This is a genomic window from Halococcus salifodinae DSM 8989 (assembly GCF_000336935.1).
Taxonomy (GTDB): Archaea; Halobacteriota; Halobacteria; order Halobacteriales; family Halococcaceae; genus Halococcus; species Halococcus salifodinae.
Window position 1 is genome coordinate 57,521 of record NZ_AOME01000054.1, and the last position, 54,968, is coordinate 112,488.

Here is a 54,968-nt window from a genome sequence, read left to right on the forward strand (position 1 = left end):
GGTCGCGTTCCTTCCAGTCCTCAGGGAGACCGGGCGCGTGATACCCGACCCTGTCGGCGAAGTCGTCCCAGAAGAAGTCGAAACGAGTGAGGAGTTCGAGATCGCGGACGATGGCGAACTCGGTCTCGGTCACGTCGGTGTCGGCCCGCCACGCCGCGAACGCCTCCTCCCACGCGCCCTCGGCGAGAAAGTCGCCGAGTTCCTCGCGGCGATACTCGTCGCCGCCCACCTCGGCGTCGTCGTAGTCGTCGGCGTCGACGCCGGTGGCGAGTTCGGGCGGGGCTGGCGTCTCGACGTCGAGGCTCATATCGGGGCGTGGCGAGCGCCGCGGATAAGCGTTCCTCGCTACAGCCGCCGAACGCACGTTCGTCGAACGACCACCGAACGCGGACGCCGGCGGAATCCAGCAGGCTCATTCCGATCGTAGCCGAACGGCCGCCATGACCGACTTGATAGAGACGCACATCGAGAACCGCGTCATGGTTCAGCCGAACCACGCCAACAACCTCCAGACCGCCCACGGTGGTCACGTTCTGAAGTGGATGGACGAAGTGGGCGCGATGAGCGCGATGCGCTTCGCGGGCAGCTCGTGTGTCACCGCACGGATCAACCAGGTCGACTTCGAGCGCCCGATCCAGGTCGGCGATACGTCACTCATCAAATCGTACGTCTACCGCGCCGGGCGGACGAGCGTGCGGGTCAGGCTGCAGGTCTACCGGGAAAACCTTCGGAACGGAAAGCAGCAGAAAGCGACCGAATCGTACTTCGTATACGTCGCCATCGACGACGACCGTGAGCCCACGACCGTCCCCGAACTCGATGTCAGCTCCGACAGAGGCGAACGGCTACGAGAGGAAGCGCTCGCCGGCGAAGGCCAGTAAGCGACCACTGCGCACGCTCCGCAGCTATCGAACACGGATCGGCCGAAAGACACTACGACGGTGGTCGCTCCGATCGACACCGACACCACCAACCAGCCCGAACAGTCGAACACTTCGACGGAGAATCCGACGGGGAAGAACGACCTCGACGGGTTCATCGCAGACGGCACCACTGGTGTAGTCGCGGAGTAGCCGACATCGAGAAAGGTGTTCTCGGCCACCAGTCGTCACGTCGGCGATCGCCGCGTGGTTCGCTACTCGTGGATCGTAAACTGGAGACGCTCTCGCTCGCTCCGATAGTAGCGTTCGGTCAACTGGTCTTGGGTTTCGAACGTCTTCGGAACGTACCGTCCGCTCACGCTCACCGTCATCGGCGACGTATCGAACGGGTATGGCTCGATCCGCACCGCCATCTCGTCGGTCGGGACGACGTGTAGCTCCGTCTGACTGTCCTCGGTCCCGTCGGTGATCGGCACAGGACCGAGTGTCGTCTCGGGTAGTGGGGTGTTCTCACAGAGATACAGCGAAAGACGGTCGTAGATTTCGAGCAGGAGGTAGTTGTGCCACGTTCGACAGTGCCCCGAATACGCACCCGTCTCGTGGATCTCCTCCAGAAAGGCCAGATCGTCGGCAGAGACGTATCGTGAAAAGCGGTCGTCGTCGTTCAACTGCCCCACGACCTCCTTTTGGAGCTGTTCTTGCTCCGCGATGAAGTCGGCATACACCGGGTCATCGTGCATGTCCGGGATGTCGCAACGAGCGCCATACCCCTGCCTTCTGAGTCCGGTGCCGTGAAGCGAGACGAGGAGACCGGCGTAGGTGTCGATCGCCACCGTGTTTTCGACACCGGAGCGATAGACCGTCGTCCATTCCTCGCCGGGGTACTCACGAAACCCGAGCGGTCTTGCCCCATCAGGGTGGATCGACGGTGCGAGGTCGTACTGTCGCCATCCGCGGTCGTGGTCCTCCGCAGCGATGATCATCGAGTGGTCGGGGGCTGGACGCTCGAACCGCTCGTTTCCCCAGTGGCGGGCGATCTGGCCGGTGAGATGGGCATGATCCGGCTGTGGGACGAGCCGAAAGCGATCGGCGTCCTCTGCGACGATCATTCGTTTCGGTTCGCGCGGGCGGCGCATGAGAGTTCTGCCATCGCAGTGACCGGCACGGAATCGCGCTCGCCGGCAACGGCGAACCGACGGCGAACATCGATCCCGACAGGGGTAAGAAACCGGGGTTCGTGGGTTCGTCAATGAGCGATCCAGCGACGACCGCGGACGCTGATTCCGGGTCCGGCCCCGCCGCTGGAGCCGGGCCGGGCAGCGTCCGGGTCGTCGGCACTGCCCACGTCTCGGCCGACAGCGTCGACGAGGTCGAGCGCACCATCGCCGACGAGCGGCCCGATATCGTGGCGGTCGAACTCGACGAGGGGCGCTACCGCCAGATGAAAGGCGAAGAGCCCGATGATCTCGACGCGGGCGACCTCCTCCGTGGAAACACCGTCTTCCAGTTCCTCGCATACTGGCTGCTCTCCTATGTGCAGACCAGACTCGGCGACGAGTTCGACATCAAACCCGGAGCGGACATGCTCGCGGCGATCGAGACCGCCGAAGACCTCGGCCTCGGGATCGCGCTCGTCGATCGCGACATCCAGATCACCGTACAGCGCTTCTGGACCCGGATGACCGGGATCGAGAAACTCCGGATGCTGTCGAGCCTCCCGCTGGCGTTCGCCCCGCCGTCGGCGGTCGCGCTCGGACTCGGCCTTTCGGTGGGGGCGATCGTCGGCTTTCCGCTGGAGGCGCTGTTCGGCCCGCTCGTCATTCCATCCGGGCTCGCGCTGCCCGGGCTCGTCGTCTCGGCGGTCGATTTCCTCCTGGTCGGGAGTTTGGTCGGTCTCGGCGTCGCACTGCTCTTCGTCGCCGTCCTCGCGCTGACCGCTCCCGCGGAGGACGAACGGGAGGAGCTGGCGATGGAGGACCTGACCGACGCTGACGTCGTCGGCGCGATGTTGGAGGAGTTTCGAGCCTTTTCGCCGGGCGGCGCGGAGGCGCTGATCGACGAGCGCGACGCGTTCATCGCCCACCGGCTCGTGGAACTCCGCGAGGCGGGCCATCGGGTGGTCGCGGTGGTCGGCGCGGGCCACCAAAACGGCATCGAGCGCTATCTCGACGATCCGGAGCTCCTGCCGCCTCGATCGGAGCTCGTCGGCCGGGAGTCAGGCCGGCGGTTCTCTCCCTACAAGATCGTCGGCTACCTGTTCACGCTCGGCTTTCTCGCCTTCTTCGTCCTGCTCGCGATGGCTGGCGCGCGCAACGAGTTCCTCCTCCAACTGTTCGGCGCGTGGTTCCTCATCAACGGCGTCTTTGCGGCCGCACTCGCCCGCGTCGCGGGCGCACACTGGACCAGCGCGAGCGTCGGAGGGCTGGTCGCGTGGCTCACCAGCGTGAACCCGCTGCTCGCACCGGGCTGGTTCGCAGGCTACGTCGAACTCCGCTATCTGGACGTGAACATCGGCGACATCGGGAGGTTGAACGAGATCCTCGGCGACGAGGAGGCCCCGATCCCCGAACTCCTCGATCGGCTCCAGGAGGTCGCCCTCTTCCGACTGATCGCGGTGGTCGCGCTGACCAACGTCGGAAGCATCGTCGCGAGTTTCCTCTTCCTCTCGGTCGTGCTCCCCTACTTCTCCGCCAGCGTCGACATCACCCAATTGATGCTCGAGGGCGCGCGAAACAGCGCCGATCTCATCTGGGAGACAGTGACGTGATACTGTCGGACAGAACGGTCTCGAAAACGACGCTGGAATATCCAGTTGCTGTCCGGCGTCTTCGGCCGTTCGATATTCGCGTGTTTCTGTCCGACAGTATGAGCCGGAGGGGTTCCGCGTGAGGTTCGCCCGACGAGAGCTGATCGACCTCGCGATCGCGTGGATCGCGCTCGGGTTCGCGTTCGCGCTCTTCTTCGATCCGCAGGCCGGGCGGATCATCAGAGTCGGGCTCGCCACCGGACGCCCGCGGACGCTCGTCTCACCGGTGATCGTCGACGCGTTCGCGCTCAGCATGCTCACGGCGGGGATCGGCTTTCTGCTCCACGAGCTCGCCCACAAGATCGTCGCCCAGCGCTTCGGCCAGATCGCCCACTTCCGCGCCGACTACGGGATGTTGTTCATCGCGGTCGCGAGCGCGTTCGCGGGCTTTCTGTTCGCCGCTCCCGGCGCGGTCTATCACCGCGGGCGGATCACCGAACGACAGAACGGCCTGATCGCGCTCGCCGGCCCAGTGACGAACCTCGTGCTCGCGGCCGCGTTCGCACCGCTCGCGCTCCTTTCGGGCGGATTTCTCGGCGACATCGGCGCGTTCGGCGTCGGGATCAATCTTCTCCTGGCAGGGTTCAACATGCTCCCGTTCGGTCCGCTCGACGGCCGAAAGGTGCTCTCGTGGAGCGTCGTCGTCTTCGTGATCGCGTTCGTCGTGAGTGCGGGCTCGGCGGTGTTCGTCCTCTTCCGGTTCGGTCTCGGCTCGCTCGGGCTGTAGGCCAAATCTCATACCCACCGCCGTCGCTCGGACGACCACGACGGACGATCACCCGGAACGGAAACCGACCACAGAGTGGCCATCGGTGGGCTTTTGTCCGCGCTCCGCGCCGCTTCCGCCATGACCGACGAATCCGACGAGTCGCCCACGGACGCCGACGACGAGGAACTCACCTACGCCGAAACGGGCGTCGACATCGCGGCGAGCGAGGCCGCGACCGCGGCGCTCGTCGGGGCGGTGGGAGACGACGGCGACGCCGAAGGCGACTACGCCGGCCTCGTCGATCTCGGCGACCAGTATCTCGCCTTGGCGACCGACGGCGTCGGCACCAAGCTCCTCGTCGCCGACGCGATGGACGATTACTCCACGGTCGGGATCGACTGTATCGCGATGAACGCGAACGACCTCGTGGCTGCCGGGGTCGAGCCGGTGGCGTTCGTCGATTACCTCGCGGTCGACGAGCCCGACGACGCGACCGCCGCGGCAATCGGCGAGGGGCTCGCGGCCGGGGCCGAGCAGGCGGACATCGCCCTCGTCGGCGGCGAGACCGCGGTGATGCCCGAGGTCGTTCGAGGTCTCGACATCGCGGGGACGTGCGCTGGCCTCGCGGAAGAGAGGGATCTCTTCGACGGAGCAGCGGTCGGTGACGCGCTCGTCGGCTTTCCGTCCTCGGGGATCCACTCGAACGGGCTGACGCTCGCGCGCGAGGCCGCCACCCGCACGGGCGAGTACGACGACCCGTTCCCGCCCGATCCCGATCGAACGGTGGGCGAGGTGTTGCTGGAGCCGACCAAAATCTACGCCGATCTGCTCGACCCGCTTCACGACCACGCGGCCCACGCCGCCGCCCACGTCACTGGCGGCGGCTGGACGAACCTCTCGCGGATGGGGGCGTTCCACTACGAGATCACCGATCCGCTTCCCGTTCCAGATGTTTTCTCGTTCGTGGCGGACGCGGGCAACGTCACCGACGAGGAGCTGTACCGGACGTTCAACATGGGAATGGGATTCGTCGCGGCGCTCGATCCAGACGACGCCGACGCGCTCGCGGCGGCGACCGACGGTCAGGTGATCGGCCACGTCGAGGAAGGGTCCGGCGTCGCCGTTCGCGATCTCGCACTCGACTGAGTGGCGTTTCAATCTTCAGGTTGTGAGTGTATCGCGTCCTGAATTGATAGTGAAAACAGCGTTCTGACGGAAATGGCGGATAGATAGAGAGAATCTATTTCGCACGGTCGCCGCTAACTCACCAAACTGTCGTCAGAAGTGATGTTCTGAACCCAGAGTGTGTATCCTACATAACCCGCAGGGAAATGTATTCAGCCTGCTTCGTCCTTGGTCTTAGCCCTATTTTCGCCCTCACTACCATCTTCACCATCCCTTTCACCTTCGTCGTCATTGCCGCGTACTCGGTTCAGACTTCTCCTTGGGAGGGTTTTCAAACCCGTTATCCAGTTCCACATACCACCTAATAGCGATGGTTGCGAGTCTGTGCTGTCCGGTAAAGATTTCGTCGGTCATCCATCGACGGTCACCTCGGTTGCGAGCAAGTCGCCACCGCCCTCCGCTGGCGATGGCNTTTCGTCGGTCATCCATCGACGGTCACCTCGGTTGCGAGCAAGTCGCCACCGCCCTCCGCTGGCGATGGCACCAACCGCTCGAATGCCTCGGCTGGCGTCTCCAGCGTGTCCCAGTCGAGGCTCATGTGCGGGCGCTCCTCGTTGTAGAAGGTGAGGAACTCATCCAGAGTTCCGAACCGCTGGCGGTGCTTCTCGTAGGTCTGGAAGAACCGTTCGATCTTCCCGTTCGACTGTGGTCGCCCGACCTTGCAGAGCGTGTGTTCGATGTCATTGTCGTGGAGAAAGCGTTCGAACTCGTGATCGAGCCATGGCCGATCATCCTGGCGGGGGTTGACGAATTCCGATCCGTGATCGGTGATGACCTCCAAGATCGGGATCGGACTGTCGAACTCCTCGTCAACGCTTTCGAGGAGTTCGACGGCCTGGCTCGCCGAACTACCGTCAGTCTCGATCATGTCGAAGACGCGCCGCGAGGCGTCGTCTTCGACCGCCAGCACCTGCTGTCCGCGGTCGTTGTGGTACCAGTCCAGATGGACCGTCACCGCCGCATTCTCGCGTTCGAAACGAACCCACGGCCGCTTGCGGCCCTGCTTGGTTGGATTCTCACTCACGTGGTCGTGCTCCTGAAGAATCTCGTGGACGCGGTTATTGGCGATCGAGAGGCCGTCTCTGACGCGGAGTACATGGGCGATGACGACTGCGCCAGCGCGGAGGCGCTGGCGTAGGTCGAGTACCCGTTCTTCGAGGTCGTCAGGATACTCTGCGTAGGGTCTGCGTCCGGGTGTTTCCAACTGTGGGATCTCACCGCTCTCACGGTACGCTTTGGCGAGTTGCTGGACTCGCCGCCGAGTGATCCCGAATTGCTCAGCAACCAACCCAGTATCCATGCCGTGGTCACCAACACGCTGACAGATTCGGGTGGCGTCATCCTGAGCAAGTTTCATCTCACCTGGTTGATCGTCGGGCAGATAGCGCCGACGAAATCTTNCAACACGCTGACAGATTCGGGTGGCGTCATCCTGAGCAAGTTTCATCTCACCTGGTTGATCGTCGGGCAGATAGCGCCGACGAAATCTTTGGCGGACACTACACGATGGTTGCGAGTCTGATTCACGCATAACCAACCTGTCAATGTCATCTTCAAGAAAGAGCATGCTCTCACCACCAACTTGTACGTAGTCTTCTTTGTCTGGGTCGTACCACTGCGGGTCGAAAATCCTGAGCTCTTTCGGCCGATCTGCCCTACTCCATTCCTGGACGAGTCCCTCGTATAACTGGTCGTCAGAGGTCTTTACCCTGACCGAGTGCGTATCACGAACAAAATTTGCCCACGGCTGCCGTGGATTTACTGTGATATTGAGTCTGCTTTGCAGACGCCGTCGAACCCGTTCAGGAACCTCAAGAAGCACAAATACTGTACCGAGCATTCCTATGAATAGAGATAGCAATAGCACGTAGAATATATACTCAACCCGAATACCGGGTTCGAAGAGCAATCCGGGTAGCTCGTTGTAAGACTGAATTGAAACATTGAACAACTGATAGATGTAGACTGCAATTGCATCAATGACGACGCTAAGCACCAAACTCCAAATGAGAAGTGTGAAACGTGAATGTTCGCGTTCGATAGAAGCTAAGTTGATGATCGTCGCTACGGCAACGAACCCTGGAGCAATCAGAACTGCATAGAAGATTGCTGTACTCGCTAGACTGGGCATCAACTACAATCTACGATTCGTTCGAATTGCCGGAACTGTCGCCTGACTCGTTGCTTCCCGAGCTGTGGTCTGACGAACTTCCAGAATCGCCAGAAACGCTGGTCGGGATAGCCTCACTATCGGCAGAAGGGGGATTTTCGCGTCTTTGTGGGCGTTTGCTCTGGCTCTTCTCCACGTCCGCCTTGGTTTTGGAGCCTTCAATTTCCTCACTCTGGTTCTTCGATCCGGCGTTCCGCCGTCCCACCGCCTCGTATTGTCCATCCACGTTTTTTTGAGCACTAAGTGCCTCTTGAGTGGAATCCTCGCCGCCCTTTCCGTTACTGTCTGAGTTGCCGCTTGATTCCGAGTTTGAGCTTGATTCATCAGCCATGCTACTGACATGGCTCCCTGTGAATAAATACGTTCGTACGGTAGAGTGAAAGTGAATACCCGAGAGCGTTTACGACGGTTAAATTTCTCCCCGATCAACTGTATTATCTAATTCCTGTCGCTTAAATACGTTAAACTCGATCGATTGCCATGTCACGCCGAACTCGACAGACGCTTCACTCGCCAGTCGGAGTGGGCAGCGCGCGGAGCGCCATCGGCGGCACGAGGAAGTTCCCGCGGTGTTCGACGAAGATATACTCCAGAATGCCGTTGTTGACCCGCTGGCGGACCGCTGGCGTCGCTTCTGTGAGGTCCGCACCGTTCATGGCTTTCCGTACTTCCTCGAACGCCCCGATCCCTCGCTGGAGCGTCGGGAAATGGAGGCTGGCGATGTCGTCGTCGGTCGACTCGAAGTGCCGGCGCAGCAGCCGGACGTTGCCGTCGGGATCGCGGTTCGCACGCGCGTTCTTCTGGGCGTGACCGACGCGACCGAACTCGCGGGCGGCCTCGTCGATGGTGTCGATCATCGCGGGGGTGAGTCCGTTGTCGGCTCCCAAACTACTCCCGACGCCCTCGACGAGACCCTCTTCGGCGTGGGCCGGCGAAAACATCTCCATCACGCGCTCGTCGAAGTCCTGCTCGCCGTACCAGTCGTCGAGGCGCTGGCGGAGATTTGCAACGTGTTTGGTGGTGCCGCCCGCGAAGGGGCCCTCGCTCAGGGTGACGTAGTCCTCGCTCGCCTGGTTCTTCCGGAAGCCCGCCTGAAACCCCATGAACAGCGGCGATTTTTCGGGCACTGGTCCGGAGTCGGGAATGCCTTCGAGCTTTCCCTGGCGCTCGGCGGGCATCCCTGCACCGATGAACCCCGTCCGGCGCGCGCCGACCGAGAAGACGTCGGTGAGGCGGGTGTCGACGGTGACGCCGTTCGCGGTCTCGCGGTCGCCGGTGAGCGCCTCGTCGGCTTCGAGCACGACGTCCGCCCGATCGCTCGCGAGGTGGAGCAGGGCGTCCTGATCGTCGAGATCGGGCTGTTCGAACGCCGAGAGTCGGCGCGGTGGCGGGAGATCGAGGTCGTCGGGCAGTGACGACTCGAACCGATCGAAGTACGCCGGCGAGTACGCGATCGAGTGGATCAGTCCCTCGTGGGTCCGCTTGTAGGCCTCGTCCAGCGTCGAAAGCGCCGCCGAGACGGTGTTGCGGGCGTCCGCACCGGGCGGACCATCCGCATCCAGATTCAGGTAGAGCAGGATCTGGTGGCGCGGGAGGAGCGAATTTCCATGGTCGTCGAGCCGGATGCGGTCGCGCCACGCGTGCTGACGCGTCGGGAGCTGTTCGAGACTGGCGACGCCGCTCGGGACGGGTTCGTCGGGCTCGTTCCGAAAGCGGCCGAGACACGCCGTGAGCGCGCTCGCCCCGCCGAGCGCGACGGCGGCCTTGCCGAACTCGCGCCGCGAGAGGCTACGATCGGGGCTGGACGGCATCGCCCGAACTACGGGCCACAGCCAAAAGCCGGTTCTGGTACGGGCGTCGAACGCCCCCCAGTGCACCGACTCACCGCCGTCGTCTGCGGACCAGCGCGAGCGCCGCAGTCCCGGCGATCGCGAGTATGCCGACCACGAAACCGAATCCCGATCCTTCAGTTGCCGACGCCTCGCTCGTCCCGGCTGTGGAGCGGGTGCTCGTCGCTGTAGCCGTTGTCGTCGCGTCAGCTCCGGTGGTGTTGGCGGCCTTGCGGACGGTGAAGTCGCTGGCGACGGGCGCGCCATCGATCATCACGGGTGATCCGCGCTCCGCGACGGTGGCCCACAGCCCGAAGCGCGAGTCCTGATTGCGGTAGGACGACTGATCGAGAGTGACGGAGACGTTCTCGTGGACGCCAGCAGCGAGCGCGGTGCGGCCGACGACCGCGCCCGGCTCGCCGTCTCGATCGGTGCGCACGACGACCCAACCCTCGTGACCGAGCGCGACCCGTTCGATCGTCACCGAGCCGCTCGTTGGCTGGCTGCCGAACCCCGAGGCGACGACGCTCGCCGGGCCGGCCGCGCGCTTGTCGACGGCGAAGGACTGTTTCGCGCTGCCGCCGAAGGCCGGTACCGGCTCGTCGTCGGCCGGGTCGAACTCGCCGTCACCGTCGTCGAGATGGAGCACCGCCCATACGGTTCGGGACCCGTTCCACGCCTGCCACGTCTCGTCGCTGACGTTCACCGTGAGCCCGGTCTCGTAGCCGTATTCGGTCGGGGAGTGGCCGATCGGCTCGCCAGGCTCACCGCCGTCGTCGGCGTGGAGCACCAGGAAGCCGCCGGTCGCGGTGAACAGCGATTCGATCACGACCGTGCCGTTGTCGGCGTACTGTGCGTCCGCCGAGAGGTGCTGGCCGTGCGCACTCGCCGGCGTTGCCCCGATCACGAGAACGAGAACGCAACACAACCCAACGGCGAGCGCCCGACGCATGGACGCACGTTCGACGGGTGGCGTCAAAGGCGCGTCGCTGCCGGCCGCCGGCCGGTGCGGTTGCGGTGCGGCTGCGGTGGCGGGCCCGGTGTCTCGACGAGTACCGGAGCACGCTTCGCGCGTGGTTCGAGGGAGCGAAGCTCCCTCGTCATCACGAAAGGCGCGAAGCGCCTTTCGAACGACTCCGAATCCTCGTTCACCTTCGGCTCACGAGAACGCAGCGAGTCGAAGCTCAGGAGAGTTTTGCTCTCCTGGCGTCTCGTGTGAGTGAAACGAGCACGAGGCTTGTCGGAGGTTTCTCTGACAGCGGATGAAGGGCGAGGCGCACGAACGAGGCCGTAGGCCGAGTGAGTAGCGACCGAAGGGAGCGCGCGGCGAGGGCTTCGGCGGTACGGTAGCGGTGCGGTGGGGAAGCGGGCCTCGGTGGATCGAGGGCGAGACCGTGAACGAACGGAGTGAGTGAACGGCTGAGGGCTCGGGCGGTGCTGTGCGGTTGCGGTCGCGGGAAGCGTCGCAACTCCATCGCGAAGGAGCTGCGGAAGTCGCGTGAAGACATCCGATGTGGTCCGAAAGAATGCCGTTCTTCCGAGATGCCGCGGCAGCTTCTTCGCGCGGCTGCGCCGCACGAACGGCCCGAGGCGCGTAGCGCCTCGCTGTCGCCGTCTCGTAGCAAAGTCAAAAGAGGACCCCGGAAAGCTTTTGATTACCCGTGGTTATCTCCGAACATGGACCTGCCGACGCCCGACGACCTCCGTGAACGTCGTCACGAGGTCGATATCACCCAGAGTGCGCTCGCCGAGCGGGCAGGGGTCTCCCAGCCGCTGATCGCGCGGATCGAGAGCGGGGACGTCGATCCCCGACTCTCGACGCTCCGGCGGATCGTGACCGCGCTCGACGCCGCCGAAGGCGAGATTCGCCGTGCGAGCGACCTGATGGGCGAGTCGGTCGTTCACGTCGCTCCCGACGACAGCGTTCGGGAGGCCATCGAACGGATGGGTGAGGCGGGCTACTCCCAGCTGCCGGTGGTCCACGACGAGTATCCCGTCGGGATCATTTCGAACAGTGACATCCGCCGTGCCGGGACCGACGATGCCGCCGAACTCCCCGTGGCTGACGTGATGCGCGAGTCGATCACGACCGTGGCCCCCGACGCGACGCTCGATGCGGTCGACACCCACCTCGATCACCACGGTGCGGTTATCGTGGTCGAGAGCGGGCGAATGGCTGGGATCATCACCGAAGCCGATGTGGCTGCTCACTTGTCCTGAAGACCCACTTTTTTACACGGGATCCTCGGTCGCGCGCTCCCTCGAACCCCTCCAAAAACCTGTCTCCGTGAGTAGCGCGGGACCGGAGGTCCCGCGGACCGTTCGCGCGGTGGAGCCGCGCGAAGACGAAGGCGAACGGAGGCTCGGAAGACGAGCGGCGCGAGGTGCGAGCGTAGTGAGCACCTCGATGCGAACGGCAAGGAACGAGCCGTGAGCGAAGCGAGTCTTCCGGTGGACTAAAAACACCCGTTCACTCGCGCCTGCGGCGCTCGTTCACGGTAGGTCTGCTGGCGCTTGCCGCCACCGNAGTCTTCCGGTGGACTAAAAACACCCGTTCACTCGCGCCTGCGGCGCTCGTTCACGGTAGGTCTGCTGGCGCTTGCCGCCACCGCACAGCACCGCCCGAGCCCTCACTCCCTTCGGTCGTTCGCCCTCGATCCACCAAGGTCCGCACCGCCGCCGCACAGCGCGCTACTCGTCTTCCGGATCGTGTTCGATGGTCTCGACGATGTCGAGCGGGACGTCCCGGAGCGCGCCGCCGACCTCGCTTTTCGCGATCCGCTGGGCGTGCTCGCGGCCGTCGGCGTTGAAGATCTCGATTTCGAGGACGAGACCGACGATCGCGGTACCGGCTGCGACGAACGCCGAATCGAACGGCTCGCCGCAGGCCGGACAGCCGGTCGCACCGACATCGACCTCGACGTAGGATTTGTCGCGCTCGTTGAGTCGCTTGCCGGCCTCGCTGACCGCGACCCCGATCGCGTCGTCGACGTCATCGACGTCTCGGACCAACCACGCCGCCTCCAGCGCCACGAGATAATCGCTCATACCTCCCATCTGCCCCGGGGCGTGACGTGCCTTGCGGTTCCGTCGCCGGCCATGACGATCCGATTCGACGTGATCGTCCCGGCGCGCACGTGAACGCGATGCGTTCCATAAGTTATCGCGACGACAGCAGTGATCTACCCCGGCGATTCGGATCGTACACCATCGAGGTCAAGTGAACTTGCGATACGATCAAAAATAGTTGAATCGCACGACAGCGGCGGTGTACTCTCGATACGAGCGGTCCAGCGACTCGAAATAGTTATATAGGTCTCTGTCGGCCCCTCGGATGACGCCATGATCGAACGGCTGCGCCGCACGACCCTGTTCGCCGCCTACCAGGCCGCCCTCGCGCTCGGCATCGTCACCTTCCCGCTCGCGCTGCTCACCGAGCGAGCTGGAATGTCTCTCCCGGTCGATACCCTCGTCGAACGGCTCGGCGAGGCCCACGAGCGCGCGATCGACGGGTAGCACCACTCGATTCTTCGACTCGAATCGGCAATCCGAGTGTGAAAGACTGGCTTTATCAGCATCCGGGCCGAACGAGGCGTATGCCTCAGCTTCCCGACGGCCAGAACCTCTCTCAGCCCGATTTGCAGCCATCGGAGGACGTCTACGGCCCGGAGCTCGGCACGCTCCCCGAGCCAGAGATGGACAAAGGAGAGATGACGAAGACGGGCACGACCACCGTTGGCCTCACGACCAGCGAGGGTGTCGTGCTCGCCACCGACCGCCGCGCGAGCGCCGGCAACATGGTCGCGAGCAAGCAGGCCGAGAAGATCGCGGAGATCCACCCTCGCGGGGCGCTCACGATCTCGGGCGCGGTCAGCGCGGCCCAAGCACTCATCAGCAACCTGAAGGCGGAGGTCGATCTCTACGAGGCGCGCCGCGGCGAGGAGATGAGCATGCAGGCGCTCTCGACACTCACGGGCAACTTCCTCCGCAGCGGGGCCTTCTTCATCGTCCAGCCGGTGCTCGGCGGCGTCGACGACGAGGGCAGTCACATCTACCGGATCGACATCGGTGGCAGCGTGATGGAGGAGGACTACGCCGTGAGTGGCTCTGGATCGCCGTTCGCACTCGGGGTGCTCGAACAAGAGTACGACGACGGCCTGAGCATGGACGAGGCCGAGACGGTCGCCGCCCGCGCCGTCAAAAGTGCAGTCGAGCGTGACACCGCCAGCGGCAACGGGATCACCCTCTCGGAAGTCACCGAGGAGGGCGTCACGATCGAGAACTACGATAGCATCGAGCAGGTACTCTAAGACACCCACTTTTTTACTGCGAGGGGTCGCCTGCGGCGACCCCCGTCTGCTCACGGGCGCTTCGCGCCCGTTCGCACGGCCAGCGGGACGGCTCCGCCGTCCCGCTCGGCTTGCAAAAACCTGGACTAAAAACACCCGCTCGTTCACTCCGTTCACTCGCGGAAGAATTACTGGTACTTTCTGCCACCACACAGCACCGCGCGAACCCTCTCTCCCGTCGCTCGTTCGCCCTCGATCCACCGAGGCCCGCTACTGCACCGTACCGCCGCCGCACCGCCGAAGCCCTCGGTCACTCGCTGCGCTTGTGACCTCGCCCTTCATCCGCCAGGCACCGCAACCGCGCCGCTACCGCAGCCGCTCCGCAACCGCGCCGCTACGCACGGAAGCCTGATACGCACCCCCGTACAACCCCGCTCATGAGCGACCGCGAGTGGAGCGACAGGATCGCTGGCGATCGGATGGCTGTCGACCAGGAGTTCGCCTCGACCGTCGAGAACTCCCAGTTCTCCCGCCAGCAGTGGGGACTCATCATGACCGCCGTCGAGTTCGAGGTCGAAGGGTCGGCAGGGGGCGAAGATCGTCTCGTCGCGAACACTGACAATCTCCCACACATCATGCCCGAGCTCGACAACGTCGGCGGTGGCATGGGCGGAATGGGTGCAATGAGCGGCGAGGGATCGGGCGGAAATGACGATGGTGGGGTCTTCGGCTCGATCAAGAACGCGCTCGGGATGGGCGGCGACGGCGGCACCGATCAGAAGCGGATCGACGACGCCGAGCGACTGACCCAACGCTACGCCGACGAACTCCAGCAACGCCTCGAAGACCGAGGCAAGTGGGACGACATCCGCGCGAGCGCGGGAAATTAGGGACTGCCACCGCGAAACAGCGTTCGCTCCTCGGTCTCGTAGATGTTGATGAGTTCGGTCACGATCTCGTCGTAGGACTCCTCGTCGACTCGAAGCCGATCGAGTCGGTCGGCGGTGTCCTCGTCGAGATGGACATCAGGCATGGCAAACGGCCCAACGCACGCGAGGCGCTTAACTGCGGCGGCCGTGCTCAGAGCCGGTCGACGATCGACCGTTCGACGTCCTCGGTCGTCGCGTCGCCACCGAGATCCGGCGTCCGGGGTCCGTCCGCGAGCACCTCCAGCACGGCCCCGCGCACGCGCTCGCCCGCAGCGTCGTAGCCGAGATACTCACAGCACATTGCGGCGCTCAACACCGTCGCGACGGGGTTGGCGACTCCCTCGCCCGCGATGTCGGGCGCAGTACCGTGAACGGGTTCGAACAGCGCGCGGTCGGGGCCGACGTTCGCGCTCGGAAGCAGTCCCAGCCCGCCGACCAGCCCGGCCGCGAGATCGGAAAGCACGTCGCCCGCGAGGTTCGGACAGATCACGACCCCGTAATCGGAGGGATCCATCACGAGATGCATCGCGAGGGCGTCCATCAGAGCCGTCTCGTAGTCGGCCCCGCGTTCGTCGGCGACCGCCGCGACGCCGTCGAGAAACAGGCCATCGGTACGGCGCATGACGTTCGCCTTGTGTGCGATGGTCACGTCGTACCCGTTCTCGGCAGCGTAGTCGAAGCCGAACTCCGCAATTCGTTGCGAGGCCGCGTCCGTCGTCACGCGCGTGAGCGTCCGAACGCTCTCGGTGATCTCGCTCTCGATGCCCGCGTAGACGCCCTCGGTGTTCTCCCGAACGAACACGAGGTCGGTCTCGGGGTGGAGCGCGTCGACACCCGGGTAGGCACGCGCGGGGCGGACGTTCGCGAACGACCCGACCGCTTCACGGAGCGGGAGGATCACGTCGGCGGCAGTCTCGCCCGCTGCGCCGAACAGCGTCGCATCGGCCGCCGCGGCCAGCTCTCGAGTCTCCTCGGGAAGCGCACTGCCGGTCTGGGCGCGTGTCTCGTCACCCGCTTCGGCGTACTCGAACACGAAGTCGCCGACCGCATCGAGCACTTTCACCGCGACCGGGACGACCTCCTTGCCGATCCCATCGCCGGGGATCACCGCGATCCGATCAGTCATCGACGTAGGGGAGCGCCTGTGCAGTCTCGTCCACGACACCCGCGTTCGATCGCATGAGTGCGGTCGTGTCCCACTCGCCATCGACGAGCGCCGTGCGCTGGGCGTCGTCGACCGCGACGTCGATCTCGCGATCGCCGTAGCGCACCGTCTCGGCGGCCACGTCGACGTCGATCGCCGTGTCGGGGTTGTTCTCGATGAATTCTTGAAGATCGGCGACCGCCTCCGCGTCGGTGGTCACGGTCGGAATGCCGAGCGCGAGGCAGTTGCCCGCGAAGATCTCGGCGAACGACTCGCCGACCAGCGCGTCGATCCCCCAACGCTGGAGCGCCTGTGGGGCGTGCTCGCGCGAGGAGCCACAGCCGAAGTTGGCGTTGACCGCCATCACCGACGCCTCCTGAAAGCGCTCCTCGTTCATCGGGTGGTCCTTCGGTTCGTCATCGTCGTCGAAGCGCTGATCGAAGAACGCGAACTGGCCCAGCCCGTCGAACGTCACGACCTTCATGAACCGCGCCGGGATGATCTGGTCGGTGTCGATGTCGTTGCCCCGGATCGGGACGCCCGTTCCCGAGACGTGCTCGACGGTTTCGACGGGGCCGTCCCCGCCGTCAGCGTCGGCGTCCGCAACACCACCGTCGGCATCGCCAGCGCTCATGCGGTAGGCACCTCCCGTTCCTCGATCTCACAAACATCCGTGACCGTCCCTTTCAGGGCTGCTGCGGCCACCATCCGCGGGTTCATCAGGACTGTGCGGCCGTCCTTCGATCCCTGGCGACCCACGAAGTTCCGGTTCGACGACGAGGCACACGCCTCGTCGCCCTCCAGTTGATCCTCGTTCATGCCGAGACACATCGAGCAGCCCGCGTTGCGCCACTCGAAGCCCGCCTCGGTGAACACGTCCTGTAGCCCTTCTTCTTCGGCAGTCGCTTGGACGCGCTGGCTCCCGGGGACCACCATCGCACGCACGTCGGGGTGGACCTCGCGACCGGTTACGATCCGCGCCGCGCGGCGCAGATCGGTCAGGCGGGCGTTGGTACACGATCCGAGGAAGGCCACGTCGACCTCGTACCCGTCCATCCGGTCGCCTGGCTCGACGCGCATGTGCTCTTGGGCGCGTCGTGCGGTGTCGCGCTCGCTCTCGGGGAGGTCCTCGGGCGCGGGGATCGGTTCCGAAATTCCGATTCCCTGGCCGGGCGTCGTTCCCCACGTCACCATCGGTTCGAGCGCGCCGCCGTCGATCGTCACGACGTCGTCGTACTCGGCATCGCTCTCTGAGCGGATCGACTCCCAGTAGGGCTTCAGCCGCTCGAATTTCTCGGGGTCGTCGGCGAAGGCGTCGGTCTCACTAAGCCAGTCGTATGTCGTCGCGTCGGGGTTGACGTACCCCGCTCGCGCGCCACCCTCGATCGACATATTGCAGATCGACATACGCCCCTCCATCCCGAGTGATTCGATCGCGTCGCCAGCGTACTCGTAGACGTAGCCGACGCCGCCGTCAGTACCCAGCTTACGGATGATCGCGAGGATCACGTCCTTGGCCTCGACACCCGCACCGAGTTCGCCGGTGATCTCGATCTTGCGGACCTGCTGTTTCTCCATTGCGATCGAGCCCGTGGCGAGCACGTCCCTGATCTGGGAGGTCCCGATACCGAACGCGAGCGCGCCGAACGCGCCGTGAGTCGCGGTGTGGGAATCGCCACAGACCACCGTCATCCCCGGTTGGGTCAGCCCCTGCTCCGGGCCGACGACGTGGACGATGCCCTGGTCGCCCGTGGTGGGATCTGAGAAGTCGATCCCGGCCTCGCGGACGTTTTCCTCCAGCTCGCTCATCATCTCTTCGGCAGCGTCGTCGCCGTAGGGCCGAGACTGGTCGGCCGTCGGGACGATGTGGTCGACCGTCGCGTGGGTGTGCTCCGGATAGGCGACTTCCAGATCGCGCTCGCGCAGCATCCCGAACGCCTGGGGGCTCGTCACCTCGTGGATGAGGTGGAGCCCCACGAACAGCTGGGTCTGGCCGGTTGGGAGTTCCGTGACCGCGTGGCGATCCCAGACCTTGTCGTAGAGGGTGCGATCGCTCATCGATCGTCGTCGCGACCCTCGCGGCCGCGCTCGAAGACCGGGTTCGCCTCGGTCTCGCTCGGCGGCTCGTGATCGACGTCCTCCATGCGATCATCCGTCTCGTCGTCGGCGTCTTCGGCCGCGTCGTCCGCGGCCCGCTCCGCGTCCGGCTTACTTCCGGCAGACGTCCCGTCTGCCGTCGTTCGAGAATCACCGTTTCTCTCACCGCCGTCCGCCGCCACCGTCGGGCCGCGTGCAAAGACCACGCGCTCGCCGAACGGCCGGCCGGTCTGCGGGTTAGTGTGGCTCACGTCGTTCATCGTTCGGTTCGTCGCGTCCGTCGTCTGCCGTGTCGTTTCGTTCGTCATCGGTCGTGTCGCGTTCTCAGTCATCTGCTTGGACTCGCTCTGCGTCGGCTTCTTCCTCGCTCGATTCGGTGTCCTCGGCCCACGCGAACAGGTCGCGCAGGCGCTCGCCCACGTCCTCGATCTCGTGGTTCTTCTCGGCCTGCCGGAGCTGGCGGTAGGCGGGTCGGTTGGCCTGGTTTTCGGCGATCCACTCGCGGGCGAACGCACCGTTCTGGACGTCTTCGAGAACGTTCTCCATGTTCGCGCGGGCGTGCTCGTCGACCACGACGTCGCCCTTGGTGAGACCGCCGTACTCGGCCGTATCAGAGACCGAATCCCACATCTCGCCCAGCCCACCTTCGTACATCAGATCGACGATGAGCTTCATCTCGTTGAGACACTCGAAGTACGCCATCTCGGGGCTGTATCCAGCATCGACGAGCGTCTCGTAGGCCTGCTTGATCAGGCTCGTCACGCCGCCACAGAGCACTGCTTGCTCGCCGAACAGGTCGGTCTCGGTCTCCTCGCGGAACGTTGTCTCGACGACCCCCGCGCGGGTGCAGCCGATGGCCTGGGCGTACGCGAGCGCTTCGTCCTTTGCCTCGCCGGTCGCATCCTGATAAACCGCGAGCAGACCTGGCGTCCCCTGATCGTTCTCGTAGTTGCGCCGGACGAGGTGGCCCGGGCTCTTCGGGGCGATCATCGTCACGTCCACGTCCTCGGGCGGTTCGATCTGCCCGAAGTGGATGTTGAACCCGTGGGCGAACTGGAGGGTGTCGCCGGCGTCGAGTTCCTCGGTGATGTCGTCGTAGACCGACGGCTGGACGGTGTCGGGGACGAGCATCGAGACGATGTCCGCGCGCGCGGCGGCCTCGACGGGAGTTTCTACGTCGAGCCCGTCGGCACGGACGGCGTCGCGAGAATTCGAGTCCTCGCGGAGCCCCACAACCACCTCGACCCCGCTCTCGGCGAGATTTTGCGCGTGGGCGTGGCCCTGGGAGCCGTAGCCCATCACGGCTACTGTCTTCCCGTCGATGGCGGTGCTGTCGGCGTCGTCGTCGTAGTAGATCGTCGCGTGTTCTGTCATGATTGGGTTCGTTCGTACCGCTCCTCTTCGGCGTGAGTCGTCCACTCCTCGCCGCGCGCGAGCGCGGTCTGTCCCGTCCGAGCGAGCTCGCGAATCCCGAACTGCCGGAAGGCGTCGATCGCGTCGTCGATTTTCTGTTCGTCACCGGTGATCTGGACAGTAACGGTCCGTGGGCCGGCGTCGAGGGTGGTTCCGTCGTACATCTCGGTGACGGCATGGACCTTGTCGGGCTCCTCGCCGTGGACTTTCAGGACCACGAGCTCCCGGCGCACGGCGTCGTCGCCCAGCTCGCGCACCGAGATCACGTTGATCACCTTGTCGAGCTGTTTTTCGACCTGGCGGACGCCGGGTTCTGGCTCCTCGATCACCAGCGTGACCCGGGAGGTCTCGGGGTTCGTGGTCGTGCCCACGGTCAGGGACTCGATGTTGAACTGCCGGCGCGAGACGAGCCCGGAGATCGTCGCCAGCACGCCCGGCTCGTTCTCGACCAGCGCCGAGATGACCGTGCGTCGCGACGCGGGCTCGGCCGCGACCGCCGGATCGATCCGGATGCCCTGGGCGTTGCGCCGGCCCGACGGCTGTGGTCGCTCGTCGGGAGCCGGTCCCTGGAGTCCTTCCGTCATAGCTGATCCTCCGCGAGGACGAACTCGCCGTTCGCGCCACCGCTCGGCACCATCGGGTAGACGTTCTCGGTCGGATCGATATGAGCGTCGACGACCGACGGTCCGTCGTGCGCGAGCGCCTCGCTCACGACGTCCTCGACCTCGCCCTCGTCGTCGATGGTGTACCCGCGCGCGCCGAACGCCTCGGCGAGCGTCTCGAAGTCGGGCACCCACGGGTACTCCGAGGCCATCCGCCGGCCCTCGAAGAACCCGTCCTGCCACTGCCGCACCATCCCGACCGCCTCGTTGTTCAGGACGAACACCGTGATGTCGAGGTTCTCCCTGACGGCGACCGCGAGCTCCTGAAGCGTCATCAAAAAGGAGCCGTCGCCGTCGAAACAGACCACCGACTGGTCGTCGTCGGCTGCGAAGCGCGCGCCGATAGCGGAGGGCAGCCCGTAGCCCATCGTCCCGAGACCGTGCGAGGAGACCCACGTCCGGGGCTCGGTGTACGTCCAGTACTGGACCGCCCACATCTGGTGCTGGCCGACACCCGTCGTCACGATCGTGTCGTCGGCCGTCGCCGCGTCCACGGCCTCGACCACGAACTGTGGCTTTAGTGGTGCATCCGCCGGCGCAGCGTAGTCCATCGGGTACTCGTCCTTCCACATCAGGCACTGCTCGCGCCACTCCTGCCAGCGCTCGCCGGTCGCGGCCATGTCCGTGTCTCGCTCCTCGGCGAGCGCGGCGTGGACCTGCTCGATCACCGTGCCGGCGTCGCCGAGCAGCGGGTAGTCGGCGTGGACGTTCTTGCTGATCTCCGCGGGATCGATGTCGGCGTGGACGATCTCGGCCTCCGGGGCGAACGTCTCGACACCACCGGTCAGTCGATCGTCGAAGCGGGTGCCGACCGCGAACATCGCGTCGCAGTGGGTGATCGCCATGTTCGCGTAGCCCGTGCCGTGCATTCCGGCCATCTCCATCGCGAGGTCGCGGTCTTCGGGGAACGCGCCGACTGCTGGCATCGTCGTCACCACGGGCACGCCGTACTCGGTGGCGAATTGCCGGAGGTCGTCGCACGCCTCGGCCTTGATCACGCCGCCGCCAGCGAGGATCACGGGCCGCTCGGCGCTGGCGATCGCGTCTGCGGCCGTTTCGACCGCCTCCTCGTCGGCGCGTTCGGGCGGATCGTAGGTTTCCGGCGTTTTCCCCTCGTCTGGCTCACGGTCGGTCGCGCCGTTCGTCACGTCTTTCGGGAGGTCGACGAGCGTCGGCCCCTGGCGGCCCTCGTCAGCGAGCGCGAACGCCTCACCCACCGCGTCGCCCACGGTGTCGGCGTCGCTCGCGAAGTAGTTCTCCTTCGTCACGGGACTCGTGATCCCGGTGGTGTCGGCCTCCTGGAAGGCGTCCGAGCCAACCATCGCAGTCGGAACCTGACCCGTGAGCGCGATCATCGGGTCCGAGTCGAGCGAGGCGTCCGCGAGCCCGGTCACGAGGTTCGTCGCCCCCGGTCCCGAGGTCGCGAGACAGACGCCGGGATCGCCCGAGACGATGCCGTAGGCGTCGGCGGCGTGGGCTGCACCCTGCTCATGGGCCATCGTGACGTGGTCCATCGCCGAGTCGTACAGCGCGTCGTACACCGGCATGATCGCGCCGCCCTGAACCCCGAAGAGATGCTCGACGCCGGCGGTTTCGAGCGCGCGCACGACCGACTCCGAGCCGGTCGTCACGGGCCGAGCACCTGCGTCCTCGGAGGACGCTTCTTCCGTGGGCGTCCCTTCGGCAGCCACCTCCTCGGCCGTCGCGGCTTCGGTGGCCGGCTCGTCCGCGTCGGGGCGGTGAGTCGGTTGCTGTTCGCTCACGGAACACCCCCCGTTCGCGGTGTGGGCGGTGAGCCGTGCATCCGTCGTGGGCGATACGTCTGGCGTGGTCGGGTCGGTCGTTGTTGTCGTGGTCGCTGTCGGTCGTGCATGGATCGCGTGTCGAGTGTCGCGCGTGCTGGTCGCTGTGTGGTCGGTGCAGCAGGGTCGGGGGAGAAGGTGGTGTAGGGGGCTACGCCCCTACAATAATCGACACACGCACGCCGACCGCGCCGCTCCGAGGCTGCGGCCCTCGTGCGACAGTCGATCGGAACATCGTATCCACATCCTCCATTCCGACGGTAATAACCCTTGCGTGCGCTGCAAGCGTTGCGCCGGCCGGGGTTCTGGCGAGGGCCGATCGCACTACCGTCTCCGCTCGCACGGGCTGGCGCTACCCGCCGGTGATGGGATGGAGCGTTCGAAGCGCGCATGATTCAGTCGTCGGCCTCCGTCCGGACGATCCGCTCCGATCGACTGATGCCGACCTCGCTCGCGAACCGGGTCAGCACGTCCATCGTGACCCGCTCCTTCTCGGCACCGAAGTCCTTCACTCGGCGGGTGCACTCGCGCACCTCGTCGTCGGTCGGCTGGAATCCGGCCTCGACGAGCCGCTCGCGGACTGAATGCTGGCCGGTGTGTTTCCCCAAGACGAGCTCGCGTTCCGCGCCGACCATCTCGGGAGTCATCACGCCCGGCTCGAAGGTGTCGGAGTTCTCGATCACGCCCGCGGCGTGGATCCCCGACTCGTGGCTGAACGCGTTCGCGCCGACGATCGGCTTGTTCGCGGGCGTCTCGATCCCGCTCATTCGCTCGACTACTCGCGCGAGTTCGGTGATCCGGGTCGTGTCGATCCCGGTGTCGACGTCGTACAGCGACTCGGCGCTCATCACGACCTCCTCGTAGGCGGCGTTACCGGCGCGCTCGCCGATGCCGTTCACACTCACTTGAGCCTGCTCGGCTCCGGCCTCGAAACCTGCAAGCGCGTTCGCGCTCGCCAGGCCGAAGTCGTCGTGGGTATGGACGTCTATCCGGGCGTCGGTGTGCGCGCGGACGGTCTCGATCAGGTCGCCGAACCGGCTGGGGGTCGCGACCCCGCAGGTGTCGGGAACGTTGATCCAGTCCGCGCCGGCCGTCGAGACCGCCTCGACCACGTCGACGAGGTACTCCCCATCAGTACGAGTGGCGTCCATCGGCGAGAACATCACCTCGACGCCGGCTTCCTTCGCGCGCTCAACCGCCTCGACCGAGCGCTCTTTCATGTCCTCGCGGCTGGCGTGCATCGCGTCCTCCAGTTGGACGTCGCTGGTCGACGCGAAGACGTGGACCATCTCCACGCCGGCGTCCAGCGCGGCGTCGACGTCGCCCTCGACGACGCGTGCCAGGCCGCAGGTTGTCACACTCGTGCTCGCGGCGATGTCGCTCACGGCCTCGAACTCCGCATCGGAGTTCACGGGGAACCCAGCCTCGATTACATGGGTTCCCATCTCGTCCAGCGTTGCAGCGATCTCGCGCTTGTCGTCGTAGCTGAACGAGGTGCGTGGCGACTGCTCGCCGTCACGTAGCGTCGTGTCGAAAATTCGAACCGTGTCGACTTCAGTTGTGGATTCTAGTGTGCCCTGGAAGAACTCGACCCGCCGGGGTCTCCGACGATGTGTCCTCCGTGTCCACGTTGTGGTGGGACATTGCAATCGACTCCGATGCGCATGACACTCATAAACCTGTCGCTCCACCACACGGCATGGGACGACCCACACGACGACCGACCCCAAAACCGACAGCAATCAACGTATATCATTTGTCGCCAATTCCTTATATTCCTCAGCACAGATCACAGCGAACCGTCGCAACGTGGCCGCCGTCGGAGTGATATTTCCGCCCTGAATAGCCGGAATACAACAGAACGAGGCTCGCGCGCGATCCGGCGGCGTCGCGAGGACCGCCGATCCGACGGACGGCAGCTACACTGAAGTTCCCGGAGCGTGTAGCGGGGCCCATGACGAGCGAGGAAGTCACTCGCCTGCTCAAAGTGGCCTACGGCGACGAGATCGAGACCGTGATGAACTACCTCACGAACTCCATCGTGCTCGACGGGGTTCGGGCCGAGGAGATCAAAGAGAGCCTCGAGGTCGACATCGACGAAGAACTGAATCACGCCAGGATGCTCGGCCAGCGACTGAAACAGCTCGACGAGCGCCCGCCGGCGTCGGCCGATTTCGAGATGCACCAGGATAGCCTCCAGCCCCCGGAGGACTCGACGGACGTGCCCGCGGTGATCGACGGCGTTCTCGAAGCCGAGAACGACGCCATCGACACCTATCGATCGTTGATCCACGCCGCGCGCGACGCCGACGATCCCGTGACCGAGGACATCGCAGTCACGATCCTCACCGACGAGGAGGCCCACCGCACCGAGTTCCGCGGGTTCCGGAAGGAGTACGCGTAGTCGACGCGGCCGAGGACTTTTATTGGGGCGTGGTGACGGCCGTGGTATGTCCGACGACATCGACCGCGCCGGCGGATCGTCTCGCGCACTCGCGTGGTGGGACCGCCATCCCGCCCGTTCCGTGAGCGAGGAGCCGAGGGCGTGAGCCTGCTCGACCGACTCGAACGGATCGGGGGGTTCGCGAGCACGTACTTCGTGGTCTGGGTGTTGCTGTTCTCGGGTGCGGCGCTCGCCTCGCCCGCGACGTTCACCTGGATCGAGCCGTACATCACGCCGCTGCTGGGCGTCATCATGCTCGGAATGGGGCTGACGCTCCAGCCCGCGGATTTCGCGCGGATCGCGGAGCGTCCGCGCGACGTCGCGATCGGCGCAGTCACCCAGTGGATCGTGATGCCGATCGCGGCGTGGGCGATCACGGTCGCGCTCTCGCTCCCGCCCGCACTCGCGATCGGCGTGATCCTGCTGGGTGCTGCGCCGGGCGGCACGGCATCGAACGTGATGACGTATCTCGGAAAGGGTGACGTCGCGCTCTCGGTCGCGATCACCACCGTGACGACGATCGCCGCACCGGTCGTGATGCCGGCGTGGGTCGTCGCGCTGGCCGGCGAACAGCTCCAGGTCACGTTCGCCGAGATGTTCACGAGCATCGTTCAGGTCGTCCTGCTCCCCGTGATCGCCGGGTTCGTGCTCCGCATCGCCCTCGATCGCTACGCGCCGCGGCTCGCGACGGCGGGCCTCTCGATCTTTCCCGCGATCAGCGTCGCCGCCATCGTCGCCATCGTCGCGGCGGTCGTCGGGCTCAACGTCGAGAACATCCTGACTGCGGGCGCGGTCGTGTTGCTCGCGGTCGTCGCCCACAACGCGATCGGGCTGGGGGCTGGCTACGGCGTCGGGCGCGCGAGCGGAATGAGCCCCGAGCGGGTCCGGGCGTGTACCTTCGAGGTCGCCCTCCAGAACAGCGGGCTCGCGGTCGCGCTCGCGACGGCGTACTTCAGCCCGCTCGCCGCGCTCCCGCCCGCGCTGTTCAGCGTCTGGCACAACGTCACCGGCCCCGCGTTGGCGACGTACTTCTCCCGGCAGTCCGATCGAACGTCCGACGTGCCGCGGGCGGAGCCGGCCGACGACTGACGGAAGCGTTTTCTTCGACCGCGGTGAGACCCGGTATGAGCGAGTTCGACCTCGATCTCCAGACGATCGAATCAGAGATGGACGTGGAGGACGCCGACGGCACCGGTCGGGTGGTCCTCGGGGTGCTCGACGGCCGGACGCCCGACGAAGAGTGGGTCGCGGAGGTCGACGGCGGCGCGGTGCTCGTTCTCGCCGTCGAGGGCGACATGAAGCGGCTCGCAGCCGGCTTCGCGCCCGATATCCGCGAGATGGGTGGCGAACTCATTCACTTCCGCCGATTCCTGCTCGTCACGCCGTCCGGTGTCACGATCGACACCGATCGATTGGATTGACTGCGAGACGGGCTGGTTCTTCAGCTCGATAAAAAGAGCCGGAGCCGAACTCAGAAGTAGCGTTCGGCGATCTTGTCGGCGGTCCGCAGCGCGAGCGCCTGGCCGCTGTTGGTCGGGTTCGGGCCGCCGACGCCGTTGGCCATCGCCGAGTGGTCGGCGACGAACAGTCGGTTGACGTTTTTCGCCTCGGCGTTCTCGTCGAGCACTTCCCCCATCCGCATCGACGACTGCATGTGGAGGAGCAGCGGCGGCCAGTCACACCGGTGGACGTGGTCGGCCCCCGCCTCCTTGTGGATGTTCGCCGCGATCCTCGACAGCTCGTCGCGCTTCGCGTCGTCGTCAGGGTGTGGCTCCCACTTCACCTTCGGGACCGGGCCGTGCTCGTCGCTGAAGGTGTTGTCGAGCGACACCCCATTACTCTGGCGCGGGAGGTCGTCAGTGAGGATGAGCAGCGCCTTCGTCTGCTTGTAGTTCGACATCCGACGCTTGAGTTCCTCGCCGACGACGTAGCCACGGGTGTCCCACGGTTCACTCGGATCGACCTCGGTGTCGAAGCTGTAGCCCGCCTGGCTGAACAGGTAGTCGGCGTACGAGACCAGACCGGGACTCATTCCGATGTCCTCCATCCCGCCGACACCGGGTTTGTCGAAGCGCACGGCGGAGTTCTGCCCGACGTAGGGGTCCATGTGCTCGACCTCGGGGTTGATGTCGGCGACCGTCTCGTCGTCGTAGACGCCGACGATCCAGTCGAACCAGTGAGTGGTGAGACCTTTGCCGACCCAGCCGTCGTCCGGCAGGCCCGCGTTGAGCCAGAGCCGAGGCGTCTCGATACAGCCACCCGCGAGGACGACCGTATCGGCAGTGACGGTCTGGGACTGGCCCGACCACGAGTCGCGGAACGTGACACCTGTGGCTTCGAGGGTCCCCGCACCCTCCTTGGTCTGAATGTCCGTGACGTAGGCGTTCGGCCGGAGCGCGACGTTGCCCTGCTCGGAACTTTTGTTGGTGTCGAGCGCGCGGGGCACGTAGCCGACGTTGCTCGACTTGCGCGCCTTGTCACGAACGGGGGCGTCGACGGGTGTCGACGATCCCTGGAAGTGATCGCCGACGAGCGTGTCGCCGCGGAACCCGTCGTCGTAGCTGAACGAGCCCTCGTAGTCGGCGTCGAGCGGCTCGCCGGTCGCGGTCTCTCGACCGGGAACCTCGACGGCGTTGGCCTGCGGCCGCCAGCCCGTCTCGGTGACGTTTTTGCTCTCGATGAGCGGGTAGAGAGCGTCCGCGCCCTCGATGAACACCTCCTCCTTGGCGGTCATCGGGGCCTGCTGGGTGCTCGTCAGCTCCTCGTTCAGCTGGTAGTAGGGAACGAGTTCCTCGTAGTCGATTGGCCAGTGGGGTTGGTCGTTGAAGGCGGTCGGATACCCACGCGGGTGGTTGGAGAAGTAATGCAGCGACGTGCCGCCAACGGCCCCGACCTGCCAGATGAACGCGTTCTGGTGGAGGTTGCGGAACCACGGCGCACGCGAGTGGTCCGCGGGGCCCACGCGTAGATAGCCGTAGGTCGGGTCGTTCGCGTCGGCCTCGCGGTGGGTGAACTGCTCGTCGAGCAGTTTGCCATCCAAGTCATCGGGGTCGGTGCTTATCGTCCCACCGGAGTCGGCGTGTGGTTTGGGCCATTGTTCGTTGCCGTGCCACGGGCCGCCTTCGAGGAGAAGCACGTCGATACCATGATCGTGGGCGAGTTTCCACGCCGTCGCCGGGCCGTCCGCACCCGCACCGACGATGACCACGTCGGGGTCGTTCATGTTCCACCCCCGATGCCCTCGATGACGTCATCGCCTTCCAGGTTGCTCGGCAGGTTCAACTCCTCCACGTCGGGGTCGGCGAACCCGCCATCGACGGCGTGTCGCCAGTTGGCGGCGTAGCCGTCGGCCGGGCCCGGATAGCCGCTCTGTTGCCGGCTCTGGACCTCGCCGGCCGGCGTTGACAGCGAGCGCTCGGTCGGGTTGTTGGTTTTCGTCTCACCCAGCCCCGACCACTCGGTGTAGTAGCCGAAGCCGTGCAGGCCATTCACAGCCATCACGACGTACTTCAGGATGCCCACGTCGGGCACGAGCGGCGAGAGCAGGTCGTCGAGACGGTCTATCGCACCGCCATCGACGATGGTCCACAGGCACCGAAGTCGGTCCTCCGGGGAGAGCTGGACGAACGTCCCGCCGGCGGGGAACTTGCTTCTGTCGCGCTTGATGGCGTCCTCGTTTTCGCCACGGGCGATGAACTCGGCGGCCACGATGTCGAAGACGAGCGTGAACGCCGGTGCGTAGGGGTAGTTCTGCACCACCTGATGAGTCGTCTCGTTTGCCGTCTCGACGAGCAGTTCGAACGCGGCAGGACCGGACGAGGAGGCAACGTCGTCGGCAAAGGAAATGTCGTAGCGCTCGACCGGCCCGAACGTGAGTGCCTCTTCGAGCGCATCATCGTCCAGCCCGAGATCCAGATCGAGGAGGTCGAGATCGGCGAGGTTCAACACGGCATCGAGCGGCGAGTCGGGACCGAACAGGCCACCGAGGTTGGTCAGGTCGAGCACCGACTCGAACATCTCCAGCGGCATCTCGGCGTCCGATGGACCGTCGAGCAGTCCTTTCTCGGTGACCATCTCGGCACGGATCTCCTGGAAGTGATTGAAGTCCCAGACGAGGAACTTCTCCAGTTCGACGTCGAGACCGCCTGGAACGTGTTCCGGTCCGAGTTCGCTCTCCAGCTGTGGCGTGCGAGGCACGATGGCGTCCACGATGGAGCGGTACGTGTCGAGCGTGTGCGGGTCGCTGGGAACCGAGTCGTTCAAAACGTCCTCTGCCTCTGCGATCGTCGCGCCGGACATGGACAACGCGGCGAGCCCGCCGATGCCCTTCATCACCCCACGTCGTGTAGCTGCTGTGTCGTTTGTTTCGTTCATTATCGATCGTGTGTTCTTCTCCAGTTCCGGTGATGGTAGCCCCATAGATAAGATTTTTGTTGATTATTCTAGTACGTTCGATCTGGTTCCGAGGTGAACCGATTTGAAGACGATAAAAGTCGTCTACGTAGTGCGTTTTCGCCAGAAAAAGTCGTCAGAATATAGAAGGAAATTATCACGAGCTACGACGTGCTAAACGTCCGAAACAAAAATATTCAGTCACATCAGATATGAGTATTTTAGTCAAATTTGTCTAATCATCACGCCATAAACTGTCCGGTATTACCGAACAGACTAAGCGGGAACGGAGCCTGACATTCTCCGTGACATCCCATCCCGTCGCAGCGGTCAAGCTCTCTCACGACGTCATCGAGCTACTCGTCGACCGAGGAAGGGCCGGGGTGACCGAGGTCGCCACGGCGCTCGACGTTCCCAAGAGTACGGCTCATGATCACCTCCGGACGCTAGAGCAAGTCGGAGACGTGGTCAACGAGGGTGGAACGTACCGACTGAGCATGCAGTTCCTCCACGTGGGTGAGATCGCCCGCAACCACCACGATCTGTTCGTTCAGGGCCGCGAGGAGACGCTCGGCCTGTTCGAGACCACTGACGAGCGACACCACGTCCAGCTGGTCACGGTAGAACACGGCCGCTGTGCGCTGTTGCTGGCGTCGCGCTGGCAGCGAGAGACCCTTTCCCAGCAGGCGACGACGTATCCGCGTCACGCCCACCTCCACACGAACGCACCGGGAAAAGCGATCTTCGCACATCTCGACGAGGAGAAAGTCGAACACGTCCTCGCCGAACACGGGCTTCCGCCGCGAACGCCCGCCACGATCACCGACGAGACCGACCTCGCCACCGAGCTGGCGCGGATCCGCGAGGACGGCTACGCCGTCGACGACGGGGAGCTGATCGCGGGCATGACGGGCATCGCCGCACCGATCGTCACCGACACCGAGGTCCACGGTTCCATCGCGGTCTACAGCACCACCGACCAGTTCGCGACCGATCCACGGGACTCCGCACTCGTCGATACGGTGCGAGAGTCTGCCGACGAGATACGGGCGAACCTCATCTTCGCCCAGAAGTGAGGGTCGGCTCGGAACGTTCTCGTGACTCGTCTGTCCGGTATTGCCGGACAAAAATCGACGATCGGTAGCACCGTTCTGTCTTGCTGACACAGGATATAGTTGTGGGTTGTGTTACGTATCAACGAATGCGCGAAAAACATTTGCCAACACGTACCAAACAGAAGGAACGTGAACTTCGCCAACTACGCCGACGCCGCGGCGCGGAACGCGCCGGAGGCGTTGGCGGTCGGCGACCGGACCCGATCGCTCACGTTTCGGGAGCTCTCCGAGCGATCGGATCGCGTCGCCGATGCGCTGGAGCGACGCGGCGTCGAAACCGACGACCGGGTGGCGGTCGATATGCCGAACGGCGTGGCGTTCGTCTGTGCCTATCTCGGCGCGATGAAATGCGGGACCGTCCCGGTACCGGTCAACACGCGGTTCACCGACCAGCAGACCCGGTACGTACTGTCCGACAGCGACGCGGTCGGCGTCGTCACCGCCGATCGTCGGACCGCGGATCGCGAAGGCGAACCGACGACCCACGCTTACGCCGATCTCCTCGACAGGGGGGCGTCGGAGTACGACGTGACGCCCCGGCGCTCCGAGGAACTGGCCGAATTGCTGTACACGAGCGGAACGACCGGCGCACCGAAGGGCGTCTATCACACCCACGGCAACCTCGACGCGAACGCCAACGGCTTCATCAACTACAACGAGTGGAGCCGTGAGGACGTGGCGTTGACGGTGTGTCCCTGTTTTCACGTGACCGGGCTCAACGTCACCACGACGCCGTTCATCGCCCTAGAGGCCGAAAATCACCTACTCGAAGCATGGGACATCGAGGCCGCGCTGGCCGCGATCGAGCGCTACGGCGTCACCTACACCTTTCTGATTCCGACGATGGTCGTCGAGCTCCTCGATTACGAGGGACTCGACGGGTACGACGTCTCTAGTCTACAGGCGCTCGGCGTCGGTGGTTCACCGATGCCGAAAGAGCGAATCGACGAAGTCGAACGAGCACTGGACTGTACGCTGCTCGAAGGGTACGGCATGACCGAGACGACGCCACTGTCGGCGTTCAACCATCCCGGATCGGCGGGGCGCAAGCCAGGCAGCGTCGGCCGGCCGGCAACCGAAGCGGTCGCCCTCCGTATCGAGGACCCACGAACCGGCGATGCGGTCGAACGTGGCGCACGCGGGGAGTTGCTCTGGCGCGGCGATACGGTCACTCCCCGGTACAACAAGCGTCAGGTCACCGAGAACAACTTCGTCGAACGCGACGGAGAGCGGTGGCTCGCATCCGGTGATATCGGGTGGATGGACGAGGACGGGTTCCTGTTCGTCGTCGACCGGATCGAGGACATGTTCACGACGGGATGTGGGGACGTTTCGCCGCGCGAGATCGAGGAAGTGATCTACGAGATCGACCCCGTCCAGAAGGTCGCGATCATCGATACGGTGGACGATGTCCGCGGGGCGTCGGTGACGACGGTCGTCAAGCGTCGCAGCGAGGGGTCGGTGTCGGCGGCCGAGATCAAGCGCGCCTGCGAGCGGGAACTGGAGAGCCACGAGGTTCCCGATCGGGTGGAGTTCGTCGACGAGTTTCCACTCACTGCGACCGGGAAGATCGATAGAGGGGATCTCCGGGACCGATTCGGGTAGCTCGCCTGGCGACGACCGGTTCACACGAAGGTCAGTACGTGTCCGTTCGGATCCCGAACCCGGATCCCCTCGTCGGTGGGCTCCACGGCTGAAACTCGATCCTCGACCCGTTCGAGTGTCGTCTCGGGGTCGTCGACGCCGAGTCCCAAGTCGACGTGGACGCCACCGCGCGCGTCGGCGATGCCCAACTGGGGTTCCCAGAGTTCGAGAGCGAACGGGCCGGCATCGAGTCGGACCCGCCGGCGCTCGCCCCCACGATCGACTGGCTCCATCCCGAGCGCGGTGTAGAACGCCTCGGCACGGTCGAGATCCGCGACTTCGAGAACGACTTCGAACACCCCGAGTACCCCTGTGCCCGCCGCCTCGGTCTCGCCGAGTTCGACGCAGTTCCCCTCGGTGTCATAGAAGTACAGCGAGCGCGCGCTCCCGAACGTGTGTTCGTCGAGATCGAACGTTTCGGCGAGTCGGTCGTACCACGCGTCGTACTCGGCGGCAGGGATCGAGAGCGCGTAGTGGGTGTGGAGGCCGCCGCGCGGTAGAGCCGCAGGCCGGCGGAGCACGAAGTCAGTGTCGCCGACGGCGAGCGCGATCTCGTCGTCGCGCTCCACGACAGTATCGAGATCGAGGTGATCACGATAGAACGCGCTCGCGCGATCGAGGTATTTGACTTCGAGCGCGAGCCACTCGATGGTCGTGATCATGCGGGGCGAACGGTCCGGGATGACATAAACGTCCCACCCACCGACGCTCTCATGCGCCACGGGTTCCAAGCGGGTCCATGTCGATGAAAGGCTCCGGCCGGGCGGAGTACGAAGAGATCGACCGCTTCGACGGCGGCGTCGGCTGGATCGCCTACCCCGACGAACGAATGCAGCGTGCGAGCCACGCGCTCGCGACCGACGATGGCGTCTGGCTCGTCGATCCGGTCGATGCGGCCGGTCTCGACGACCTCCTCGCGGAGTTCGGGACGGTTGCGGGCGTCGTGATCCTGCTCGATCGCCACAAACGCGACGCCGCGAAGCTCGCGCGACGCCACGACGTGTCGGTTCACGTCCCGTCGTGGATGACCGGGGTCGAATCGGATATCGATGCACCCGTCGAGCGGTTTTCGAGCCAGCTCGGCGACTCGGGCTATCGGCTCCGGAAAGTTTCGACGCCGCTGTGGCAGGAGGCGGCGCTGTATCACGCCGACGAGGGGACGCTCGTGGTTTCGGAAGCGCTCGGTACTGCGGAGTACGTCCGGACTGACACCGAGCGGCTCGGTGTCCACCCAGCGCTACGACTACTCCCGCCGCGGCGGTCGTTTCGGGGGTTCGCGCCCGATCGTGTTCTCGTCGGTCACGGCGCTGGGGTCCACGAGGACGCGAGCCGGGCGCTCTCGACGGCACTCGACGGTTCGCGGCGGCGTGCACCGTCGCTGTACGCCAAGACTGCGCGGCTGTTCCTCTCGGGGTAAGGTATCAAGATCATGTCGCACGCCGATCGACCCGACGACGTGGTGTACGCGACTCACGGGCTCGTCGAGGCACTGCTGAGCTTCGCGCGCGAGGCCGAGCCGGAATCGGTAACGATCGGGCTTGCGGTCACGCCAGCCGACGATCTCGAAGGCGAGGAGCGGTCCGCGACCGAACCGGAACTCCCGCCCGAGACGCCCGTGTTCACGCATTTCTACTTCCCGGAAGCGGGCGGGTCGGTATCAGCAGTGTTCGGGATGGATCTCGGCACGCCCGCGGGCCAAACCCAGGGGCGGTTCGTCTCGCATCCGCAGGGGAGCCTCGAACTCACCCGAACCGACGACCTCCACGGAGTGGTGTTCGTCGCGGTGCCGCCGTGGGAGGCCGACTCGCTCGCGGTGTTTTCGCGCGTCGGCACGCGAAAGCCGCTCGAACGCCTCGCCGGCGCGCCGCCCGCGGAGTTCCCCGAGTGACTACTGGAGGTAGCCGAGATCCTGGAGCTGTTTGGCGATCTCGTCGAACTGAGCTTCAGTAAGCTCGCCCTGTTTCTGGTGTTGGATCACGATGCTCCGAAGTAAGAATCGCACGAGGTCGCTGGTCGACTGGAAGCTCGTCCCCTCGATGGTCTCCTCGACCCGATCGGCGAGATCCTTCGGGATCGAGACGGTGGTGTAGTCGGTCACGGCGAGGAAAGGCGACCGCGGGGGATAGTCGTTGGGTTGGGACGCAGGACTTTCGTCGCTCGACCGGTATGGCCGGGTATGGCCGCACGACCGCCACAGGACGATGCCGAGGAGCCCGACACTCTCGCGTTCGGGATCGCCGCGCTCGACGACCGGCTCGATCGTGCCGATCTCGCCTTTCCCGCCGATGAGAGCGAGATCGTCCGAGCGCTCGACGATCCCGACGTGCCGTACGATCCATCCGGCCGCTCGATGGCGCTCTCCGCGGCGCTTGAGCAGGTCACTCAGGATCGCTTCGACTCCGAGGACGAACTACTCGACGCGCTCCATCCCGTCTTCGAGGAACGCCGTCAGTCCGGCCCCTCGGGACTCCTCGAACGGCTCCGATCGCTGTTTTAGTCGGTCGGCTGCTCACCGTCCGTTTCCGGCTCGACGGCCTCGCTCTCGCCACCGTCGTTTCGTGCTCGGCGTTTCCGGTGATGTTCGTCCCCCGATTCGCCACGTTCGGTGACTAGCGGACGGCCGGAACCCGACTCGGTGGTGGGACCGCTGTCGTTGTCGTCGTCATCGGCCTTCGACTGTGTGGGCGGTGCTGGCGACGGTGGACGGTCGGCACGACGGCGACCGACGAGCTCCTCGAACCGCCGAGTCTGCTCGCGGTTGATCGCGAGGATCATGTCCGAGAGCACACCGAACATCACCAGCTGGACGCCGACGATGATCGCGAAGGCCGACGCGACCGCGAGCACCTCGTGGGAGATCCCGAGCGTGACCCACTCGATGGCGACGTACGCGGCCACGACGGCTCCGACGAGCCCCGCGAGACCGCCCGCACTGCCGAAATAAAAGAGCGGGTTGTTGGTCTTCGCGAGCCGGTAGAGCGTCAAGAGGATCTTCCCGCCGTCGCGAACGGGTCTGAGGTTGGTTTCCGAGCCGTCGGGGCGCGCCCGGTACCGGATCGGGACCACCGTGGTCGCGATTCCACGCTTGACACACTCGACGGCGAGCTCGGTCTCGATACCGAACCCCTCCGAGGCGGGGTTACACCGCTCGAAGGAGGCGGTCGTGAACGCACGATAGCCGCTCAGGATGTCGCCGAGATCGCGGCCGTGGATGTACTGGAACGCACGGTTGATCAGCCGGTTGCCGACGCCGTTGAGCCGGGTCATCGCGCCGTCGGCCATGTCGGCGTACCGATCGCCGATGACGTGTTCGGCTTCCCCGCTCAGCAGGGGTTCGAGCAGCGCGTCGGCGTCTTCCGGCCGATAGGTGCCGTCGCCGTCGAGCAGAAGGACGTACGGTGCGTCCGCGCGGGCGACCCCTTCTCGGACCGCTTGGCCTTTGCCAGCGCCGCGGCCACGACCTGACTGAGTGAGGACGCGCGCGCCGTGCTCGCGAGCGATCTCCTGTGTTCCGTCGGTCGAGTGGCCGTCGACGACGAGCACGTTCGAGAAACCGCGATCACGGAACGCTGCGATGACGTCGCCGATGGTCGCGGCTTCCTCGTATGTCGGGAGCAACACACAGACCTCGCCGCGATCGACCATTTTCCGGGGTTCGGCGGCGCGCGCGCAAAAGCCTTTGTTACCGCTCCCGATCGGTGGTCGCTTCAGCCATCGAGCCACGTTTCGCGTGCGTCAAGCGCGTACCGACGAGCCTTGCCGTGCCAGACCGAGACGTTCTCGATATCGCGATAGCGGACGGTGTCGCTTTCTCGCGATGTTCGTCGTTCTCCCCCGGTGATCTCACACCGATAGAGGAGCGTGACAGCGCCGTGTGGACCGTAGGCGTCGGGTGCGTCGATCCAATAGGCATCGACTAGTTCGACGATCCGAGCGTCGAAACCCGTCTCCTCACGCAGCTCACGGATCGCCGTCTCCGTCGGCGATTCACCGGACATCGCGTGTCCACCGGGGACCGCCCACTTACCGTTGTCCACCCGTTCGATCAGTAGGATTCGACTATCGTCGTCGAAAACGGCGGCCGTGGCTCCCACTTTCGGCGTAATCGCCCCGAACTCCTCGATGGTGAGTCGTTCGTGGACGTCGTCGGGCGGCAGTTTCAGCGTTTTGCCGTACCACTCGCTCACGAGGTGGAGTATCCGCTCGTAGCGCTCTTTGTCGTAGGAATCGTGCGGGTCGCCGTCATAGGTCAACCCGTTCCGCGCGATGATCCGGAGCTCGTCGAGCAGTGGAAGGACGTTTGTCGTCTCCCGATTGCTGTCCACCTCACGCTCGGTCATGCCATTATCCGAAACCAGTCAGTCGTCGGCCGCACGCTGTTCGCTCAGGTGTTCCCAGATCTCGGTACACCCACAGCCGTCCGCGACGCCGTCGAGATGCCGGTCGTCGGGCGTTTCCTCCGACGCATCGTCCTCGGTAGTTGCTTGCGATCCCATAGTTACTCAGCTTCTGAGTAACCAGTGATACCCCTGTCGTAAATACCTTTCCCAACACGAGGTGGTCGTGTTCAGATAAGCAGTGGAGCTTGAGACAGCGACAGCAACCGCAACCGGTTCGAAAGCCCCGATCGGCTCAGTCCAAGGACTCGCTGTCGTTCGAAAGACGCGTAGCGTCTTTCGTGATGACGAGAGAGCGAAGCTCTCTCGAACCACGATCCTCAGTCGCTTCGCTCCTTGCGGTTCTTGCTTCATCTGGGTTCCCTGAGCCGGCCGCCCCTTTCAGTCCCGGAAGACGCGAAGCGTCTTCCGACCCTCGCGGAGCCTTCGGCTCCGCTCAGTCCCACCCGCCGTGGTCTCCTCGATCAGCATCGCTTATCTGAACACTACCGGCCGGCGCTATCGAAACCCTTAGTGCCGGCGCAGTTCCCGTGAGGATATGAGCAACGGGAGTGTCGACCCGGCCGCGGTCCGCCACGTCGCCGGCCTCGCGCGGGTCGATCTCGCCGAGGACGAGGTCGAGGCGTTCGCCACGCAGTTCGCCGCAGTCCTCGATTACTTCGAGACGCTCGACGAGGTCCCCGAGGTCGAATCCGAACCGGATCTCACGAACGTTCTCCGGACGGACGAGGTGCGCACCGGACTCACCCAGGACGAGGCGCTGCGGAACGCACCAGACACCGAGGACGGCTACTTCGAGGGGCCACCCGTCGGATGAGCCACGACGCGTTCATCACCCGCGAGGAAATCGAGAGTAAATCGTCGGGACCGCTCGCCGGCCGGACGATAGCGGTGAAGGACAACATCTCGACCGACGGTGTGCGAACCACCTGTGGCTCGGCGATGCTCGAAGAGTACGTCCCACCGTACGACGCCACCGTGGTCGAACGGGTGAAAGAGGCAGGCGCGACGATCGAGGGAAAGACCAACATGGACGAGTTCGGGATGGGCACTACCACCGAGACCTCTCACTTCGGGCCAACGACGAATCCCGTCGACGACGAGCGGGTACCTGGCGGTTCGTCCGGCGGAAGCGCGGCGGCGGTCGCCGCGGGCGAGGCCGATCTCGCGCTCGGCACCGATACCGGCGGCTCGGTGCGGTGTCCCGCCGCGTTCTGCGGCGTCGTCGGAATCAAGCCCACATATGGCCTGGTCTCGCGGTACGGGCTCGTGGCCTACGCCAATAGCCTCGAACAGATCGGCCCACTCGCGCCCACAGTAGAAGAGGCCGCCGAACTCCTCGACGTCATCGCGGGAGCGGACGAGCGCGACGCGACGACCCGTGATCGCGGCGACGACTCGGACTACGCGGCCGCTGCCGACGACGATGTCGAAGGAATGACCGTCGGCGTCCTCACCGATCTCGTCGAGGGAGCCGACGACCGGGTGCGGTCGGTCTTCGAGGACTCCATCGACGATCTCGCCGCCCAGGGAGCCGAGATCCGCGAGATCGAACTCGAATCGCTCGCTCACGCCGTGCAGGCGTACTACGTCATCGCGATGTCGGAGGCCTCCTCGAACCTCGCTCGGTTCGACGGCGTTCGGTACGGGCGATCGGGTGGGTTCGACGGCGACTGGAACGACGCGTTCGCGCGCTCACGCGAGGCTGGCTTCGGGCCGGAGGTCAAGCGCCGGATCCTGCTCGGCACGTACGCCCTCTCGGCGGGCTACCACGACAAATACTACAAGAAAGCCCAGGACGCCCGCGCGTGGATCAAGCGGGACTTCGATGGCGCGCTCGCCGATGCGGACGTGCTCGCGAGTCCGACGATGCCCGTTCTGCCGCCGAAACTCGGCGAGAGCCTCGACGATCCGCTCCAGCTCTACCTGATGGATGCCAACACCGTCCCGGTGAACCTCGCCGACCTCCCCGCGATCTCGGTGCCCGCCGGGACCGCTGACGGGCTTCCTGTGGGGGTTCAGTTCATCGGTCCGGCGTTCGGCGAGGAGCAGATCGTGCGAGCGGGCAGTGCAGTCGAAGGGTAATCGCAGGCGATTCGATCCGAGCAACTCCACCCTGCCACTGCTTGTTTTCGGTCAGTAGCCGCGTTCGATGAGGTATTCGGCGAGTCCGCGGAGGTGATCGCGGGCAGCCGAGTCGGGGAGGACGTCGAGCCGTTCCTTCCCGCGGTCGACGAGATCGCGCGAGAGCGTCCGTGCGTACTCGATGCTGCCGGCGTCTTCGAGGCGTGCCACGGCCGCGTCGATCGCCGCCTCGTCCACCGCCTCGGGGTCGTCGGCGTCGATCAACCTCTCGACGTCGACACCCTGCTCGCGCGCGTGGAGCGTGACTGCGGTCCGCTTTCCCTCCACGAGATCGCTGCCACGCTGTTTGCCCAACTGTTCGCTCGGCACCGTGAGATCCAGCACGTCGTCGCGGATCTGGAACGCACGGCCGACGTCGAGGCCGTACTGATAGAGCGCGTCGGCGGTCGCGTCGTCGGCTCCGAGCAGGACGGCGGGAGCCCGCGCGGCCGCCGCGTACAGCACTGCCGTCTTCTGCTCGACCATGTGGATGTACTCGTCGGTCGTCACGTCCGTCCGACTCTCGAAGGCGACATCGAGCGACTGCCCCTCGCAGATCAGCGTGCAGGTGCGAGCGAGCTCCGAGAGCGCCTCGACGGTGCGTTCGGGGGGAGCGCCCGCCTCGAGCATGAACTCGAACGCCTTGGCGTAGAGCGTGTCACCGGCGAGGATCGCTGTTTCGTCGTCGTACGCCCGGTGGACCGACGGAACGCCCCGCCGGAGGTCGTCCGCATCCATGATGTCGTCGTGGATCAGGGTGAACGACTGGATCGTCTCGATGCTGGTCGCCGCAGCCATCACGTCGATGGTCGTGCTGTCCGCGCCATCGCCGGTGCCGACGCCCGTCTCAGCGCCAACGCTCTCGGCGTTGGCCTCATCCAAGGTCGGAACCGCCTGGTAGTTCGCGTTCGACGGTTCGATACCCGTGAGTGCCTCGGCGACGAGCAGGGTAACGGCGGGACGGAGGCGCTTGCCGCCGGCGTCGATGAGGTGACGCGAGGCGTGATAGAGGCGTTCAGGCTCCTGGATCGGCAGGCGCTCGACGAGCGCATCGTCGATCAGCTCACGCCGGGCTGCGACCGCGTCGAGCACCGCCGCCTCGTTGCTCATTCGACCAGCGAGATGACGTTGCCGTTGCGCGAGGCGTGGATGTCACGCCCCAGTTCGTAGCCCTGCTCCTCGGCGAGGTCGATGTAGCGCGCGAGATGTTCGAGATCGTTGTGCGCCGGGATCACGTGGTGGGGCTGAAGCGTCTGGAGCATCTCGTAGTGGCCCTCCTGGGACAGGTGGCCCGACACGTGGACGTCGTCGTAGATCCGTGCGCCCTGCATTCCGAGGAGTTGCTCGGACTGGTAGCGCTGGCCCTCGTTGGTGGGCTCGGGGATGACCCGTGCGCTGAAGATGACCTTGTCGCCCTCGTCGAGCTGGTAGGGCGTCTCGCCCCGGCCCATCCGGGTCAACATTGCGCGCGGCTCGCCCTGATGGCCCGTCACGATCGGCAGGAAGTTCTCCTTGCCCTCGTTCATGATCCGCTTGAACGTTCGATCGACCGACTGGCGGTGACCGAACATCCCGAGGTCGTCGGGGAAGTCGACGAAGTCGAGGCGTTCCGCAGTACCAGAGTACTTCTCCATCGACCGGCCGAGTAGGACGGGTTGCCGGCCGATGTCCTTCGCGAACTCCACGAGGCTCGTCACGCGCGCGATCTGGCTGGAGAAGGTGGTGGCGACGATCCCGCCGTCGTAGTCCTCCATGCTGTAGATCACGTCCCTGACGTGATTGCGCGCGTGCTGCTCGCTCGGCGTCCGACCTTTCCGACCGGCGTTCGTGCAGTCCTCGATGTAACACAGCACGCCCTCGCCCTCGCGAGCGATCTCGCCGAAGCGGTCCATGTCGATCGGATCGCCGATCACCGGCGTGTGGTCCATGCGCTTGTCGAGGCCGTAGATGATCGAACCCTCGGGCGTGTGGAGCACGGGGTTGATCGCGTCGATGATCGAGTGCGTGACGTTCACGAACTCCAGATCGAGCCCGTTGCCGATCTCCATCGACTCGCCGGGGTCCATCTTCACGAGGTCGTTGCCGACCCCGAACTTCTCCTCGCTCTCGATCTGCTGTTTGACGAGCTCGATCGTGAACGGTGTCGCGACCACCGGCGCGTCGTAGCGGTGGGCGAGCTTCGAGATAGCCCCGATGTGATCGAGGTGGCCGTGGGTGGGGACGATCGCCTGGACTTCGCCATCCAGATCGCTCATCACCCGGTCGTCGGGGATCGCGCCCATGTCGATCAGATCCAAACTATGCATCCGTTCGGTTTCGACGTTGTCGTGGATCAGGACCTTCGAGAGGTTGAGGCCCATGTCGAACACCACGATGTCGTCGCCCGCCCGCACGGCCGTCATCTGTCGGCCGACTTCCTCGTAGCCGCCGATCGTTGCAATATCGATTTCCATAGTTATCACTCCCGAGCCGCCCCGCGAACAGTCTCGAATGCCGGCTGGCGAGGTCGCGTGACCCGCCCGGCCGCCCCGACCGCACCCGGGGCGGTCTCTCGGATGCGGGTAGCTACGGGCCGGTGATGGTATAAACCCCGTGGCTCGACTACAGGCGCTTGATGCTATCGTTGCCACGTGACACACTCCGGCGACACTCGATCGCAGCGCGGGGTCGAGAGCCAAACCGTCCGAGTGCGCTACACATCGTGGCGAAAGCGGTTTGCGATCGGAGCGAGAACGAAGCGTATGAGCGATGCTGTCGACGAGTTCGAGCTCCTGGGGCGACAGCTGTCGAAGAAGTCACGGACCGCAGCCCTCAGAGAACGGATGGAATCGTTCGTTGCGGAGCACGAACGGCCGGAAGACCTGAAGACACTCCGTCGCCGCACGGCAACCGACGAGTCGCTCGCGGAGACCGTCCGTCGGAACCGCGACGAACGGGTATAACTGTCGTGGAGCACGCGTTCTTCGATACATCCGCCTCGTCAAGCGCTACGCCGACGAACCCGGAACGCCGGTCGTCGACACACTCATCGAGGACGAGGAGATCACCGTCGTCATCACGTCGCTATCGGTGATCGAAACGGTCTCCGCGTTCCGCCGGAAGCAAAACAGGAACGAGATCCCCGAGAACGCTGTCGAGGGTCTCCTCTCGACGTTTTTCCACGAGGCCCTCGCCGACTTCCGGATCATCCCGATGGACGAGGCGCTGTTCGACCATTCGTTCGCCCTCGTTCTCGAAGACGACCTCCGCACGCTGGACAGTCTGCAACTGTCCGCTGCATTGAGCGTGTACGACGATATCGAGAGCCTCTCGTTCGTCTGTGCCGACGCCGAGTTGGTCTCGGTGGCCGATGCTGCGGGCCTCGATACGATGGATCCGACCGCCGATTCGTCGCAGTCGTAGCGACGGTGCTCACCGACGAATCATCCGTCCGTTCGGATCTTCGTTCCTGGCGATTCGCCGTCCAAGAACCCTTTCAAGCCGTCGATCCCGAACACCCACGCCGGCGTCTCCATACCGAGCAGCGTCCGGACTTTCGCACTCATGCCACCCGTCACGTCGGTTGCATCGCTGCCACCCAGCGCCTCGGCGACCGCGTCGAACGACGCGATCCGGTCGATCACGTCGCCGTCGCTATCGAGCACGCCGGGAACCCCCGAGCACAGCCCGACTCGGTCGGCCTCGACGTGCTCCGCGAGCACGGCCACGAGCTCGTCGCCGCTCATGATCGTCACGCCGCGGCCCGCATGGGCGATCACGTCGGCCTGGACCACGGGCACGAACCCCTCGGCGAGCAGCGTCTTGACGCTGTCAGTTGCGAACGCGAACTCCCCCGCGTCGTCGCGCGCGCCGGCCGAAAGCGGATGAATCGGCAGCGCGGGAACGTCGCACTCGTTGAGCGCGCTCACGACGGCGTCGTTCAACTCCCCCATTGCGCCGTGGACCGCGAGCGCCGCTTCCGGGTCGTGGCTGCCGGTCGTGTCGCTGAGGCCGTGCTGGCTCGCGTGGTGATGACCGAAGCTCCCGCCGCCGTGGACGAGAACGAGGGGCTCGTCGTGATCTGCCACTGCATCGACGGCACGAGCGAGGTTTGCCTCGTCGAGTGTTTCGGGCTGTGCCTTGTCGGTGATGACGCTTCCGCCGAGTTTGAGGACGGTCGTCATGGCGTGTGAACTCCGGCTGTGATTGCTCTGATGTTCGACGTGACGACGGTGTGGCAAATCCCTCGCGCGCTCCAGTTGCGCGGCTGCTCGCGGCTACGCCGCTCGCTTTTCCGAGGCGCTCCCTGCGGTCGCGCCTCGCTCTCGCTGCGCTCCTCACTCGGTCGCTTCGCTCCCTCGCTCCGGTGCTTGTGTCGTCGTGCTTCCCGGAGCCCGCTCGCCCTTTGCGATTCCACCGTCGGACTCGCTACGCTCGTCCGACGAGCCCCCGCTCGCTTTGCTCGTGGGGGCCCCAGGCCCGCATGCGCGCGGTCGGCCCTCCGGGCCGATACGCGCTCGAAGCTCCCATCCTCTCCCTCGACTCGCGATGAAACGCGGGCCGGGACCGTTCGGACCGCCCGCATCGGCTGGGGCGGCCGTCGCGTCGAATCGGTCATCCGTCCTCCCGGCGCACGCCCTCAGTATCGAGCTCCGCTCGGAACGCCTCCTCACAGCCTGGGGTGTAGTGGAGCGCGGTCCGGGTGGCCTCGGTCTCGTCGAGTGCGACCACACAGCCACCCCCGCCAGCGCCGGTGAGCTTCGCGCCGCGCGCACCCGCCTCGCGGGCGGCCCACACCATTGCGTCGAGCGAGCGCGCCGAAACCCCGAGCGCGTTCAGCAGACCGTGGTTCATGTCCATCAGTCGGCCGACCTCGTCGAGATCGTTTGCATCGAGCGCGCGCTCGCCCTGGCGGACGAGGTCGCCGATCGCGCTCACGGTGTCGGCAGCGAAGTCGTACTCCTCGCGGAGTTCGCGCACGCCCGCGACGAGTGCGCCGGTGTCCCCCGCGCCGCCGTCGTACCCGATCACGAACGGGAGCGCGGGCGCGTCGAGCCGCCGACAGTCCTCGCCCTCCACTCGTACCGCGCCGCCCATCGCCGAGCAGAACGTGTCCGCGCGCGAGGCCTCGCCGTCCTGGACCGCGTGTTCGACCCGATAGGCCCGCTCGGCGAGCTCCTTGGGAGGGAGTTCGACGCCGAGCTCACGGGTCGCGGCGTCGATCCCGGCGACGGCCACCGCCGCGGACGAGCCCAATCCCGCTCCGAGCGGGATCGCACTCTCGATGGCGACGTCGAAGCCGATCTCGGGTGCGTCGGCCGCTTCACGGGCCTGTTCGACCGCGCCGTCGACGTAGCCCGTCGCCGCTTCGACGAGCGATTCGGGAACGTCGACATCGGGTGCGCCGTCGCCGCCGTACTCGACAGTGAACCCGTCGAGCGTGAGGTCGGCGGCATCGACCCGGAGTCGCCCGTCCGAGCGCGCGGTGACGTCGACCGTGGCTCGGCGCTCGACCGCGCACGGCACCGCGGGTTCGCCGTAGACCACCGCGTGCTCGCCGAAGAGATAGACCTTCCCGGGGGCGCTGGAGACAGCCATGCACTCCCTCTGGTGGGGGGCCTAACAGTATTTGCGACTCCACCGAAGCGTGATCGTCTATGGGTTGGTCGAACGATCGTCCGACCGGTCACTCGGGAGCGGTTCGGTCCGCCGTCTCCGGATCGGCCGTGATGCGGTCGTGGATCGGCCCCTCGCGCTCGGAGAGATGCTGGGGCGTCCGGTCGTTCGCGACCGCGAGGAGTTCGCCAACGATGCTGTAGGCGATCCGGTACGGTGAGTCGCCGCCGAGATCGAGGCCAATCGGGGTGTAGATCCGATCGAAAGCGTCCTCCGGAAGCGTAGCACCATCCTCGGCGAACGCGTCGAGTAGCTCTTCGAAGCGCTCTTCGGGACCCATGAGCCCGATGTAGGGAACCGGCGTGTCGAGCAGTGCTTCGAGCACGATCCGGTCGTCGACGAAGTTGTGCGTCATCACGACCGTGTAGGTGTCGGGATCGAACGCGACCACGCTCTCGACGCTCGCCGGCGAACTCGCGAGCACGGCGTCGGCGGCGGGGAACTGATCGGCAGTCGCCTGCGCACCGCGGAACCCCACCACCGTCACCCGAAACTCCGCCCGTTTCGCGAGATCGACCACCGGGCCGACGTCGGGGCCGGATCCGAACACCACGAGGTGTGGCGGAGCCTCGATCCCGTCGACGAACACCTCGGCCGATCCTTCGTCGCAATCGATCTGCAGCGTGTCGGCCTCGCCCCGATCGAGCAGCGCTGCGGTCGGTTCGGAGAGTTCCGCACGGAGCCACTCGGGAAGGTCGCCCGCAAATCCGTCCTCGGGGGTGTAGTACCCGCGCTCGCCGCGCGGGCGGTCGCCATCGACGACCGTGACGACGCCGACGTCGCCGCCGTCAGCGGCCCGCTCGACGACCGGCCGGTGGCTCTCGTCGATCGATTCGAGGAGGATCGTGATGATTCCGTTACAGCCCATGCCGAGGCCCCACGTCCCGTCGTCGCCGGTGAGATCGAACGTCTCGACACGTGGCTCGCCCGCAGCGCGGACCTCGGCGGCGATCGAGCGAACCTCGTCTTCGAGGCAGCCGGCGGTGACCGAGCCCGCGCTCTCGCCGTCCTCGATCACCATCTTCGCACCGGGCCGTCGGTAGGCGCTGCCCTCGACGTCGATGACCGTCGCGAGGACGGCCTCGCGGCCGGCGGCGAGCGCGTCGCCGACGGCGGAGAGGACTTCGGTCTCGGGAACGCTCCAGTTCGTGTCGGTCATGATGTGGGATGTGTCGTCGAGTAGTGTGTCGTCGAGTGGTGGTTCGATTCGGTGCGCCGGGGGTCGTACTCGTAGCCGATCCGGCCATGCTGGCCCCGGCGATCGAGCTGGCGCGCGATCTCGCCGAGGTCGTCGGGACCGCTGAAGGCGAACAGCCCGTCGACGTACGGTAGTGCAGCGGCCATTCCACGGGCGGTCGGCTCGTACTCGACGGAGGCCGCGAGCGGGTTCAGCCAGAACACCGCACCGGCGCGCCGCGAGAGCTGCGCCGCCTCGCGTTCGAGGGTCGGGACGTCACCCATTTCGAGCCCGTCGCTGAGCACGAACACCGCCGACTCGCGCGAGACGGCCTCGGGGGAATCCGTGCGGAGCTGTACGAGCGACGCGCCGATCCTGGTCCCACCGCCCCACTCGGTCTCGGCGCGATCGAGCGCGTCGAGCGCCGCTTTCGAACTTCGAGCGTCGAACGACTCGGTGACTTCGCGAATGCCCTCGTCAAAGAAGAAAATGCGCACGTCGCGCCACTCTGCCGTGGCTCGTCGGAGGAACTCGATCAGAAACGATCGATCGAGCACGTCGAGCACCGATCGGCTCACGTCGACGAGGAGACACGCCCGGACCGCAGTCCGGCGGCGCTCGCGTTCGGGGATGTCGACGACCGTTCCGCCGGTCCCGACGCTGGCCCGGAGCGCGCGCCGGACATCGGGCGTGTCGTCGCCACGCCCCCACTGCCGGCCCGCCAGCTCGGCGAGCGCGTCCGTCAACCCCTGGAACGCACCGCCGAGTCCCCCATCCGCGACACCGGGAACGGAAACCACAGTTCGCCGGCCGGTCGGGCTGTAGTGCGCGGTCGTCGTCTCTTCCTTGTCGGCCGCGTTCTCGCCGCGCCCCACGACCGCACCGTGGTCCCACCGTTCTCGATCACGGTCACCTTCCTCGGTCTCGTCGTCGCTCTCCTCGCCAGCGCGTTCGGGATCTTCCGAGGCAGGTTCGGCGTCGGGCGGGGTGAACCCACCGTCGGGGCCGTCGTCGGCTCGCTCTGCCGGCCCGCTCGAATCGAGGCCCGCGGTCAGCCGTCGCCAGAACTCGCCGAACAGGTCGTCGAACGTCGTCCGATCGGCGTGATCGGTGACGAGGCACGCCCGGAGCGCCGTCTGCGCACGCTCGCGGTCGTCGAATCCGACGACGACCAGCGCCCGGGCGGCGGTCGTCGCGGCGTTCGCGGGCACGTCCGCACCTGCTCGTCGGAGTGCGCGCACGAACCGGACGAGTTCGTCGCGAACGTGATCGCGCGCGGCGACGAAATCCGGAACGTCGGCACCGTTCGTTTCGAAGAGGCCGACCCCGTCGATCGTGGGACCGTCATCCGGGATGTCGAACTCGTCGGCCCGCGGTTCGTCGGCCATCAGTCGGCCTCCGCACGGGCCGTCTCGGCGGCGTCGAGCAGCGTTGCGAGCAGGTCGTCGTCGACGCGCTTGATGTCCTCCACTTCCTTCAGGAGACAGCCGAGCGTGTTTCTGATCTCGTCGCGGTCGATCGATCCATCGGCACCATCGTGACGGAGCGCAGCGACCGCTCTGGCCCAGTCGATGGTTTCTGCCGCACCGGGCGGCTTGAGCAGCGGTTCCTCGCGGAGCCGACCCGCCATCCCGCACAGTTCGACGGCCACTCTCCCGTCGAGTTCCGGCACTTTGCGTTCGAGGATCGCCCGCTCTTTCTCCATGGATGGCGGCGCGACGTGGAGGTACAGACACCGACGCTTGAGCGCGTCCGAGAGGCCACGGGTCCGGTTCGAGGTGATAACCACGATCGGCGGCGTTTCCGCCCGCACGGTGCCGAGTTCGGGAACGCTCACCTGGAAGTCCGAGAGCACTTCGAGCAAGAGTGCCTCGAACGCCTCGTCGGCCCGATCGACCTCGTCGATCAGGAGCACTCGTGGCTCGTCGCCGCGAAGCGCGCGCAACAGCGGCCGTTCGAGGAGGTATTCCTCGGCGAACACCGAGTCGTCCGCCCGTTCCGGGTCGTTCTCGGTCCCGTCGCCAGTACCCGGCGCTCCCGCTCCGGGACCGCCGGCGGCCTGCACCGCGAGCAGCTGTTTGGTGTAGTTCCACTCGTAGAGCGCGCTCTCGGCCGTCAGCCCTTCGTAACACTGGAGGCGAATCAGGTCGGCGTCGAACCCGCCGGCCAGCACCTTCGCGAGTTCGGTCTTCCCCGCGCCCGGCTCGCCCTCGACGAGCAGTGGCTTGCCGAGCCGGAGCGCGAGCGAAACGGTCGTACTGATCTCGTCGCCCGCGACGTAGCTCTCCGCGTCGAACGCTGCCCGGACATCCGCCTCGGTCGCGTCGGCGAACGCGGCGGTGCGATCGTCGGTCATCCGATCACCCGGTTCGGCATCGTGGATCGCTGACGACGGTCCGTTCGCAGCTTCGACTCCCGAAACCGACTCGGGTGGGAGGGGGCGGCTCCACGTCGACTCGTGTCGGTTGTCGGTAGTGACACGCGTTCTCACCTATCACAAGGGATCGAGACGTATAATCGGTTCGTCGCCAGCAGGCGACGAGAAGCGACGGACTGAACTGAACGCGGGCGTCAGTCGGCCGCCGCGGATCCGCCGGTGCGATCCATCGCTGCGGTCAGCGCCCGCTCGGTGTACACCTCCAGCAGTTGGGCGCGGAACTCGTTCGACGCCTGGAGATCCGACATCATCATGTCTTCGTCGAGATCGTCGCCAGCGTGGCTTGCGGCGGTCGCGATCGTATCGGCGTCGAGCGACCCGCCTGCAAGGGCGTCCTCGACGGGGCCGAGTCGAACCCCGTGGTCCATCACGCCGTTCGCGCCGACCCTGACGGATTCGACGGTCCCGCCGTCGGCCTCTATCAACGCGGCGACGCCGACCATCGCGTAGCCCGACGAGGGACTCGGCTTCTTCGCGTACGCGCCGACTCTGCCGTCGGCCGACGGGATCTCCACTCGTGTGAGGAGTTCGTCGGGGCCGACATCGGTGGCGTACATTCCGAAGAAGAAGTCATCGGCCGAGATCGAGCGCTCCCCATCCGAGCCCTCGATCACGAGGGTCGCATCCGAGGCGAGCGCCGCGCCCGGCAGGTCCGCCGCCGGGTCGGCGTGGGCGAGGTTGCCGCCGATCGTTCCCCGATTGCGAACCTGCACATCGCCGACTTGGCGGACTGCCTCCGCCAGCGCCGGCGCGTGCTCGGCGACTGCGTCGGACTCGACGAGATCGCTGTATCGGGTCATCGCGCCGATCGAGAGCGTGTCCCCGTCGACTTCGATGCCGTTCATCGCGTCGATGCCGCTGATGTCGATCAGGACGTCGGGGCTCGACAGACCGGTTTTCATCGCCGGGAGCAGGCTGTGACCGCCGGCGAGCAGCTCCGTCTCCGCCCCCGAATGCTCGTCGAGCAGGTCGAGCGCCTCTCCGACGCTTCCGGCCTCGTAGTAGTCGAACTCGTCGGGGTACATCAGTCCTCACCCCCGGATGACTCGCTCTGCTCGCCACCGTCTGCAACCGCCTCGCCACCAGCCCCGCCCTCGTCGGCCGCAGCGCCGTCGTTCACTGCCTGCCAGACCGTCTCGCTCGTGAGCGGCATGTCGATGTGGTCGATGCCGAACGGTTGGAGCGCGTCCGTCACCGCGTTGACGACGGCCTGGGGGGCCGCGATGGTCCCCGCCTCGCCGACGCCTTTCACGCCGAGTGGGTTGTGCGGGCTTGGCGTCACCGTCGAATCGGTTTCCATTGTCGGGATGTGCTCGGCCTTCGGCACCGTGTAGTCCTGCATCGATCCCGTCACCAACTGTGCGTTGTCGTCGTACTCGGCCCCTTCGTAGAGCGCCTGGCCGATCCCCTGGGCGACGCCGCCGTGGACCTGCCCCTCGACGATCTTCGGGTTGATCTGTGGGCCGACGTCGTCGACGGCCACGTAGTTCTCGAACTCGATCTCGCCCGAGTCGGGATCGACCTCCACGACTGCGATGTGGGTCCCGAACGGGAACACGAAGTTGTCGGGATCGTAGAAGGAGGTCTCCTCCAGCCCCGGCTCGATCCCGTCGGGCATGTCGTGGGCGAGGTAGGACTGGGCGGCCACGTCCTGGATGTGCATCGAGCGCTCGGGCGCGCCAGCGACCGAGAAATCACCGTTGTCGAACTCGACGTCCTCCTCGCTCGCCTCCAGTTGGTGGGCGGCGATCTTCTTCGCCTTCTCGACCACCTTCTGCGAGCTCGTCGCGAGCGCGCTGCCGCCGACGGCTGCCGAGCGCGAGCCGTAGGTCCCCATCCCCTGTGGGATTTCGTCGGTGTCGCCCTCCACGATCTCGAAGATCGTCGAGGGGCAGGTCCACGGCGGCGTCGCCCAGGGGATCGGCCAGGCGCTCTACGAAGGGGCCGANTAGTCGTCCTGGGAGAAGGAGGTGTCGACGCCGGTGGCGTAGAAGCCCGAGGCCACCGAGACGAGCAGCGTCACGACCAGTAGGGCGTAGGTCGTTTCGTGGCCCTGACCGTGGCCCGAGGTGCCACAGAACGCCGTGACCTTCCCGGTGGGGTGAACCCGAACGAGTCCGGACTCCCAGAGGCCGGCCTGCGCACCGAGCTGGCCGGCGAGTTCCGAGGGTGCGAGACCACATGCCTCGATGTAGCTCGAAAGTCCGATCCCGAGATACCGCCCCTCCTCGCGGAGCTCTTCCTGACGCTCTCGGAGGTCGTCGTAGCCGACCGCCTCCAGCGCCTTGTCGAGTGCGGGCTCGTAGTTTCCGCTGTCGTACTCCACCGCCACCGGCGTCTGGTGGGGGAAGTCGTCGTCGGGAACGAAGTTCTGTCGTCTGAACGCCGCGGGGTCCATCCCCATCTCGCGCGCACCGAGGGTGATCAGCCGCTCGACGACGTACAGCGCTTCGGGACGACCGGCCCCGCGATAGGCGTCGACGGGTGCGCCGTTGGTGAACGCGCCGACCACGTTGCAGTGGATCGCCGGGATGTCGTACTGCCCCGAGAGCAGGGTGCCGTAGAGATAGGTCGGCACGGCGGGCGCGAACGTCGAGAGGTACGCGCCCATTCCCGCGTGGGTCTTCACGCGCATCCCAGTGATCGTCCCCTCCTCGTCCATCGCGAGCTCGCCGTGGGTGATGTGATCGCGGCCGTGAGCGTCGGTGAGGTACGTTTCAGTACGGGTGGCGGTCCACTTCACCGGTCTTCCAGTTTCCATCGCACACCACGACGCGAGCGCCTCGTCAGGGTAGTGGTGGATCTTCGAGCCGAACCCGCCGCCCACGTCGGGCGCGACGATGTGGATCTTGTGTTCGGGCACGTCGAGCACCCCCGACATGAGCTGGCGGTGGAGGTGGGGGTTCTGGGAGGTCATGTGAACCTCCAGCTCCTCGGTGCCCGGCTTGTACTCCGCGACCGTCGCTCGCGGCTCCATCGCGTTCGGGATCAGCCGCTGATTCGTCAGATCGACCTCGGCGGTGTGGGCCGCCTCGTCGAACGCTGCATCCGTCTCGTCGGCGTCGCCGATCTCCCAGTCGAACGCGGTGTTGTCGTCGAGATCGTCGTGGACTACTGGTGCGCCGTCCTCGACAGCCTCTTTCGGGTCGATGACTGCATCCTTGCGGTCGTAGTCGACGTCGATTGCGTCGACTGCGTCGCTCGCGATGTAGCGCTCCTCGGCGACGACCACGGCGATCCCGTCACCCTGATACCGCGCCGTTTCGCCCGCGAGAAGTGGATGGACCGGCGTCTCCAGACTGTCGAGCAGCCAGCCGACGGGGATCTCGCCGGGGACGTCGAGGTCGTCGGCGGTGTAAACGCCGATCACGCCGTCCATTTCTTCGGCGTCGCTGGTATCGACATCGCCGATCGTCGCATGGCCGTACTGGCTCCGGAGAACACTCATGTGGGCCATGTTCGGCCGCTGGATGTCGTCGGTGTACTCGGCCTCGCCCGTGATGAGCGAGGGGTCCTCGCGGCGCTCGACCGCCGAGCCGAGCACCGATTCCACGTCGAGTTCGTCGGATTCGATGGTTTCGATTCCCATGGTCAGTCGTCACCTCCACCGTCCGCGGCGGTCGTCTCGGTCACGTCCTCGCCGCCGTCGGTCGCTGCCGCCGCACTCATCTCGTCGGCGGCGAACTCGACCGCGTTCACGATGTTCTGATAGCCGGTACACCGACAGAGATTGCCCTCGATCGCTTCCCTGATCTCCTCCTCGTCGGGATCGGGGTTGCGCTCCAAGAGATCGTTCGCCGAGAGCATCATCCCTGGTGTGCAGTACCCACATTGGAGACCGTGTTCTTTCTGGAACCCCTCCTGAATCGGGGCGTACGTGCCGTCTTCGGCGAGTCCCTCGACGGTCCCGATTTCGGCCCCGTCGGCCTGCACGGCGAGCAGCGTACAGGACTTCACCGCATCGCCGTCCAGATGCACGGTACAGGCCCCGCAGGTCGAGCTTTCACACCCGACGTTCGTCCCGGTATACCCCAACTCGTCGCGCAGGGCGTGGACCAGCAGCGTCCGGGAGTCGACCGTGAGTTCGTGTGCTGTGCCGTTGACCGTCACCTCGATGTCGTGTTCTGTCATGTGTGTTACCTGCCCTCCGACCGACCGAGAATTCGGTCGACGATGCCGCGATCGTCACCGGACTCCTCGGCCGACTCTGCGGCTTCGACCTCGCCGCCTTCGGCGATTTCGCGCTCACGGATCTCGTCCTGGATCGACGAAAAGAACCGCTTCACGACCTGGTTCGCCGCGGGATTGATGACCCGTTGGCCCATCGAAGCGATCCGGCCGAACACGTCGGCCTCGGTCTTCCAGTCGACGCCGACGCCGTCGTCGGTCTCCGAGAGCTCCATTCCCGAGGTCATCTCGAACGAGCTATCACCGGCCGAGCCCTCGCCGGACGCTTCCATCTCGGGCTGCTCGCGGTGATCGATCGTCACGGTCGTCTCGAACGTCGGATTCACCGGCCCGATGCTGATCTGCATGACGGCGGCGTAGCGTCCTCCCTCCTCGAACGCCCGTTCGGCGATCACCTCCGGGTCCGAGGTCGGTTCGACGTCTCGGTCGGCGTGCTCCTCGCGGAGCGCGTCGAAACCGACGTCGTCCTCGTCGACCCGGACGAGAAACTCACATCCGGGAAGCGCGCTCTCGATCATCACCGGATCCGAGAGCGCGAGCCACACCTCCTCGGTGGTCGTGTCCTCGAGTTCGAACGTTCCACTGAATTCCATGTGTCGAGTTGCTCCCGAAAGGCGTGCGAGACACCTTCACCCTAGCGTGTCGCTATGTAATGAAAAAGATTACCATGGTTTCGCGTCGCGCGCGCACGATCGTCCGGATACCATCACCCGATCGTCCGACACCGGCGGAAGGGATATGACGTGATCGGGCCACGGGACGGTATGCCGAACCGCGAGCTGGTCTCCCGCTCGGTGGCGGTCGAACGGGTCGTCGAGGCGCGATCGACAGCGCTCGCCGACATCGCTACGGCGCACGTCGAACTGGATGCGATCGCCGGGCGAGTGCTCGCTGAGGACGTCCACGCGCCCCGCGACGTCCCGCCGCACGACTACGCCACGATGGACGGCTACGCCGCTGCGGCCGCCGACGAGCCACCGCTCGATGTCGTCGACGAGATCGCTCCCGAGGACGAGCCACCCGACATCGGCCCTGGAACTGCGGTACGGATCGCCACCGGCGCACCGCTGCCGCCACGGACCGACGCAGTGCTGAAACGCGAGAACGCGACCGTCGCGGAGGGACGACTCGCGGACTGGGAACTCGCCGCCGGAACGAACGTTCATCGTCGGGGAACCACCGCCACGGCCGACGAGCGGCTGTTCGCCGCGGGCGATCGACTCGCGCCGCGACACGCGGCGCTTTGCCGCGACGTCGGTATCGACACCGTTCCGGTCCGCGAGCGGTTTGCGGTGGGGATCGTCGCGACCGGGACCGAGATCCACGAGGGTCGACAGCCCGACCGCGACTCCGAGTTCCTCGCCAACCTCGTCCGATCGTGGGGGCACGTTCCTGCAGAGCCACGAACCGTGCCCGACGATCCCGCTGCCGTTCGAGAAACGATCGAGAGCGCGGCCGCGGACCACGATGTCGTCCTCACGTCTGGCGGGACGAGCGTCGGGACAGCAGACCACGTTTCGAGCACCCTCGCGGATCATGACCCGTTATTCGAGGGCGTTCGTCTCCGACCTGGTCGCCCTGTGATGGCCGCCGTGGTCGATGGTACTCCCGTCGTCGCACTCCCCGGAAAACCGATCGCGGCTCACACCGCTGCCGTGCTGGTCGCGCGACCGCTGTTCACCGGGAAAACCGATCTTTCGACAGTCACGACTACCCCCGAACACCACGTCGCAATGCCCGACGCCGACCGCGAGTACGCGGTACCAGTTGTCATGGAGGACGGGCGCGCAACGGCGCTCGGTCACGTCGACTCGTCGCTCCCGCTCTACGAGGATCGATTCGCGCCAGGGCTCGTCGCGGCGAGCACGCGAGCGACGCTCGCCGACGGGTTCGTTCTCACCGAAACCGCACTCGAACCCGACGAGCCGGTCGATGTCGTTCCGTACCCGGCCGTCGAGTGAGAATCGGGCCTCGACGCTCGCCGATCGGCGCTACGGTCAGAGACGATGTCTGGCGACACGAATCCGTCTCGAACGCCGTCGCTGGTGGAGTGGAGCGCTGAAAAACGAACGTAGGCTCAGATGCCCTCTTCGAAGTCGTCGAGCTCGTACATCGTGTCAGCACCGCGGCGGTCGAGCGTCTCGTTCGCGAGCAGCCAGTAGACCACCGACAGCGCCCGGCGGCCCTTGTTGTTCGTCGGGATCGCGAGATCCACGTTGCTCGTGGAGTTGTTCGAGTCACACATCGCGACCACTGGAATGCCCACTGTGATGGCCTCCGTGACGGCCTGGGCGTCGCCGATCGGGTCAGTCACCACGAGCACGTCGGGTTCGATGTACCCGTCGTAGTCGGGGTTGGTGAGCGTCCCGGGGATGAATCGGCCCGTCCGGGCGCGCGCCCCGATGGCGTCGGCGAGCTTCTCTGCCGGGAATCGGCCGTACTGGCGCGAGGAGGCCACGAGGATTCCCTCGGGGTCGTAGTTCGCGAGGAAGTCGGCAGCGGTTCGGATTCGCTGGTCGGTCTGGCCCACGTCGAGCACGTACAGCCCGTCGGTCCGGACGCGGTGGATGAACCGCTCCATCTCGTCGGTCTTCTGCTGGGTGCCGATGTGGACGCCCGCGCCGAGGTAGTCCTCGACGGGGATGAGGAGGTCGGCCTCGTCGCCGGACATGACGTCCTCGTCGAACGCCGGGCCGTCATCCTCTTCGGCCTCGTCCGCGGCCGCCTCGTCGGCGTCGGTCGTGCCCTCGATCGATTCGTCTCTGACGTCGGTTGCGGGGTCTTCTGCGGGTTCCGCGCCGGCTTCGCCGGTCGGCTCCTCCTCGATGTCGCGTTCGGCCGCGTCGAGACCCTCTTCGTTGTTGCTCATGCGGTTTCCTCGGTTCTGATGAGTTCGTTCAGCTTGGCTGTGCGCTCGCCGCCGACCGCGCCCGTCTTGACGAACGGTGCGGCGGTCGCGACGGCGAGGTGTGCGATCGTGGTGTCCTCGGTCTCGCCCGATCGGTGCGAGATCACGGGTGCGAGCCCGTTCTCGACGGCGCGCTCGGTCGCGTCGAACGCGTCCGAGAGCGTCCCGATCTGATTCGGCTTCACGAGCAGCGCGTTCGCCGCGCCCGCCTCGATCCCACGATCGAGCCGCTCGACGTTCGTCACGAACAGATCGTCGCCACAGATCAGCGTCTCCGTTCCGACTTGGTCAGTCAGTTCGGCGAATCCCTCGAAATCCTCCTCGTCGAGCGGGTCCTCGACGTAGACGAGGTCGTACTCGTCGACGAGACCCGCGACGTACTCGATCTGTTCGTCGGGCGTCCGCTCGGTGTCGCCGTAGCGGTAGACCCCCTCGTCGGCGTCGTAGAGTTCGGTCGCCGCCACGTCGAGGCCGAACCCGATGTCGAAGCCGACCTCGTCGGCGACCTGCTTTGTGGCCTCCGCGACGATTTCGAACGCCTCGCTGTCGTCGATCGCGGGTGCCCACGCGCC

The 54,968-nt window shown here is 65.7% G+C and carries 60 protein-coding genes and 1 pseudogene (2 of these 61 running past the window's edge); 23 read left to right on the top strand and 38 right to left on the bottom strand.

Annotated features, from left to right (window positions below):
• Positions 1-307, bottom strand: the 5' portion of a protein-coding gene (locus C450_RS10000; protein WP_005043184.1) for a hypothetical protein. It extends 149 nt beyond the left edge of the window; only the first 307 of its 456 coding nucleotides appear in the window; it begins with the start codon at positions 305-307; its stop codon lies off the left edge, out of view.
• A gap of 133 nt (positions 308-440) precedes the next feature.
• On the opposite strand from C450_RS10000, the gene C450_RS10005 reads away from it, so the two are divergent.
• Together C450_RS10005 and C450_RS23205 are read left to right on the top strand one after the other, a co-directional pair.
• Positions 441-881, top strand: coding sequence for an acyl-CoA thioesterase (locus C450_RS10005; RefSeq protein ID WP_005043185.1), 441 nt, complete (start codon positions 441-443; stop codon positions 879-881).
• Between the two features lie 60 nt (positions 882-941).
• Positions 942-1,073 carry a hypothetical protein gene (locus C450_RS23205; protein WP_273838643.1) on the top strand — a complete coding sequence of 44 codons (132 nt, stop codon included), beginning with the start codon at positions 942-944 and terminating at the stop codon, positions 1,071-1,073.
• A gap of 62 nt (positions 1,074-1,135) precedes the next feature.
• Here C450_RS23205 and C450_RS10010 read toward each other — a convergent pair whose 3' ends face one another.
• Positions 1,136-1,990, bottom strand: a complete 855-nt coding sequence (locus tag C450_RS10010) for a DUF3891 family protein (RefSeq protein ID WP_005043186.1) — start codon at positions 1,988-1,990, stop codon at positions 1,136-1,138.
• Between the two features lie 140 nt (positions 1,991-2,130).
• Between C450_RS10010 and C450_RS10015 the strand changes: the two genes are divergently transcribed.
• The 3 genes from C450_RS10015 (at position 2,131) to purM (ending at position 5,542) form a co-directional block, all read left to right on the top strand.
• Positions 2,131-3,648 (top strand): TraB/GumN family protein, encoded by a 1,518-nt coding sequence (locus C450_RS10015; protein ID WP_005043187.1) that lies wholly within the window; start codon positions 2,131-2,133, stop codon positions 3,646-3,648.
• Positions 3,649-3,766: 118 nt separating this feature from the next.
• On the top strand, positions 3,767-4,414 hold the full coding sequence (locus C450_RS10020) for a hypothetical protein (RefSeq protein ID WP_005043188.1): 648 nt from the start codon (positions 3,767-3,769) through the stop codon (positions 4,412-4,414).
• A gap of 120 nt (positions 4,415-4,534) precedes the next feature.
• Complete coding sequence (purM, locus tag C450_RS10025; RefSeq protein WP_005043189.1) at positions 4,535-5,542, top strand: phosphoribosylformylglycinamidine cyclo-ligase; 1,008 nt, start codon at positions 4,535-4,537, stop codon at positions 5,540-5,542.
• 460 nt (positions 5,543-6,002) lie between these two features.
• On the opposite strand, the gene C450_RS22925 is transcribed toward purM, so the two are convergent.
• The 5 genes and pseudogenes from C450_RS22925 to C450_RS10045 all read right to left on the bottom strand — a co-directional run bounded on the left by C450_RS22925 (position 6,003) and on the right by C450_RS10045 (position 10,532).
• A complete protein-coding gene (locus C450_RS22925; protein ID WP_241430334.1) occupies positions 6,003-6,938 on the bottom strand; it encodes an integrase core domain-containing protein in 936 nt (311 codons plus the stop codon).
• Between the two features lie 183 nt (positions 6,939-7,121).
• Positions 7,122-7,712, bottom strand: a pseudogene (locus C450_RS23490) (DUF6338 family protein); the annotation flags it as partial.
• Positions 7,713-7,722: 10 nt separating this feature from the next.
• Positions 7,723-8,082: a hypothetical protein gene (locus tag C450_RS21615; protein ID WP_152424474.1), complete on the bottom strand. Its 360-nt coding sequence runs from the start codon at positions 8,080-8,082 to the stop codon at positions 7,723-7,725.
• A gap of 175 nt (positions 8,083-8,257) precedes the next feature.
• Entirely contained in the window at positions 8,258-9,562 is a 1,305-nt protein-coding gene (locus tag C450_RS10040) for a DUF7405 family protein (protein ID WP_005043193.1), read from the bottom strand.
• A gap of 70 nt (positions 9,563-9,632) precedes the next feature.
• Positions 9,633-10,532 carry a DUF7282 domain-containing protein gene (locus C450_RS10045; protein WP_005043194.1) on the bottom strand — a complete coding sequence of 300 codons (900 nt, stop codon included), beginning with the start codon at positions 10,530-10,532 and terminating at the stop codon, positions 9,633-9,635.
• 725 nt (positions 10,533-11,257) lie between these two features.
• On the opposite strand from C450_RS10045, the gene C450_RS10050 reads away from it, so the two are divergent.
• Positions 11,258-11,800, top strand: coding sequence for a CBS domain-containing protein (locus C450_RS10050; protein WP_005043195.1), 543 nt, complete (start codon positions 11,258-11,260; stop codon positions 11,798-11,800).
• 471 nt (positions 11,801-12,271) lie between these two features.
• On the opposite strand, the gene C450_RS10055 is transcribed toward C450_RS10050, so the two are convergent.
• Positions 12,272-12,628 carry a DUF555 domain-containing protein gene (locus C450_RS10055; protein ID WP_005043196.1) on the bottom strand — a complete coding sequence of 119 codons (357 nt, stop codon included), beginning with the start codon at positions 12,626-12,628 and terminating at the stop codon, positions 12,272-12,274.
• 294 nt (positions 12,629-12,922) lie between these two features.
• On the opposite strand from C450_RS10055, the gene C450_RS22405 reads away from it, so the two are divergent.
• The 3 genes from C450_RS22405 (at position 12,923) to C450_RS10065 (ending at position 14,759) form a co-directional block, all read left to right on the top strand.
• Positions 12,923-13,096, top strand: coding sequence for a hypothetical protein (locus C450_RS22405; protein WP_005043197.1), 174 nt, complete (start codon positions 12,923-12,925; stop codon positions 13,094-13,096).
• A gap of 80 nt (positions 13,097-13,176) precedes the next feature.
• A complete protein-coding gene (psmB, locus tag C450_RS10060) occupies positions 13,177-13,890 on the top strand; it encodes an archaeal proteasome endopeptidase complex subunit beta (RefSeq protein ID WP_005043198.1) in 714 nt (237 codons plus the stop codon).
• Between the two features lie 416 nt (positions 13,891-14,306).
• Positions 14,307-14,759 (top strand): DUF5799 family protein, encoded by a 453-nt coding sequence (locus tag C450_RS10065; RefSeq protein WP_005043199.1) that lies wholly within the window; start codon positions 14,307-14,309, stop codon positions 14,757-14,759.
• On the opposite strand, the gene C450_RS22410 is transcribed toward C450_RS10065, so the two are convergent.
• From C450_RS22410 to C450_RS10105, 9 genes are all read right to left on the bottom strand, one after another.
• Positions 14,756-14,902 carry a DUF7557 family protein gene (locus C450_RS22410; RefSeq protein WP_005043200.1) on the bottom strand — a complete coding sequence of 49 codons (147 nt, stop codon included), beginning with the start codon at positions 14,900-14,902 and terminating at the stop codon, positions 14,756-14,758. The genes C450_RS10065 and C450_RS22410 overlap by 4 nt on opposite strands.
• Before the next feature lie 47 nt (positions 14,903-14,949).
• Positions 14,950-15,924, bottom strand: a complete 975-nt coding sequence (locus tag C450_RS10070) for an isocitrate/isopropylmalate dehydrogenase family protein (RefSeq protein ID WP_005043202.1) — start codon at positions 15,922-15,924, stop codon at positions 14,950-14,952.
• Complete coding sequence (gene leuD, locus C450_RS10075) at positions 15,917-16,576, bottom strand: 3-isopropylmalate dehydratase small subunit (RefSeq protein WP_005043203.1); 660 nt, start codon at positions 16,574-16,576, stop codon at positions 15,917-15,919. The genes C450_RS10070 and leuD overlap by 8 nt, the downstream gene beginning before the upstream one ends.
• On the bottom strand, positions 16,573-18,000 hold the full coding sequence (leuC, locus tag C450_RS10080) for a 3-isopropylmalate dehydratase large subunit (protein ID WP_005043204.1): 1,428 nt from the start codon (positions 17,998-18,000) through the stop codon (positions 16,573-16,575). The genes leuD and leuC overlap by 4 nt, the downstream gene beginning before the upstream one ends.
• Positions 17,997-18,371 carry a hypothetical protein gene (locus C450_RS10085; protein WP_005043206.1) on the bottom strand — a complete coding sequence of 125 codons (375 nt, stop codon included), beginning with the start codon at positions 18,369-18,371 and terminating at the stop codon, positions 17,997-17,999. Before C450_RS10085 ends, leuC begins: the two co-directional genes overlap by 4 nt.
• Positions 18,364-19,413, bottom strand: coding sequence for a ketol-acid reductoisomerase (ilvC, locus tag C450_RS10090; RefSeq protein WP_005043207.1), 1,050 nt, complete (start codon positions 19,411-19,413; stop codon positions 18,364-18,366). The genes C450_RS10085 and ilvC overlap by 8 nt, the downstream gene beginning before the upstream one ends.
• Complete coding sequence (gene ilvN, locus C450_RS10095; protein WP_005043209.1) at positions 19,410-20,036, bottom strand: acetolactate synthase small subunit; 627 nt, start codon at positions 20,034-20,036, stop codon at positions 19,410-19,412. Before ilvN ends, ilvC begins: the two co-directional genes overlap by 4 nt.
• Entirely contained in the window at positions 20,033-21,877 is a 1,845-nt protein-coding gene (gene ilvB / locus C450_RS10100) for a biosynthetic-type acetolactate synthase large subunit (RefSeq protein ID WP_005043210.1), read from the bottom strand. The genes ilvN and ilvB overlap by 4 nt, the downstream gene beginning before the upstream one ends.
• 434 nt (positions 21,878-22,311) lie before the next feature.
• A complete protein-coding gene (locus C450_RS10105) occupies positions 22,312-23,565 on the bottom strand; it encodes a LeuA family protein (RefSeq protein WP_005043211.1) in 1,254 nt (417 codons plus the stop codon).
• A gap of 305 nt (positions 23,566-23,870) precedes the next feature.
• Between C450_RS10105 and C450_RS10110 the strand changes: the two genes are divergently transcribed.
• From C450_RS10110 to C450_RS10120, 3 genes are all read left to right on the top strand, one after another.
• Positions 23,871-24,320 (top strand): ferritin-like domain-containing protein, encoded by a 450-nt coding sequence (locus C450_RS10110; protein ID WP_005043212.1) that lies wholly within the window; start codon positions 23,871-23,873, stop codon positions 24,318-24,320.
• 141 nt (positions 24,321-24,461) lie between these two features.
• The gene (locus C450_RS10115) at positions 24,462-25,448 is read left to right on the top strand and encodes a bile acid:sodium symporter family protein (RefSeq protein WP_005043213.1); all 987 of its coding nucleotides are present in this window, start codon (positions 24,462-24,464) and stop codon (positions 25,446-25,448) included.
• Positions 25,449-25,483: 35 nt separating this feature from the next.
• On the top strand, positions 25,484-25,780 hold the full coding sequence (locus C450_RS10120; RefSeq protein ID WP_005043214.1) for a DUF5779 family protein: 297 nt from the start codon (positions 25,484-25,486) through the stop codon (positions 25,778-25,780).
• 50 nt (positions 25,781-25,830) lie between these two features.
• Here the strand turns inward: C450_RS10120 and C450_RS10125 are convergent, their stop codons facing one another.
• Both C450_RS10125 and C450_RS10130 read right to left on the bottom strand, forming a co-directional pair.
• A complete protein-coding gene (locus C450_RS10125; RefSeq protein WP_005043215.1) occupies positions 25,831-27,582 on the bottom strand; it encodes a GMC oxidoreductase in 1,752 nt (583 codons plus the stop codon).
• Positions 27,579-28,691: a hypothetical protein gene (locus tag C450_RS10130; RefSeq protein ID WP_241430335.1), complete on the bottom strand. Its 1,113-nt coding sequence runs from the start codon at positions 28,689-28,691 to the stop codon at positions 27,579-27,581. The genes C450_RS10125 and C450_RS10130 overlap by 4 nt, the downstream gene beginning before the upstream one ends.
• Positions 28,692-29,056: 365 nt before the next feature.
• On the opposite strand from C450_RS10130, the gene C450_RS10135 reads away from it, so the two are divergent.
• Positions 29,057-29,827 carry an IclR family transcriptional regulator gene (locus C450_RS10135; protein ID WP_005043217.1) on the top strand — a complete coding sequence of 257 codons (771 nt, stop codon included), beginning with the start codon at positions 29,057-29,059 and terminating at the stop codon, positions 29,825-29,827.
• Between the two features lie 168 nt (positions 29,828-29,995).
• Complete coding sequence (locus tag C450_RS10140) at positions 29,996-31,471, top strand: class I adenylate-forming enzyme family protein (protein ID WP_005043218.1); 1,476 nt, start codon at positions 29,996-29,998, stop codon at positions 31,469-31,471.
• Positions 31,472-31,491: 20 nt separating this feature from the next.
• Here the strand turns inward: C450_RS10140 and C450_RS10145 are convergent, their stop codons facing one another.
• Complete coding sequence (locus tag C450_RS10145) at positions 31,492-32,172, bottom strand: VOC family protein (RefSeq protein ID WP_005043220.1); 681 nt, start codon at positions 32,170-32,172, stop codon at positions 31,492-31,494.
• 77 nt (positions 32,173-32,249) lie between these two features.
• On the opposite strand from C450_RS10145, the gene C450_RS10150 reads away from it, so the two are divergent.
• Positions 32,250-32,927, top strand: coding sequence for a hypothetical protein (locus tag C450_RS10150; protein WP_005043221.1), 678 nt, complete (start codon positions 32,250-32,252; stop codon positions 32,925-32,927).
• A 12-nt stretch (positions 32,928-32,939) separates the two neighbouring features.
• Positions 32,940-33,398 carry a hypothetical protein gene (locus tag C450_RS10155; RefSeq protein ID WP_005043223.1) on the top strand — a complete coding sequence of 153 codons (459 nt, stop codon included), beginning with the start codon at positions 32,940-32,942 and terminating at the stop codon, positions 33,396-33,398.
• Here the strand turns inward: C450_RS10155 and C450_RS10160 are convergent, their stop codons facing one another.
• Entirely contained in the window at positions 33,399-33,608 is a 210-nt protein-coding gene (locus tag C450_RS10160; protein ID WP_005043224.1) for a ribbon-helix-helix domain-containing protein, read from the bottom strand.
• Between the two features lie 78 nt (positions 33,609-33,686).
• Between C450_RS10160 and C450_RS10165 the strand changes: the two genes are divergently transcribed.
• Positions 33,687-34,007 (top strand): DUF5789 family protein, encoded by a 321-nt coding sequence (locus tag C450_RS10165; protein WP_005043225.1) that lies wholly within the window; start codon positions 33,687-33,689, stop codon positions 34,005-34,007.
• On the opposite strand, the gene aglJ is transcribed toward C450_RS10165, so the two are convergent.
• From aglJ to C450_RS22415, 3 genes are all read right to left on the bottom strand, one after another.
• Positions 34,004-35,155: an S-layer glycoprotein N-glycosyltransferase AglJ gene (gene aglJ / locus C450_RS10170; protein WP_005043226.1), complete on the bottom strand. Its 1,152-nt coding sequence runs from the start codon at positions 35,153-35,155 to the stop codon at positions 34,004-34,006. The genes C450_RS10165 and aglJ overlap by 4 nt on opposite strands.
• A gap of 62 nt (positions 35,156-35,217) precedes the next feature.
• Positions 35,218-35,850, bottom strand: a complete 633-nt coding sequence (locus C450_RS10175) for an NUDIX hydrolase N-terminal domain-containing protein (RefSeq protein WP_005043227.1) — start codon at positions 35,848-35,850, stop codon at positions 35,218-35,220.
• 18 nt (positions 35,851-35,868) lie between these two features.
• Positions 35,869-36,006 (bottom strand): hypothetical protein, encoded by a 138-nt coding sequence (locus C450_RS22415; protein WP_005043228.1) that lies wholly within the window; start codon positions 36,004-36,006, stop codon positions 35,869-35,871.
• Positions 36,007-36,445: 439 nt separating this feature from the next.
• Here C450_RS22415 and gatC point away from each other — a divergent pair, with 439 nt between their 5' ends.
• Both gatC and gatA read left to right on the top strand, forming a co-directional pair.
• Entirely contained in the window at positions 36,446-36,724 is a 279-nt protein-coding gene (gene gatC, locus C450_RS10180) for an Asp-tRNA(Asn)/Glu-tRNA(Gln) amidotransferase subunit GatC (protein ID WP_005043229.1), read from the top strand.
• Entirely contained in the window at positions 36,721-37,992 is a 1,272-nt protein-coding gene (gene gatA, locus C450_RS10185) for an Asp-tRNA(Asn)/Glu-tRNA(Gln) amidotransferase subunit GatA (RefSeq protein ID WP_005043230.1), read from the top strand. Before gatC ends, gatA begins: the two co-directional genes overlap by 4 nt.
• Positions 37,993-38,043: 51 nt before the next feature.
• Here the strand turns inward: gatA and C450_RS10190 are convergent, their stop codons facing one another.
• Positions 38,044-39,141: a polyprenyl synthetase family protein gene (locus C450_RS10190; protein ID WP_005043231.1), complete on the bottom strand. Its 1,098-nt coding sequence runs from the start codon at positions 39,139-39,141 to the stop codon at positions 38,044-38,046.
• Complete coding sequence (locus C450_RS10195; protein WP_005043232.1) at positions 39,138-40,484, bottom strand: RNase J family beta-CASP ribonuclease; 1,347 nt, start codon at positions 40,482-40,484, stop codon at positions 39,138-39,140. The genes C450_RS10190 and C450_RS10195 overlap by 4 nt, the downstream gene beginning before the upstream one ends.
• 288 nt (positions 40,485-40,772) lie before the next feature.
• On the opposite strand from C450_RS10195, the gene C450_RS10200 reads away from it, so the two are divergent.
• Both C450_RS10200 and C450_RS10205 read left to right on the top strand, forming a co-directional pair.
• The gene (locus C450_RS10200) at positions 40,773-40,973 is read left to right on the top strand and encodes a hypothetical protein (protein WP_005043234.1); all 201 of its coding nucleotides are present in this window, start codon (positions 40,773-40,775) and stop codon (positions 40,971-40,973) included.
• Positions 40,974-41,100: 127 nt separating this feature from the next.
• On the top strand, positions 41,101-41,433 hold the full coding sequence (locus tag C450_RS10205) for a type II toxin-antitoxin system VapC family toxin (protein WP_005043235.1): 333 nt from the start codon (positions 41,101-41,103) through the stop codon (positions 41,431-41,433).
• A 20-nt stretch (positions 41,434-41,453) separates the two neighbouring features.
• Here the strand turns inward: C450_RS10205 and C450_RS10210 are convergent, their stop codons facing one another.
• The 7 genes from C450_RS10210 to C450_RS20840 all read right to left on the bottom strand — a co-directional run bounded on the left by C450_RS10210 (position 41,454) and on the right by C450_RS20840 (position 49,170).
• Positions 41,454-42,194 carry an isopentenyl phosphate kinase gene (locus C450_RS10210; protein WP_005043236.1) on the bottom strand — a complete coding sequence of 247 codons (741 nt, stop codon included), beginning with the start codon at positions 42,192-42,194 and terminating at the stop codon, positions 41,454-41,456.
• Positions 42,195-42,624: 430 nt separating this feature from the next.
• Complete coding sequence (gene mvk / locus C450_RS10215; RefSeq protein ID WP_005043237.1) at positions 42,625-43,608, bottom strand: mevalonate kinase; 984 nt, start codon at positions 43,606-43,608, stop codon at positions 42,625-42,627.
• An 88-nt stretch (positions 43,609-43,696) separates the two neighbouring features.
• Positions 43,697-44,845 (bottom strand): XdhC family protein, encoded by a 1,149-nt coding sequence (locus C450_RS10220; RefSeq protein ID WP_005043238.1) that lies wholly within the window; start codon positions 44,843-44,845, stop codon positions 43,697-43,699.
• The gene (locus C450_RS10225) at positions 44,842-46,251 is read right to left on the bottom strand and encodes a VWA domain-containing protein (RefSeq protein ID WP_005043239.1); all 1,410 of its coding nucleotides are present in this window, start codon (positions 46,249-46,251) and stop codon (positions 44,842-44,844) included. The genes C450_RS10220 and C450_RS10225 overlap by 4 nt, the downstream gene beginning before the upstream one ends.
• Entirely contained in the window at positions 46,251-47,219 is a 969-nt protein-coding gene (locus tag C450_RS10230; RefSeq protein WP_049910094.1) for an AAA family ATPase, read from the bottom strand. Before C450_RS10230 ends, C450_RS10225 begins: the two co-directional genes overlap by 1 nt.
• A gap of 215 nt (positions 47,220-47,434) precedes the next feature.
• A complete protein-coding gene (locus C450_RS10235; RefSeq protein ID WP_005043242.1) occupies positions 47,435-48,325 on the bottom strand; it encodes an FAD binding domain-containing protein in 891 nt (296 codons plus the stop codon).
• A complete protein-coding gene (locus C450_RS20840; protein WP_005043243.1) occupies positions 48,325-49,170 on the bottom strand; it encodes a xanthine dehydrogenase family protein molybdopterin-binding subunit in 846 nt (281 codons plus the stop codon). Before C450_RS20840 ends, C450_RS10235 begins: the two co-directional genes overlap by 1 nt.
• Here C450_RS20840 and C450_RS21620 point away from each other — a divergent pair.
• On the top strand, positions 49,157-49,252 hold the full coding sequence (locus C450_RS21620; protein WP_005043245.1) for a molybdopterin cofactor-binding domain-containing protein: 96 nt from the start codon (positions 49,157-49,159) through the stop codon (positions 49,250-49,252). The two genes, C450_RS20840 and C450_RS21620, sit on opposite strands and share 14 nt — an antisense overlap.
• Here the strand turns inward: C450_RS21620 and C450_RS20845 are convergent.
• The 3 genes from C450_RS20845 to C450_RS10250 are packed head-to-tail and all read right to left on the bottom strand — an operon-like array spanning position 49,234 to position 52,081.
• Positions 49,234-50,889 carry a xanthine dehydrogenase family protein molybdopterin-binding subunit gene (locus C450_RS20845; RefSeq protein ID WP_005043246.1) on the bottom strand — a complete coding sequence of 552 codons (1,656 nt, stop codon included), beginning with the start codon at positions 50,887-50,889 and terminating at the stop codon, positions 49,234-49,236. The genes C450_RS21620 and C450_RS20845 overlap by 19 nt on opposite strands.
• 2 nt (positions 50,890-50,891) lie before the next feature.
• Positions 50,892-51,431, bottom strand: coding sequence for a (2Fe-2S)-binding protein (locus C450_RS10245; protein WP_005043247.1), 540 nt, complete (start codon positions 51,429-51,431; stop codon positions 50,892-50,894).
• A 5-nt stretch (positions 51,432-51,436) separates the two neighbouring features.
• Positions 51,437-52,081, bottom strand: coding sequence for a CoxG family protein (locus tag C450_RS10250; protein WP_005043249.1), 645 nt, complete (start codon positions 52,079-52,081; stop codon positions 51,437-51,439).
• A 171-nt stretch (positions 52,082-52,252) separates the two neighbouring features.
• Here C450_RS10250 and C450_RS10255 point away from each other — a divergent pair, with 171 nt between their 5' ends.
• Positions 52,253-53,449, top strand: a complete 1,197-nt coding sequence (locus tag C450_RS10255) for a molybdopterin molybdotransferase MoeA (RefSeq protein WP_005043251.1) — start codon at positions 52,253-52,255, stop codon at positions 53,447-53,449.
• A gap of 116 nt (positions 53,450-53,565) precedes the next feature.
• Here C450_RS10255 and rpsB read toward each other — a convergent pair whose 3' ends face one another.
• Both rpsB and eno read right to left on the bottom strand, forming a co-directional pair.
• The gene (gene rpsB, locus C450_RS10260; protein ID WP_005043252.1) at positions 53,566-54,357 is read right to left on the bottom strand and encodes a 30S ribosomal protein S2; all 792 of its coding nucleotides are present in this window, start codon (positions 54,355-54,357) and stop codon (positions 53,566-53,568) included.
• Positions 54,354-54,968, bottom strand: the 3' portion of a protein-coding gene (eno, locus tag C450_RS10265) for a phosphopyruvate hydratase (protein ID WP_005043253.1). 588 nt of this gene lie beyond the right edge of the window; the window shows 615 of its 1,203 coding nt (coding positions 589-1,203); the start codon falls outside the window, past its right edge — the gene reads right to left on this strand; its stop codon occupies positions 54,354-54,356. Before eno ends, rpsB begins: the two co-directional genes overlap by 4 nt.

Coding starts and splice junctions, on each gene's coding strand:
- ilvC (WP_005043207.1), bottom strand. CDS start 19,413: ATGACAGAACACGCGACGATCTACTACGACGACGACGCCGACAGCACC.
- C450_RS10065 (WP_005043199.1), top strand. CDS start 14,307: ATGAGCGACCGCGAGTGGAGCGACAGGATCGCTGGCGATCGGATGGCT.
- C450_RS10015 (WP_005043187.1), top strand. CDS start 2,131: ATGAGCGATCCAGCGACGACCGCGGACGCTGATTCCGGGTCCGGCCCC.
- C450_RS22415 (WP_005043228.1), bottom strand. CDS start 36,006: ATGGGATCGCAAGCAACTACCGAGGACGATGCGTCGGAGGAAACGCCC.
- C450_RS10045 (WP_005043194.1), bottom strand. CDS start 10,532: ATGCGTCGGGCGCTCGCCGTTGGGTTGTGTTGCGTTCTCGTTCTCGTG.
- C450_RS10190 (WP_005043231.1), bottom strand. CDS start 39,141: ATGAGCAACGAGGCGGCGGTGCTCGACGCGGTCGCAGCCCGGCGTGAG.
- C450_RS10145 (WP_005043220.1), bottom strand. CDS start 32,172: ATGATCACGACCATCGAGTGGCTCGCGCTCGAAGTCAAATACCTCGAT.
- C450_RS10055 (WP_005043196.1), bottom strand. CDS start 12,628: ATGAGCGATTATCTCGTGGCGCTGGAGGCGGCGTGGTTGGTCCGAGAC.
- C450_RS10210 (WP_005043236.1), bottom strand. CDS start 42,194: ATGACGACCGTCCTCAAACTCGGCGGAAGCGTCATCACCGACAAGGCA.
- C450_RS10200 (WP_005043234.1), top strand. CDS start 40,773: ATGAGCGATGCTGTCGACGAGTTCGAGCTCCTGGGGCGACAGCTGTCG.
- C450_RS10005 (WP_005043185.1), top strand. CDS start 441: ATGACCGACTTGATAGAGACGCACATCGAGAACCGCGTCATGGTTCAG.
- C450_RS10150 (WP_005043221.1), top strand. CDS start 32,250: ATGTCGATGAAAGGCTCCGGCCGGGCGGAGTACGAAGAGATCGACCGC.
- C450_RS10165 (WP_005043225.1), top strand. CDS start 33,687: ATGGCCGCACGACCGCCACAGGACGATGCCGAGGAGCCCGACACTCTC.
- C450_RS10085 (WP_005043206.1), bottom strand. CDS start 18,371: ATGACTGAGAACGCGACACGACCGATGACGAACGAAACGACACGGCAG.
- rpsB (WP_005043252.1), bottom strand. CDS start 54,357: ATGAGCAACAACGAAGAGGGTCTCGACGCGGCCGAACGCGACATCGAG.
- C450_RS10225 (WP_005043239.1), bottom strand. CDS start 46,251: ATGGCCGACGAACCGCGGGCCGACGAGTTCGACATCCCGGATGACGGT.
- C450_RS10125 (WP_005043215.1), bottom strand. CDS start 27,582: ATGAACGACCCCGACGTGGTCATCGTCGGTGCGGGTGCGGACGGCCCG.
- gatC (WP_005043229.1), top strand. CDS start 36,446: ATGAGCAACGGGAGTGTCGACCCGGCCGCGGTCCGCCACGTCGCCGGC.
- ilvN (WP_005043209.1), bottom strand. CDS start 20,036: ATGACGGAAGGACTCCAGGGACCGGCTCCCGACGAGCGACCACAGCCG.
- C450_RS22410 (WP_005043200.1), bottom strand. CDS start 14,902: ATGCCTGATGTCCATCTCGACGAGGACACCGCCGACCGACTCGATCGG.
- C450_RS21615 (WP_152424474.1), bottom strand. CDS start 8,082: ATGGCTGATGAATCAAGCTCAAACTCGGAATCAAGCGGCAACTCAGAC.
- aglJ (WP_005043226.1), bottom strand. CDS start 35,155: ATGGTCGATCGCGGCGAGGTCTGTGTGTTGCTCCCGACATACGAGGAA.
- C450_RS10070 (WP_005043202.1), bottom strand. CDS start 15,924: ATGACTGATCGGATCGCGGTGATCCCCGGCGATGGGATCGGCAAGGAG.
- C450_RS10255 (WP_005043251.1), top strand. CDS start 52,253: ATGCCGAACCGCGAGCTGGTCTCCCGCTCGGTGGCGGTCGAACGGGTC.
- C450_RS10245 (WP_005043247.1), bottom strand. CDS start 51,431: ATGACAGAACACGACATCGAGGTGACGGTCAACGGCACAGCACACGAA.
- leuD (WP_005043203.1), bottom strand. CDS start 16,576: ATGAGCGCTGGCGATGCCGACGGTGGTGTTGCGGACGCCGACGCTGAC.
- C450_RS10235 (WP_005043242.1), bottom strand. CDS start 48,325: ATGTACCCCGACGAGTTCGACTACTACGAGGCCGGAAGCGTCGGAGAG.
- C450_RS10230 (WP_049910094.1), bottom strand. CDS start 47,219: ATGACCGACGATCGCACCGCCGCGTTCGCCGACGCGACCGAGGCGGAT.
- mvk (WP_005043237.1), bottom strand. CDS start 43,608: ATGGCTGTCTCCAGCGCCCCCGGGAAGGTCTATCTCTTCGGCGAGCAC.
- C450_RS22925 (WP_241430334.1), bottom strand. CDS start 6,938: ATGAAACTTGCTCAGGATGACGCCACCCGAATCTGTCAGCGTGTTGGT.
- C450_RS10040 (WP_005043193.1), bottom strand. CDS start 9,562: ATGCCGTCCAGCCCCGATCGTAGCCTCTCGCGGCGCGAGTTCGGCAAG.
- C450_RS10155 (WP_005043223.1), top strand. CDS start 32,940: ATGTCGCACGCCGATCGACCCGACGACGTGGTGTACGCGACTCACGGG.
- psmB (WP_005043198.1), top strand. CDS start 13,177: ATGCCTCAGCTTCCCGACGGCCAGAACCTCTCTCAGCCCGATTTGCAG.
- C450_RS10250 (WP_005043249.1), bottom strand. CDS start 52,081: ATGGAATTCAGTGGAACGTTCGAACTCGAGGACACGACCACCGAGGAG.
- C450_RS22405 (WP_005043197.1), top strand. CDS start 12,923: ATGATCGAACGGCTGCGCCGCACGACCCTGTTCGCCGCCTACCAGGCC.
- C450_RS10050 (WP_005043195.1), top strand. CDS start 11,258: ATGGACCTGCCGACGCCCGACGACCTCCGTGAACGTCGTCACGAGGTC.
- C450_RS10175 (WP_005043227.1), bottom strand. CDS start 35,850: ATGACCGAGCGTGAGGTGGACAGCAATCGGGAGACGACAAACGTCCTT.
- C450_RS10010 (WP_005043186.1), bottom strand. CDS start 1,990: ATGATCGTCGCAGAGGACGCCGATCGCTTTCGGCTCGTCCCACAGCCG.
- C450_RS10110 (WP_005043212.1), top strand. CDS start 23,871: ATGACGAGCGAGGAAGTCACTCGCCTGCTCAAAGTGGCCTACGGCGAC.
- purM (WP_005043189.1), top strand. CDS start 4,535: ATGACCGACGAATCCGACGAGTCGCCCACGGACGCCGACGACGAGGAA.
- C450_RS10120 (WP_005043214.1), top strand. CDS start 25,484: ATGAGCGAGTTCGACCTCGATCTCCAGACGATCGAATCAGAGATGGAC.
- C450_RS10130 (WP_241430335.1), bottom strand. CDS start 28,691: ATGAAGGGCATCGGCGGGCTCGCCGCGTTGTCCATGTCCGGCGCGACG.
- C450_RS10195 (WP_005043232.1), bottom strand. CDS start 40,484: ATGGAAATCGATATTGCAACGATCGGCGGCTACGAGGAAGTCGGCCGA.
- leuC (WP_005043204.1), bottom strand. CDS start 18,000: ATGAGCGATCGCACCCTCTACGACAAGGTCTGGGATCGCCACGCGGTC.
- C450_RS10220 (WP_005043238.1), bottom strand. CDS start 44,845: ATGACCGACACGAACTGGAGCGTTCCCGAGACCGAAGTCCTCTCCGCC.
- gatA (WP_005043230.1), top strand. CDS start 36,721: ATGAGCCACGACGCGTTCATCACCCGCGAGGAAATCGAGAGTAAATCG.